This window comes from Chthonobacter rhizosphaerae (genome assembly GCF_013839525.1).
Classification (GTDB): Bacteria; Pseudomonadota; Alphaproteobacteria; order Rhizobiales; family Pleomorphomonadaceae; genus Chthonobacter; species Chthonobacter rhizosphaerae.
In genome coordinates, this window is sequence record NZ_JACDIS010000010.1 from 1 (window position 1) to 57,291 (window position 57,291).

48 protein-coding genes and 1 other RNA gene are annotated in these 57,291 nt (G+C 69.7%); 21 read left to right on the forward strand and 28 right to left on the reverse strand.

The annotated features are described in order from the left end of the window. Together HND91_RS16775 and HND91_RS16780 are read right to left on the reverse strand one after the other, a co-directional pair. Positions 1–374 (reverse strand): porin (locus tag HND91_RS16775; RefSeq protein WP_181707760.1); only part of this gene is annotated, 374 nt, incomplete at its 3' end. A gap of 535 nt (positions 375–909) precedes the next feature. After that, a complete protein-coding gene (locus HND91_RS16780) occupies positions 910–1,845 on the reverse strand; it encodes a c-type cytochrome (RefSeq protein ID WP_181707761.1) in 936 nt (311 codons plus the stop codon). A 237-nt stretch (positions 1,846–2,082) separates the two neighbouring features. Between HND91_RS16780 and alr the strand changes: the two genes are divergently transcribed. The 8 genes from alr (at position 2,083) to HND91_RS16820 (ending at position 10,092) form a co-directional block, all read left to right on the forward strand. Next, complete coding sequence (alr, locus tag HND91_RS16785; RefSeq protein WP_181707762.1) at positions 2,083–3,204, forward strand: alanine racemase; 1,122 nt, start codon at positions 2,083–2,085, stop codon at positions 3,202–3,204. A gap of 280 nt (positions 3,205–3,484) precedes the next feature. Continuing rightward, positions 3,485–4,912 carry a DNA repair protein RadA gene (radA, locus tag HND91_RS16790; protein WP_181707763.1) on the forward strand — a complete coding sequence of 476 codons (1,428 nt, stop codon included), beginning with the start codon at positions 3,485–3,487 and terminating at the stop codon, positions 4,910–4,912. Positions 4,913–4,987: 75 nt separating this feature from the next. Further along, positions 4,988–5,629: a CvpA family protein gene (locus tag HND91_RS16795; protein WP_181707764.1), complete on the forward strand. Its 642-nt coding sequence runs from the start codon at positions 4,988–4,990 to the stop codon at positions 5,627–5,629. A gap of 131 nt (positions 5,630–5,760) precedes the next feature. After that, a complete protein-coding gene (purF, locus tag HND91_RS16800; RefSeq protein WP_181707765.1) occupies positions 5,761–7,230 on the forward strand; it encodes an amidophosphoribosyltransferase in 1,470 nt (489 codons plus the stop codon). A gap of 30 nt (positions 7,231–7,260) precedes the next feature. Continuing rightward, positions 7,261–8,010, forward strand: coding sequence for an SDR family NAD(P)-dependent oxidoreductase (locus HND91_RS16805; RefSeq protein WP_181707766.1), 750 nt, complete (start codon positions 7,261–7,263; stop codon positions 8,008–8,010). A 107-nt stretch (positions 8,011–8,117) separates the two neighbouring features. Beyond that, entirely contained in the window at positions 8,118–8,591 is a 474-nt protein-coding gene (locus HND91_RS16810) for a DUF983 domain-containing protein (RefSeq protein WP_181707767.1), read from the forward strand. Further along, positions 8,581–9,324, forward strand: coding sequence for an NUDIX hydrolase (locus HND91_RS16815; protein WP_181707768.1), 744 nt, complete (start codon positions 8,581–8,583; stop codon positions 9,322–9,324). Before HND91_RS16810 ends, HND91_RS16815 begins: the two co-directional genes overlap by 11 nt. Before the next feature lie 141 nt (positions 9,325–9,465). Then, positions 9,466–10,092 (forward strand): GNAT family N-acetyltransferase, encoded by a 627-nt coding sequence (locus HND91_RS16820; protein WP_181707769.1) that lies wholly within the window; start codon positions 9,466–9,468, stop codon positions 10,090–10,092. A 381-nt stretch (positions 10,093–10,473) separates the two neighbouring features. Here the strand turns inward: HND91_RS16820 and rnpB are convergent. The 6 genes from rnpB to nrdR form a co-directional block, all read right to left on the reverse strand. After that, an RNA gene (gene rnpB, locus HND91_RS16825) (RNase P RNA component class A) lies at positions 10,474–10,854 on the reverse strand. 239 nt (positions 10,855–11,093) lie between these two features. Further along, complete coding sequence (locus HND91_RS16830; protein WP_425485476.1) at positions 11,094–11,738, reverse strand: lytic transglycosylase domain-containing protein; 645 nt, start codon at positions 11,736–11,738, stop codon at positions 11,094–11,096. 254 nt (positions 11,739–11,992) lie between these two features. Continuing rightward, positions 11,993–12,748, reverse strand: a complete 756-nt coding sequence (locus HND91_RS16835) for an N-acetylmuramoyl-L-alanine amidase (RefSeq protein ID WP_181707770.1) — start codon at positions 12,746–12,748, stop codon at positions 11,993–11,995. 8 nt (positions 12,749–12,756) lie between these two features. Beyond that, positions 12,757–13,359 (reverse strand): riboflavin synthase, encoded by a 603-nt coding sequence (locus tag HND91_RS16840; RefSeq protein WP_181707771.1) that lies wholly within the window; start codon positions 13,357–13,359, stop codon positions 12,757–12,759. 1 nt (position 13,360) lies between these two features. Continuing rightward, positions 13,361–14,533, reverse strand: coding sequence for a bifunctional diaminohydroxyphosphoribosylaminopyrimidine deaminase/5-amino-6-(5-phosphoribosylamino)uracil reductase RibD (gene ribD, locus HND91_RS16845; RefSeq protein ID WP_246329539.1), 1,173 nt, complete (start codon positions 14,531–14,533; stop codon positions 13,361–13,363). Positions 14,534–14,615: 82 nt separating this feature from the next. Continuing rightward, the gene (nrdR, locus tag HND91_RS16850; RefSeq protein WP_181707772.1) at positions 14,616–15,080 is read right to left on the reverse strand and encodes a transcriptional regulator NrdR; all 465 of its coding nucleotides are present in this window, start codon (positions 15,078–15,080) and stop codon (positions 14,616–14,618) included. A gap of 200 nt (positions 15,081–15,280) precedes the next feature. Here nrdR and HND91_RS16855 point away from each other — a divergent pair, with 200 nt between their 5' ends. Further along, positions 15,281–17,017 (forward strand): cation:proton antiporter domain-containing protein, encoded by a 1,737-nt coding sequence (locus HND91_RS16855; RefSeq protein WP_181707773.1) that lies wholly within the window; start codon positions 15,281–15,283, stop codon positions 17,015–17,017. Positions 17,018–17,327: 310 nt separating this feature from the next. On the opposite strand, the gene clpA is transcribed toward HND91_RS16855, so the two are convergent. The 3 genes from clpA to HND91_RS16870 form a co-directional block, all read right to left on the reverse strand. Continuing rightward, positions 17,328–19,784 carry an ATP-dependent Clp protease ATP-binding subunit ClpA gene (gene clpA, locus HND91_RS16860; RefSeq protein ID WP_181707774.1) on the reverse strand — a complete coding sequence of 819 codons (2,457 nt, stop codon included), beginning with the start codon at positions 19,782–19,784 and terminating at the stop codon, positions 17,328–17,330. Positions 19,785–19,793: 9 nt separating this feature from the next. Then, positions 19,794–20,129 carry an ATP-dependent Clp protease adapter ClpS gene (gene clpS / locus HND91_RS16865; protein ID WP_181707775.1) on the reverse strand — a complete coding sequence of 112 codons (336 nt, stop codon included), beginning with the start codon at positions 20,127–20,129 and terminating at the stop codon, positions 19,794–19,796. A gap of 439 nt (positions 20,130–20,568) precedes the next feature. Then, positions 20,569–20,901: a phasin family protein gene (locus HND91_RS16870; RefSeq protein ID WP_181707776.1), complete on the reverse strand. Its 333-nt coding sequence runs from the start codon at positions 20,899–20,901 to the stop codon at positions 20,569–20,571. Positions 20,902–21,610: 709 nt separating this feature from the next. Between HND91_RS16870 and HND91_RS16875 the strand changes: the two genes are divergently transcribed. Then, the gene (locus tag HND91_RS16875) at positions 21,611–23,125 is read left to right on the forward strand and encodes an SPOR domain-containing protein (protein ID WP_343057375.1); all 1,515 of its coding nucleotides are present in this window, start codon (positions 21,611–21,613) and stop codon (positions 23,123–23,125) included. Positions 23,126–23,291: 166 nt separating this feature from the next. Here the strand turns inward: HND91_RS16875 and HND91_RS16880 are convergent, their stop codons facing one another. Both HND91_RS16880 and HND91_RS16885 read right to left on the reverse strand, forming a co-directional pair. Continuing rightward, the gene (locus HND91_RS16880) at positions 23,292–24,065 is read right to left on the reverse strand and encodes a DnaJ domain-containing protein (protein WP_343057386.1); all 774 of its coding nucleotides are present in this window, start codon (positions 24,063–24,065) and stop codon (positions 23,292–23,294) included. 37 nt (positions 24,066–24,102) lie between these two features. Continuing rightward, positions 24,103–24,876, reverse strand: coding sequence for a VWA domain-containing protein (locus HND91_RS16885; RefSeq protein ID WP_181707777.1), 774 nt, complete (start codon positions 24,874–24,876; stop codon positions 24,103–24,105). A gap of 138 nt (positions 24,877–25,014) precedes the next feature. Here HND91_RS16885 and HND91_RS16890 point away from each other — a divergent pair, with 138 nt between their 5' ends. Continuing rightward, on the forward strand, positions 25,015–26,007 hold the full coding sequence (locus HND91_RS16890; RefSeq protein WP_181707778.1) for a calcium-binding protein: 993 nt from the start codon (positions 25,015–25,017) through the stop codon (positions 26,005–26,007). A 199-nt stretch (positions 26,008–26,206) separates the two neighbouring features. Here HND91_RS16890 and HND91_RS16895 read toward each other — a convergent pair whose 3' ends face one another. The 3 genes from HND91_RS16895 to HND91_RS16905 all read right to left on the reverse strand — a co-directional run bounded on the left by HND91_RS16895 (position 26,207) and on the right by HND91_RS16905 (position 30,411). Next, entirely contained in the window at positions 26,207–26,581 is a 375-nt protein-coding gene (locus HND91_RS16895; protein WP_181707890.1) for a RidA family protein, read from the reverse strand. A gap of 509 nt (positions 26,582–27,090) precedes the next feature. Continuing rightward, positions 27,091–28,623, reverse strand: coding sequence for an acyl-CoA carboxylase subunit beta (locus HND91_RS16900; protein ID WP_181707779.1), 1,533 nt, complete (start codon positions 28,621–28,623; stop codon positions 27,091–27,093). A 531-nt stretch (positions 28,624–29,154) separates the two neighbouring features. Further along, the gene (locus HND91_RS16905; protein WP_181707780.1) at positions 29,155–30,411 is read right to left on the reverse strand and encodes an amidase; all 1,257 of its coding nucleotides are present in this window, start codon (positions 30,409–30,411) and stop codon (positions 29,155–29,157) included. A gap of 173 nt (positions 30,412–30,584) precedes the next feature. Here HND91_RS16905 and HND91_RS16910 point away from each other — a divergent pair, with 173 nt between their 5' ends. Then, positions 30,585–32,177: a sensor histidine kinase gene (locus tag HND91_RS16910; RefSeq protein WP_181707781.1), complete on the forward strand. Its 1,593-nt coding sequence runs from the start codon at positions 30,585–30,587 to the stop codon at positions 32,175–32,177. Between the two features lie 86 nt (positions 32,178–32,263). Next, complete coding sequence (locus HND91_RS16915) at positions 32,264–33,484, forward strand: alanine racemase (RefSeq protein ID WP_181707891.1); 1,221 nt, start codon at positions 32,264–32,266, stop codon at positions 33,482–33,484. Positions 33,485–34,648: 1,164 nt separating this feature from the next. Here HND91_RS16915 and HND91_RS16920 read toward each other — a convergent pair. The 8 genes from HND91_RS16920 to HND91_RS16955 form a co-directional block, all read right to left on the reverse strand. Continuing rightward, on the reverse strand, positions 34,649–35,281 hold the full coding sequence (locus HND91_RS16920; RefSeq protein WP_181707782.1) for a hypothetical protein: 633 nt from the start codon (positions 35,279–35,281) through the stop codon (positions 34,649–34,651). A gap of 592 nt (positions 35,282–35,873) precedes the next feature. Continuing rightward, on the reverse strand, positions 35,874–36,284 hold the full coding sequence (locus HND91_RS16925; protein ID WP_181707783.1) for a (R)-mandelonitrile lyase: 411 nt from the start codon (positions 36,282–36,284) through the stop codon (positions 35,874–35,876). 299 nt (positions 36,285–36,583) lie between these two features. Then, positions 36,584–37,570, reverse strand: a complete 987-nt coding sequence (locus HND91_RS16930; protein WP_181707784.1) for an aldo/keto reductase — start codon at positions 37,568–37,570, stop codon at positions 36,584–36,586. Positions 37,571–37,687: 117 nt separating this feature from the next. Further along, a complete protein-coding gene (locus HND91_RS16935) occupies positions 37,688–39,052 on the reverse strand; it encodes an aminotransferase (RefSeq protein WP_181707785.1) in 1,365 nt (454 codons plus the stop codon). A gap of 46 nt (positions 39,053–39,098) precedes the next feature. Beyond that, positions 39,099–39,974, reverse strand: coding sequence for an ABC transporter permease (locus HND91_RS16940; RefSeq protein ID WP_181707786.1), 876 nt, complete (start codon positions 39,972–39,974; stop codon positions 39,099–39,101). Further along, on the reverse strand, positions 39,971–40,990 hold the full coding sequence (locus tag HND91_RS16945; RefSeq protein ID WP_181707787.1) for an ABC transporter permease: 1,020 nt from the start codon (positions 40,988–40,990) through the stop codon (positions 39,971–39,973). The genes HND91_RS16940 and HND91_RS16945 overlap by 4 nt, the downstream gene beginning before the upstream one ends. Beyond that, on the reverse strand, positions 40,983–42,062 hold the full coding sequence (locus HND91_RS16950; protein ID WP_181707788.1) for an ABC transporter ATP-binding protein: 1,080 nt from the start codon (positions 42,060–42,062) through the stop codon (positions 40,983–40,985). The genes HND91_RS16945 and HND91_RS16950 overlap by 8 nt, the downstream gene beginning before the upstream one ends. A gap of 89 nt (positions 42,063–42,151) precedes the next feature. Further along, the gene (locus HND91_RS16955) at positions 42,152–43,324 is read right to left on the reverse strand and encodes an extracellular solute-binding protein (protein WP_246329540.1); all 1,173 of its coding nucleotides are present in this window, start codon (positions 43,322–43,324) and stop codon (positions 42,152–42,154) included. Between the two features lie 315 nt (positions 43,325–43,639). Between HND91_RS16955 and HND91_RS16960 the strand changes: the two genes are divergently transcribed. The 4 genes from HND91_RS16960 to HND91_RS16975 all read left to right on the forward strand — a co-directional run bounded on the left by HND91_RS16960 (position 43,640) and on the right by HND91_RS16975 (position 47,641). After that, entirely contained in the window at positions 43,640–44,146 is a 507-nt protein-coding gene (locus HND91_RS16960; protein ID WP_181707790.1) for a nicotinamide-nucleotide amidohydrolase family protein, read from the forward strand. Beyond that, on the forward strand, positions 44,143–46,227 hold the full coding sequence (locus HND91_RS16965) for an NAD(+) synthase (RefSeq protein WP_181707791.1): 2,085 nt from the start codon (positions 44,143–44,145) through the stop codon (positions 46,225–46,227). Before HND91_RS16960 ends, HND91_RS16965 begins: the two co-directional genes overlap by 4 nt. Before the next feature lie 346 nt (positions 46,228–46,573). Further along, on the forward strand, positions 46,574–47,227 hold the full coding sequence (locus HND91_RS16970; protein WP_181707792.1) for a TerC family protein: 654 nt from the start codon (positions 46,574–46,576) through the stop codon (positions 47,225–47,227). Positions 47,228–47,467: 240 nt separating this feature from the next. Continuing rightward, entirely contained in the window at positions 47,468–47,641 is a 174-nt protein-coding gene (locus tag HND91_RS16975; RefSeq protein WP_246329541.1) for a hypothetical protein, read from the forward strand. Between the two features lie 16 nt (positions 47,642–47,657). Here HND91_RS16975 and HND91_RS16980 read toward each other — a convergent pair whose 3' ends face one another. Then, positions 47,658–47,939 (reverse strand): Rdx family protein, encoded by a 282-nt coding sequence (locus HND91_RS16980; RefSeq protein ID WP_181707794.1) that lies wholly within the window; start codon positions 47,937–47,939, stop codon positions 47,658–47,660. Positions 47,940–48,155: 216 nt separating this feature from the next. Between HND91_RS16980 and HND91_RS16985 the strand changes: the two genes are divergently transcribed. Both HND91_RS16985 and HND91_RS16990 read left to right on the forward strand, forming a co-directional pair. Further along, entirely contained in the window at positions 48,156–48,434 is a 279-nt protein-coding gene (locus HND91_RS16985; RefSeq protein ID WP_181707795.1) for a DUF6455 family protein, read from the forward strand. Positions 48,435–48,701: 267 nt separating this feature from the next. Then, a complete protein-coding gene (locus HND91_RS16990; RefSeq protein ID WP_246329542.1) occupies positions 48,702–49,265 on the forward strand; it encodes a BA14K family protein in 564 nt (187 codons plus the stop codon). Positions 49,266–49,323: 58 nt separating this feature from the next. On the opposite strand, the gene HND91_RS16995 is transcribed toward HND91_RS16990, so the two are convergent. Beyond that, positions 49,324–49,902 carry a glutathione peroxidase gene (locus HND91_RS16995; RefSeq protein WP_181707797.1) on the reverse strand — a complete coding sequence of 193 codons (579 nt, stop codon included), beginning with the start codon at positions 49,900–49,902 and terminating at the stop codon, positions 49,324–49,326. 49 nt (positions 49,903–49,951) lie between these two features. Beyond that, positions 49,952–51,577, reverse strand: a complete 1,626-nt coding sequence (locus tag HND91_RS17000; RefSeq protein WP_181707798.1) for an EAL domain-containing protein — start codon at positions 51,575–51,577, stop codon at positions 49,952–49,954. A gap of 276 nt (positions 51,578–51,853) precedes the next feature. Here HND91_RS17000 and HND91_RS17005 point away from each other — a divergent pair, with 276 nt between their 5' ends. Both HND91_RS17005 and HND91_RS17010 read left to right on the forward strand, forming a co-directional pair. Next, a complete protein-coding gene (locus HND91_RS17005) occupies positions 51,854–53,023 on the forward strand; it encodes a hypothetical protein (RefSeq protein WP_181707799.1) in 1,170 nt (389 codons plus the stop codon). A 67-nt stretch (positions 53,024–53,090) separates the two neighbouring features. Beyond that, positions 53,091–55,121, forward strand: coding sequence for a hypothetical protein (locus HND91_RS17010; RefSeq protein ID WP_181707800.1), 2,031 nt, complete (start codon positions 53,091–53,093; stop codon positions 55,119–55,121). A 59-nt stretch (positions 55,122–55,180) separates the two neighbouring features. On the opposite strand, the gene aspS is transcribed toward HND91_RS17010, so the two are convergent. Further along, positions 55,181–57,061: an aspartate--tRNA ligase gene (gene aspS / locus HND91_RS17015; RefSeq protein WP_181707801.1), complete on the reverse strand. Its 1,881-nt coding sequence runs from the start codon at positions 57,059–57,061 to the stop codon at positions 55,181–55,183. Positions 57,062–57,291: the final 230 nt, after the last annotated feature.

Below are 57,291 nucleotides of genomic sequence, written 5' to 3' on the forward strand. Positions count from 1 at the left end.
AAGGCGCCTTCCACCAGGATGGAGTCTTCGCTGTCCGTCGCCAGACGGAAGAACGACCGGAGCTGGCCGTACTCGGTCATGGTGCGGGCGTCGAAGTCGACGCGGGCGTCAGCACGGAACTGGGTGCTGAAGTCGTCGTCGCCGTCGCCGTCCTGGTCGGCCTCGAAGGCCGTGACGCGGAAGCGGACGCGGCCGGAGATGTCGAGGCAGGTCTCGGTGCCGGGAATGTAGAAGAAGCCGGCGCCGAAGGTGTCGCAAACCTTCACATAGTCCACAGCGGCCGGAACCGGCTCGCCCGGCAGGTCCGCAGCCTGGGCGGCCGACGCGACCATCAGGCCGGCAGCGGTGCCGAGCAGGATGCTCTTGATGTTCATTTCCTGACCTCCAAAGTCAACCAGAGGAGAAACCAGCCCTCGAACCTTGTTCCGACAGACGCCTGGACGTTCCGGGCATCAGCGGCGTCCGTCACCGGGGCCGATTTCTGTTGTGTCGCCGTTCCGCTCTTTCGTTCGACTGCCACCCCAGACAGTCGGAGCGTGGGGCGCTTGTGAGCCCGGTGTCTTCCGAACTCGCTCAGTCAAACTGACCGATCGGCCCGACCCATTCAACAGCGAACATATATTCGGCGGACTACTTGAGGCCGTTTGGAATGCGTTGTTGCATATATATCACGAGACGCATTAGTGCCCGAAATGCGTTCGTAAACACGGGGTTAACACCGCGCCTCCGCGAACGTGGCGCGAAGCTCGTCACGGTCGGTTTCCAGGGCCTGTGTCGCCCGGAAGGGACAGGGCGGCGGCGCCTTCGCAACGCGGGGGCCCGTACCGACGAGCGAATCCGCGTCGGCGGAAACCGGCCGGCGGGTGGTTCGGTGCGTCCTGGAGGAGGGGAGAGGGCCGCGCGGCGCGGTCACTCGGCGGCGGGTCGCGTCACCGCGTCCGGGTGCGCCGGCACCGCCTTCAGGTAGGCGGCGATCGCCGCCCGGTCCTCGGCCGGCAGGGCGGCCATGTTGGCCTGCACCGACACCATCTGGCCGCCGAACGAGTCGTAGTCGGGCTTGAAGCCGCTCTCCAGCGAGTAGGTGATGTCGTCCGCCGACCACGACTCAAGCCCCTCGGCGTGGGGCGTCAGATTCGGAATCACGCCCCTCCCCTCCGGATTTGCCGCGCCGGCGAGCCAGCGGGCGGTATCGAGCCCGCCGATCGCGTTGCGCGGCGTGTGGCATTCGCCGCAGTGGCCCGGCCCCTCAACGAGATACTGCCCCCGCCGCACCGCATCCGAAGCATCCGCCGGCAGGGCCACCACGGGCGAGGGATCCACGTAGAGGCGCTTCCAGAGGCCGACGCCCCGGCGGATCGAATAGGGAAAGCCGAGGTCGTGGTCGGCCACGGCGTTGCGCACCGGCGGCAGGGTGTCGAGATAGGCCTTGAGGTCGATCACGTCCTCCACGCGCATGCGGGCGTAGGACGTGTAGGGGAACGACGGATAGTAGCTGGCGCCCTCCGGCGAGGTGCCGTGCATCATGGCGTTCACGAGGTCGCCCGCCGTCCAGCCGCCGATTCCCGTGTCCGGGTCCGGCGAGATGTTCGGCACCCGGAAGAGGCCGAACGGCGTGTTCAGCTCCAGGCCGCCGGCGAGCTTCAGCTTCTCCTCGCCTTCCGCGTTCGGGGCGGCGTGGCACGACACGCAGCCGCCGGCGTGGAAGACGAGTTCGCCGTTCGCGACGTCCGGCGTGTGGGCGGGCAGGCTCGCCGCCTCCACCCGGTCCGGCTCCGTCAGCATCCAGAAGACGCCGCCACCAGCGGCCGCGAGCACAACGGCCGTCGCCAAACCCGCCTTCAGCATGCTGTCCGCTCCGCATCGTGTCCCGAACCGGCGCGAAGGCTAGCGGGCCGCGTCCGCCTGTCAAAGAACGGTTCGGTGAACACGCGCGTGAACGGCCACTCCTCCACAACCCCCCGCCACCCTACGGTGCGGGCCCGACCTTCCGGGCAACCGAGATCGGGCGCTCCGCGCGGGCGCAGACCTGCCCCGCTCCCCCGGCGCGGCGACTCGCCACCGGGAATCGCTTAAGGTTCGGCCATGGACACGCTTCCTCCGCTCTCGGCCCTGCCCTCCGGCGGGCGGCTCACCGTCGATCTGTCGGCGCTCGTCGGCAACTGGCGCACGATCCGGTCGCGGGTCGGCGCCGCCGAGGCCGCCGCCGTCGTCAAGGGCGACGCCTACGGCATCGGGCTGGAGCCCGCCGCGCGGGCGCTCCACGCCGCCGGCTGCCGCACCTTCTTCGTCGCCCTCCCCCGTGGCGGCGTACGCTTGCGCGCCGTCCTGCCCGACGCGGTCATCTACGTCCTCAACGGCTTCTTCGACGGGGCCGGCCCGGTCTACACCGCCGCGCGGCTGCGGCCCGTGCTCGGCAGCCGCGCCGAGGTCGACGCCTGGCTCGCCGAGACCGGCGGCTCGGGCGAGCCCGCCGCGATCCACGTGGACACGGGCATGAACCGGCTGGGCCTCACCCGCGACGAAGCCGTGGCGGTCGCGGCGGACGCGGGCCTCCTCGCCCGGCTCCGGCCCGCGCTCGTCATGAGCCACCTCGCCTGCGCCGACGCGCCGGGCCATCCGCTGACCGCCGAGCAGATCCGCCGGTTCACCGAGGTGCGCGCCCTCTTCCCCGGCGTGCCCGGTTCGCTCTCCAACTCCGCCGGCGTCGATCTCGGCCCGGAGGTCCACCACGACCTCGTCCGCCCCGGCATCGCGCTCTACGGCGCGCGCTGGGCCGCCGACCGGCCGCCGCTCGAGCCGGTCGCGACCCTCGAGGGTCGCCTCATCCAGGTCAACGAGGTGCCCGCCGGGGCCGCCGTCGGCTACGGCGCCGCCTTCCGGGCCGAACGGCCGAGCCGAATCGGCATCGTGTCGGTCGGCTACGCGGACGGATACCTCCGCCGCGCCGGTGCGTCGGATGCCGGGCCCGGCGCCTCCGCCGCCATCGGCGGCATGCGCGTCCCCCTCGCCGGCCGCGTCTCCATGGACATGCTCGCCGTCGACCTCACCGACGCGCCGGCCGAACTATGCCGCCGCGGCGGGTGGGTGGAGCTGTTCGGCCGCACCGTCCCGGTGGACGAGGTGGCCGGCCACGCCGGCACCATCGGCTGGGAACTCCTCACCGGCATCGGCGACCGCTACGAGCGGCGGTACGTGGGCGGGTGAAGAGCGGGGTGGTGTGGAGAGGGCGACGGGAGCGGCTACGGCCTGGAATGCATGGATGCTCCACCTTCGCGGACCATGACCATCGCCGCGTGGGCCGCACCGGTGCTCGCCCCTTTGCCCCGTCATGGTCCGCGAGGGCGGCCCACCCACGCATATCTCGACGCAACGTCCACGCCGGCGGACCATCCGCGCTTTTTCAGCAGATCAACGGTTCCATGTCCTGTACAAAACGGGAACGGATCCCCATACTCCGCACCAACTGCCTTCCCGAGATCCCCGCATGGCCAAGCGCTCTACCCATTTCGTCTGCCAGACCTGCGGCGCCACTTCGCCGAAGTGGGCGGGCAAGTGCGAATCGTGCGGCTCGTGGAATTCCTTCGTGGAGGAGACCGCCGGCTCCGGCATCGGCGGCGCCATCATCGGCCAGAAGGGCCGGCCCATGCGCAAGGGCCGGGTCGTCCCGCTCGTCGCCCTGTCCGGCGCCATCGATCAGGCGCCGCGGGTGCCGACCGGCATCGAGGAACTGGACCGGGTCACCGGCGGCGGATTCGTGCGCGGCTCCGCGCTTCTCGTCGGCGGCGACCCAGGCATCGGCAAGTCCACGCTCCTCATCCAGGCCGCCGCCACGCTCGCGCGCTCCGGCGCGCGCGTCGTCTACGTGTCCGGCGAGGAGGCGGTCGCCCAGGTGCGCCTGCGCGCCGAGCGGCTCGGCCTCGCCGACGCGCCGGTGGCGCTCGCCGCCGAGACCAGCGTCGAAGACATCCTCACCACGCTCCAGGACGGCCCGCCGCCCCACCTCGTCATCATCGACTCGATCCAGACGCTCTGGACCGAAGTGGTCGATTCGGCCCCCGGCACCGTCGCCCAGGTTCGCACCTCCGCCCAGGCGATGATCCGCTACGCCAAGGAGTCGGGCGCCACGGTGGTGCTCGTCGGCCACGTCACCAAGGAAGGCACCATCGCGGGGCCGCGTGTGGTGGAGCACATGGTCGACGCGGTGCTCTACTTCGAGGGCGACGGCGCCCGCCACTTCCGCGTGCTTCGCGCCGTGAAGAACCGCTTCGGCCCGACCGACGAGATCGGCGTGTTCGAGATGACAGGGCGCGGCCTCAAGGAGGTGCCCAACCCGTCGGAACTCTTCATGGGTTCGCGCGACGCGTCCTCCCCCGGGGCCGCGGTCTTCGCCGGGATGGAGGGCACGCGGCCGGTGCTCGTCGAGGTCCAGGCGCTGGTCGCCCCCTCCTCCCTCGGCACCCCGCGCCGCGCCGTGGTCGGCTGGGACGGCAATCGCCTGTCCATGATCCTCGCCGTCCTGGAGGCCCACTGCGGCATCCGGTTCGGCCAGCACGACGTGTATCTCAACGTCGCCGGCGGCCTGCGCATCCAGGAGCCGGCGGCGGATCTCGCCGTGGCGGCCAGCCTCGTGTCCTCCCTGGCCGGGGTTGCTCTCGGTCCGGATTGCGTCTATTTCGGCGAAGTCAGCCTGTCCGGTGCGGTCCGGCCGGTCGCGCACGCGTCCAGCCGCCTCAAAGAAGCCGAAAAGCTGGGGTTCTCCCGTGCGGTCGCGCCCAAGGGCGGTCCGGGCGAGGAGCCCATGGCGGGGATCGGCGTCGGCGAAGTGGCGGAACTGGCGGATCTCGTCGCCCGCATCGCCGGCGGCGGACGCCCCCGGGTCCAGGCGTCGGACGGTCGCGCCCTGCGCGCCTGAGGGCGGACGAGTTGGTAGGCGATCGAGCGGTGGGCCGGTTCCGGGGGGCTCGATGACATCGGGGAATGGCTGACGATGCCGATCACACTTCTCGACGGGATCCTGCTCGTCATCATGCTGATCTCGGCGATGCTCGCCATGATCCGCGGCTTCGTGCGCGAAGTGCTGTCGATCGCCTCCTGGGTCGCCGCCGCCGCGGCCGCCTTCTTCTTCTACGACGACGTGCTGCCCTTCGTGCAGGAGCACGTGGCCCAGCGCCAGATCGCCATCGCGGTCGCGGCCGGCGGCGTCTTCCTGCTCACCCTGATGGTGGTGTCCTTCATCACCATGCGCATCTCCGACTTCGTGCTCGACAGCCGGATCGGCCCGATCGACCGCACCTTCGGCTTCGTGTTCGGCGCCGCCCGCGGCCTGCTGCTGGTCGTCGTCGGCATGCTCTTCTTCAACTGGTTCATGCCCGACGAGCGTGGCCAGCCCGGCTGGGTGGTGGACGCCCGCTCCAAGCCCCTCCTCAACGCCATCGGCGACCAGTTGCTGGCGGCGCTGCCGGAGGATCCGGAGAAGGACATCCTGGAGCAGTTCCAGAACCCGCAGCGGGACGACGGCTCCACGCCGCCGCCGGACGGCGGCGAGGGCCGGCCGGATCCGGCCTATCGGTCGGGCGAGCGCGACGGCCTCGACCAGCTGATCCAGTCGACCGGCACCAACAACCAGTGACGAACGGCAAGGCCCCGCACCCCCGGGGCCTTCACCGTTTCGCCGGCTAGGCGTCACCCCGTACGCGGACGCCATAGGAATCCCGGCGCAGGCGGACTATATAGGGGCCCGCGAGCCTCCGGAGACGAGCCATGGACGACTTCACGATGCACCCGTTCGACGCGGGTGAGGACGACCGATTCCACGAGGAATGCGGCGTCTTCGGGGTGTACGGCGCCCAGAACGCGGCCGCTCTCGCGGCCCTCGGCCTGCACGCCCTGCAGCATCGCGGGCAGGAGGCGGCCGGCATCTGCTCCTTCGACGGGCGGCAGTTCTACACCGAGCGGCACATCGGCCTCGTCGGCGACAACTTCACCAAGCCCTCGGTCATCGCCCGCCTGCCGGGCGACCGGGCCATCGGCCACACCCGCTATTCCACCACGGGCGGCTCCGGCATCCGCAACGTCCAGCCCCTGTTCGCCCAGTACACCGGCGGCGGTTTCGCCATCGCGCACAACGGCAACCTGACCAACGCCATGACGCTGCAGAAGGAACTGCAGCGGCGCGGCTCCATCTTCCAGTCCACCTCCGACACGGAGACCATCCTGCACCTGGTGGCGACCAGCCCCAAGGTGGCCCTGGTCGACCGGCTGGTGGACGCCATGTCGCGCGTCGAGGGCGCCTATTCGCTCGTCTGCATCTCCAACAAGAAGATGATCGGCTGCCGCGACCCGCTCGGCATCCGCCCGCTCATCCTCGGCGATCTGGAGGGGGCCCTGGTGCTCGCCTCGGAGACCTGCGCGCTCGACATCATCGGCGCGCGCTTCGTGCGCGAGATCGAGCCCGGCGAGATGGTCATCATCACCGACGACGGCATCGAGAGCATCAAGCCGTTCGGCCGCACTGCGTCGCGCTTCTGCATCTTCGAATACGTCTACTTCGCCCGGCCCGATTCCGTCTTCAGCGGCACGTCGGTCTACGAGGTGCGCAAGCGGATCGGCGCCGAGCTCGCCCGCGAGAGCGGCGTCACCGCCGACATCGTCATTCCGGTGCCGGACTCCGGCACCCCGGCCGCCATCGGCTTCGCCGAGGCCGCGGGCCTGCCGTTCGACCTCGGCATCATCCGCAACCATTACGTGGGCCGCACCTTCATCGAGCCGACCGACTCGATCCGCCACATGGGCGTGAAGCTGAAGCACAACGCCAACCGCTCGGTGATCCAGGGCAAGCGCATCGTGCTCGTGGACGATTCCATCGTGCGCGGCACCACGTCGGTGAAGATCGTCCAGATGATGCGCGACGCCGGCGCCACCGAGGTGCACATGCGCATCGCCTCGCCGCCGACCCGCGACAGCTGCTTCTACGGCGTCGACACGCCGGAGAAGGGCAAGCTCCTCGCCTCGCGCATGTCGATCCAGGAGATGACCTCCTACATCGGCGTGGACAGCCTCGCCTTCCTGTCCATCGACGGCCTCTACCGCGCCGTCGGCCAGGCCAAGCGCGACAACCTCGTCCCGCAGTATTGCGACGCCTGCTTCACCGGCGAATACCCGACCGTCCTCACCGACCAGGCGGGCGAGCCGTCCGTGCGTCAGCTGACGCTCCTTGCCGAGGCGCGCTGACGCCCCGGCTTCCTCCTTGCCAGACGGATCATGATGTCCGAGACGATCGACAGACGCATCGCCCTCGTCACCGGCGCGTCGCGCGGCATCGGCCGCGCCGCCGCCCTCGCCCTCGCCGAGGCCGGCCACCACGTGGTGGCGGTCGCCCGCACCGAGGGCGGCCTGTCCGAGCTCGACGACGAGATCCAGGCGGCCGGCGGCTCGGCCACCCTGGTGCCGATGTCGCTGACGGACTTCGACGCGCTCGATCGTCTCGGCGCCGCCCTGTTCGAGCGCTGGGGCCGCCTCGACGTCCTCCTGGCCAACGCCGGCATTCTCGGCCCGCTTTCGCCGGTCGGTCACGTGCCGCCGAACAAGTGGGAGGAGGTGATGGCCGTCAACGTCACCGCCAACTACCGCCTGATCCGCTCGCTCGATCCCCTGCTTCGCCGATCCGCCGCACCGCGCACCCTGTTCGTCTCCTCCGGCGCCGCCCACAAGTGCCGGGCCTACTGGGGCCCCTACTCCGTCTCCAAGGCGGCCCTGGAGGCTCTGGTGCGCACCTGGGCGGCCGAGGTGGAAAGCTTCGGCATCACGGCCAACCTCCTCAACCCGGGCCCGTTGCGCACCAAGATGCGCGCCCAGGCCATGCCGGGCGAGGATCCGCTGTCGCTGAAGACGCCGGAGGACCTTGCGCCGCACATCGTGGCGGCGCTGTCCCCGGAGACGACCCGCACCGGCCAGATCTTCGACTTCCCCACACTCGCCTGGACGGAACCGCAAATGCCGCGTCCGGCTTGACCGGGCAGCGAAACGACCGACGCGGACAGCCCGTCCCCGCGACCGCACGTCCCGTGGCGGGAACCGGGCGGACCGGCTAAGCGTCGGACCGGACGAAAGGATCGATCATGGCGGTTGAGACATGGACTGCCGGGCAAGGGACGGACACCCCCGTGGTGCTGCCCAAGCGCGACGTCTGGACATCGATCCGGCGAGGGCTCGCCGGGCGCTGTCCCCACTGCGGCAAGGGTCGCCTGTTCGGCCGCTACCTCAAGGTGGTCGACCGCTGCGAAGCCTGCGGCGAGGAGTATTCTCATCACCGGGCCGACGACCTGCCGCCCTACATCACCATCGTCATCGTGGGTCACGTGGTGATCCCGGCGGTGCTGTGGGTGGAGCAGGTCTGGTCCCCGGAGGACTGGGTGCAGATGGCCATCTGGCTGCCGGTCACCGTCCTGATGACGCTCCTTCTCCTTCAACCCATCAAGGGCGGTGTCGTGGGTCTGCAGTGGGCGGCCTACATGCACGGCTTCCACCCGTCCGGACCCGACGACCTCGACCGGACCCACGTGACGATACCGGAGGGCCAGCGTGGCGGCTGACGTCGCACTCACGATCGCCAAACCCGTCCCCCCCAAGAAGAAGGCTCTCGTCCCCCGGGACGCGGCCACCCTCCTGATCCTCGACCGCACCCCCTCCGGCGTCCAGGTGCTGATGGGCAAGCGGCGCGACGACCTCGCGTTCAACCCGGGCGCCTACGTGTTCCCGGGCGGCCGCGTCGATCCGACCGACGGTCTCGTCTCCGCCGCCGTGGAGATGCCGGACGTCCTCCGCGACCGGCTCCTCGACCGCATGCGGCCGAAGCCGTCGCGCCGCCGCGCCCGGGCCCTTCTCGTCGCCGCCCTCCGCGAGACCGCCGAGGAGACCGGCTACCTGATCGGTCGCCGCGACGGTGCGTTCGCCAAGGCCCCGCCGGACGGCTTCCGACCGTTCGTCGACAGGGCCGTCGGGCTCGACCTCTCCATGGCCAGGCTGGTCGGCCGCGCCATCACGCCGGTCAAACGCCCGCGCCGATTCGACGCCCGCTTCTTCGCGGTCTGGGCCGACGACGCGGTGGCGGCCGAACCGGACTCGCCGGTGCCGCCCGACAACGAGCTCTCCGACGTCCGATTCGTGCCGCTGTCGAGGACCGGGGAGCTGGAACTGCCGCGCATGACCAAGATCATGCTCGCCGAGCTCGACACGCGCCTTGCCGCCGATCCGCGCCTGACGCTGGACCTTCCGGCCCCCTTCTTCGTTCCGGTGGGCGAGACCCATCGGCGCGAGGAGATCTGAGCCGTCGCGCATGCCCCTCGGCGGTCCCGGCCCCTCGTCCGGCGGCGCCGGGGGTTCGAAGACGGCGGCGCGCCGTGTTACCGCTTGCGGCCCGGACCTTGCTGGGATCCCCTCCAGGCGCGGTTCGCCAGGAGTTCGATCATGTCCCCCCTCACCGACGGCTATCACCCCCTCCCGCCCGGCAAGCTCGCCACCCTGGTGACCTTCCTGGAGATGACCGAGCCGCCCGCCCGGCCTCGCCGCCAGGCCCCGCCCGGCTACACCCTCCGTCCGGTGGAGCGCTGGGACCTCGCCGTCTACAAGGCGCTCTACACCGAGATCGGCTGGGAGTGGCTCTGGACGTCCCGCCTGCTCATCGACGAGGCGGACCTGGAAAAGCGCCTCCACGCGCCCGGCACGCGCTCCTTCGTGCCGGACCTCGATGGCCGCGCCATGGGCCTTCTGGAGATGGACGTGACCGACCCGGACCGTCCGGAGATCGCCTTCTTCGGCCTCGTGCCGGACGCCATCGGCGCCGGCGTCGGCGGTTGGCTCATGGACGAGGCCATCGCCATCGCCTTCGCCCAACCTGGCGTGATCCGCCTCTGGCTCCACACCTGCCACTTCGACAGCCCGCAGGCCCTGCCCTTCTACATGGTGATGGGCTTCACGCCCTTCGCCCGCGCCATCGAGGTCTTCGACGACCCCCGCCTCCTCGGCAAACTCGCCCCCGGCGCCGGCCCCCACGTCCCCCTCATCCCAAACGCCCGCCTCCCCCACGAGATCTGAGGCGAGCGCCGCCCCTTCACCGATCCGCACCACCCCCCGCCACCCCCTCTCCCGTCATGGTCCGCGAACGCGGACCACCCGCGCATTGGCCCGCGCTCACGAAATGCGTGGGTGGTCCGGATGAACCGGACCATGACGATCGATCGAGCGCGACCGCAAACAACCGACGATCGCCGCCCTAACAACAAGCGACCGCCGCCCCAAACACCGCGCGACCGCCACCCCTTCACCGATCTCACACCACCCCCCGCCACCGCCTCCCCCGTCATGGTCCGCGAACGCGGACCACCCACGCATTCCCCCTGCACAGGCGCGCGCCGTCGACCGCGCGCCCAACAACGGCGACCGGCGCGACGGCGCGTGTCTTTTCATCGAAACAGAGATGCCAGCCGGTCTGTAAGCCGGGTTCTGTAAGCGGTTGCCCGCCTGACGACCATTCATCTGGGACGCCCGTCGCCGGACGCCTCGCGCAACCTACCCGGGCGGCTGGCTCGGAAACGAGCTGGGGAGATCCCCGCGCCGCCCCTATTCGGTCTTGCTCCCGGTGGGGTTTGCCGTGCCGGTTCCGTTACCGGTCCCGCGGTGGGCTCTTACCCCACCGTTTCACCCTTACCCCGGCATGCCGGGGCGGTCTGTTTTCTGTGGCACTTTCCCTAGGGTCGCCCCCGCCGGGCGTTACCCGGCACCGTGTTTCCGTGGAGCCCGGACTTTCCTCCCGGGCGCGCTTTCGCGCCTTGCCCGAGCGGCCGTCCAACCGGCTGGCGGGCGGGATGTGGCACGGGGGGAACGGCGGGTCAAGGGCGGCGGAGCCGAGCAGCGAAGGCTCGCTCTTCATGCGCCCGGCGCTTTCCGCATGGGCAGCAAGGCTCGGCCATGCCGCGCACCGTTTCGGCCTCCGACGGGAACGGAGGCATCGCTCTCTTGAAAGATCGGTAAGCCCGCACCCGGCAGGCGGACCGGCGCCGCACGGGATGCCCCCGCGCGCGCCGGCCGAGATCGCCTCAGAGCGAGGCGACGTAGCGGTTGACCTTGGAGCAGTAGGCGCGGACGCCCTTGGTCATGCGCTTGGCCGCGTGGCCGCCGTTGTAGCGCAGGATGGTGCCGCAGGTGTCGCCGCCGGCCATCTGGTAGGCCTTGGCGAGATAGAGCATGCCCCAGCGGATGTTGGTGTCGGGATCGTAGAGATCCTTCGTGGTGCCCGAGTAGCCGATGCCGCGCGCGGTGGCGGGCTTGATCTGCATGAGGCCCACTTCGCCGGCCCGGCCGCGGGCGCGGGGGTTGAAGCGGCTTTCCACGTGGACGACGGCCTCGGCGAGTTCGACGGGAACCCCGTGGGCCTTCGCGTGTTTCTGGATCAGAGCGCGGATTTCGGTCGGCGCGGTGCTGCTCGCGCTCGGCGCGGCGGCCTTCTCGGTGGCGGTCTCCACCGGGGGCGCGGGCTCCTCGTTGCTGCGCGAGGCACGACGCAGCATGTCGAGAAGGCTCTTCGGCTCGTCGTCGGCCGGCTTGGCCTCGGCGACCTGCGTGGTCTCCTTGGCGGCGGCTTCGGGAGCGGCCAAGGTCTCGTTGGTGTTGGTTGCAATAGCCGCGATCATCGCAGCGGCAAGCAGCGCACTGCGCCCGCTCATCAGTTCAATCATGCCCATCAGCCTGTCTATCGTTAAGTCTTGATGGGCTCTTCTTCGCGTCTCAATGAGGCAGAATTTGGCCGATCCCAGTATGGGACAAAACTTACCCGTATTGGATAAACTAAATCTAATCAATACTCAAACGGGGGCGGGCATATTACGCCGGGATCGGGCGACATGTTGGCCCGACTGTGGCGATTCCGAGGAAATCGGTGCGCGCGACGGCCGCACCCGGCAATCCCGCCGGGAAAACGCGCCGCCGACACGTCAATCTACGCGAGGCTCGGCAGCGCCTTCAGCAGCCGGTGCAGCGTCTCGATGGTCGAAACGTCCGCCACCCCGTCCACCCGCTCCGGCCGGAAATGGCGCTGGAACGCCGTCACCACGGCGGCCGTCTGGTCGCAGAAGGTGCCGCTGATCGGCACCTCGTAGCCGTAGATGCCGAGCATTGACTGCAGCGCCTCGATCGGCTGGCCCGCGTCGCCGCGCTGAAAGTAGCGCCCGCCCTTCGCCGTCGACGGCGCCACGTGGTGGCCGACGCCGGCGGCGGCGAGCCGCCCCCACGGGAAGAGTTCGCCCGGATCCTCCTTGCGGGTCGGCGCCACGTCCGCATGGGCGACCACGTTCCGCGGCGGGATCGGGTGCCGGTCCAGGATGGCGAGGCAGAGGTCCGTCACCGCCTCGATCTGCCGGTCCGGGAAGGCCCGGTAGCCCCACTGGTGCCCCGGGTTGGCGATCTCGATGCCGATCGAGCGCGAGTTCACGTCCGCCGCGCCCCGCCAGGACGACACGCCCGCGTGCCAGGCCCGCCGGTCCTCGTCCACCAGCCGCACGATCCGGCCGTCCTCGTGCACATACCAGTGGCAGGACACCTGGCTGCGCCCGTCGCACAACCAGGCGAGCGCCTGGTCGGCGTCCGGCATGCCGGTGTAGTGCAGCACCAGCGTGTCCACCGCCACGCCGTCCGGGCGCGGTCCGTGGTTGGGCGACGGGCGGTCGGTGATCGGGCCGGGAGACAGGCTTGCCATCGGGACGGTCAGCCGGCTTCCTGCAGGCGGGCGACGTAGCGCGCCATCATGTCCACCTCCAGGTTGATCCGGTCGCCGACGGCGCTCGTCCCCCAGGTGGTCACCGTCAGCGTGTGCGGGATCAGGAAGACCGAGAACACGTCCCCGTCCACGTCGTTCACCGTCAGCGACGTGCCGTCCAGGGTGACCGAGCCCTTCTGGGCGATGAAGCGCGCCAGCGGGCGCGGCACCCGGAAGGTGAGCTTGGCCATGTCGGCCACGTTCTCGCGCGCGATCAGCTCGGCCATCCCGTCCACGTGGCCGGTCACGATGTGGCCGCCCAGTTCGTCGCCGATCTTCAGCGCCCGCTCCAGGTTGATCCGCGTGCCCGGCGTCCACGCGCCGAGCGTGGTCTTGTCCAGCGTCTCGATGGACGCCTCCACCTGGAACCAGTTGCGCCCGTCGGTGCGCCCCTTGTCCACCACGGTCAGGCACGCCCCCGAGCACGCGATGGAGGCGCCGAGCGCGATGCCGTCCGGCTCGTAGACGGTGGCGATGTCGAGGCTCACGCCGGTCTCGCGCGGCCGCACGGCCACGACCTCGCCGACGTCGGTGATGATCCCGGTGAACATGTCAGGTGTCTTCCCTGCGGACGAGATGGATGAGCGTGTCGCCGCCCAGCATGCGGCGGGCGTGGACGCGAAAGATGGGGCTGTGGACGAGGCTGTCCACCGGCAGCCCGGCGAGGGCCGGTACGCCGCCCTCCCCGATCACCAGGTTTCCGAACACGAGGTGCACCTCGTCCACGAGATCGGCCTCGATCAGCCGGCGCGCCACGGTGGAGCCCCCTTCCACCATCAGCCGCGTGATGCCGCGCTGGGCGAGCTGGAACAGAACGTCGTCCATGTCGAGCCCGCCGCTGCGGTCGCGCTCCGCGAAGGCCACCGTCACGCCGGCCGCGTCGAGCGCCTGGAGGGCGGGCTCGTCCGCCTCCGGCGCGACGAACAGCCACGTCGGCACGGTCTCGGCGGTCCGCACCACCTTGGACGACAGCGGCGTGCGCGCGGCGGAGTCGAGCACCACCCGCACTGGCGAGCGCTCCATCAGGCCGGGCAGCCGGCAGGTCAGTTCCGGGTCGTCGGCCAGCACCGTCCCCACCCCCACCAGGATGGCGTCGTTCTCCGCCCGGAGCGCGTGGGCGTAGGCGCGCGACTGCGGCCCGGAGATGGCGATCTGCCCCTCCCCGTCCCGGCCGATGCAATGGTCGGCCGAAAGCGCCAGCTTCAGCATAACCCGCGGCCGCTGGTGGCGCACCCGGCAGACGTGCCCCGCGAGATCGAAGGCCGCTTCCGCCTCGCACACGCCGCAGCGCACCGCGATTCCGGCCCGGCGCAGCAGCTCGTGGCCGCGCCCGGCCACGCGCGGGTCCGGGTCCTCGATCCCCGTCACCACCCGCGCCACCCCCGCCCGGATCAGCGCCTCCGAACAGGGCGGCGTGCGGCCGTGGTGCGAGCAGGGCTCCAGCGTCACGTAGGCGGTGGCCCCTTGCGCCCTCGGCCCGGCCTGCCTCAGCGCCACGACCTCCGCGTGGGGCCGCCCGCCCGGCGCCGTGGTGCCGCGCCCCACCACCACCGGCCCGTCCGCCTCGAACCGCACCAGGATCGCGCCGACCGACGGGTTCGGCCACGCCACCCCGTTGTTCCGCCGCCCGAGCGCGAGCGCCGCCGCCATGAAGCGGCGGTCCAGCTCCGGATCGACGGGGGCGGGCGGCATGGCGGGACTGGTGGTTCGCTCCGGCCGGTTCATGGGCGGACGTCCTGGCGGATGAGGTATGTGTCGGTGTCCTGCCACGGCGAAGCCCCGGCGACAACACCGGAAATGCCGCTGCTCACTCCGGCGCGGGGTCTGACGACAGTTCGCCCAGGACCGCCTCGAAGTCCTTGGCCTCTCGGAAGTTCCGGTACACGGAGGCGAAGCGCACGTAGGCCACGTCGTCGAGGCCCTTCAGCCCCTCCATGACCAGCTGGCCGATCTGTTCGGCCGGCACCTCCGACTCGCCCGTGCTTTCCAGCTGGCGCACGATGCCGCTCACCATCCGCTCGATCCGCTCCGGCTCCACCGGCCGCTTGCGCAGCGCCACCGAGACCGACCGCACCAGCTTGTCCCGGTCGAACGGGACCCTCCGGCCGCTCCGCTTCAGCACCGTCAGCTCGCGCAGCTGGATCCGCTCGAATGTTGTGAACCGCCCGCCGCACGCCGAGCAGACGCGCCGCCGCCGGATGGCGCTGCCGTCCTCGGTCGGCCGGCTGTCCTTCACCTGGGTATCGTCACCGCCGCAGTAGGGACACCGCATGAAAGCCCCTCCCCGGGCCTGGCTGAAAAGAATCATCCCGACCCGAGAAGTAGCCTACACCGCCATGGATTTCACCCCGGCCGGGCGGCATGGTTGGCCGGCGCTCCGCGCGCGTCGGGCGGATTCGGCGCCGCCCGTCCGCCCGGGCCGGCGCGCCCCCCGCGCGAGGCCCGCCGCCCGACAGAAAGGACCGACCCGCGTTGCATCCGGACAGCCTAGACCTTCGCGAGCTCATCGTGTTCCTGGCCGCCGCCGGGCTTGTCGTGCCGATCGCGCAGCGCTTCCGCGTCAGCCCTGTCCTCGGCTTCCTCCTCATCGGCCTTCTGATCGGTCCGCACGGGGCCGGCCATTTCGCCGAGACGAACCCGGTCCTAGGCCTCATCGCCATCGAGGAGAGCCGGACCATCCACCTTCTCGCCGAGCTCGGCGTCGTCCTCCTCCTGTTCGTGATCGGCCTTGAGCTGTCGGTGCAGCGCCTCCTCGCCATGCGCCGTCTGGTGTTCGGCTTCGGCGGCGCCCAGGTGTCGGTGACGGCCCTCGTCATCGGTGGCATCGCGCTCCTCTACGGCAACGACCTGCCGTCCAGCATGGTGCTCGGCCTCTGCCTCGCGCTCTCGTCCACCGCCATCGTGATGCAGCTCCTCACCGAGGGCCGCCGGCTCGGCTCGCCGGCCGGCCGGGCCGCCTTCGCGGTCCTCCTGCTGCAGGACCTGGCGGTCGTCCCGATCCTCTTCCTCGTGGGCATGTTCGGGTCCGAAGCCACGGACTCGCCCGTCCAGGCCTTCCTGACGGCGATCGTCGAGGCCGCCGGCGTCATCGCCGTCATCGCCGTCGCGGGCCGCGTTCTCGTCCGCCCGCTGTTCCGCCTCGTCGGCGCCACCGGCAGCCGGGAGCTCTTCATGGCGACCGTGCTCCTCACCGTGGTCGGCACCTCGGCCGTCACCGCGGCCGCCGGGCTCTCCATGGCGCTCGGGGCCTTCCTCGCCGGCCTGCTCCTCGCCGACACCGAGTACCGGCACCAGATCGAGGTGGACGTGGAGCCCTTCAAGGGCCTCCTCCTCGGCGTCTTCTTCCTCTCCATCGGCATGGGCATCGACCCCGGCGTCGTCGCCGCCGACCCGTGGCGAGCGCTGATGGGCGTGGTCGGCCTGTTCGTCTTCAAGGCCGCCATCCTGTTCGCCATCGGCGTCGCCTTCCGCCTGCCCGTGCCGGTCGCCGCCGAAACCGCCATCCTGCTCGGCCAGGCGGGCGAGTTCGCCTTCGTGGTCATCGCCCTCGCGGTCGCCGGCGCCGTCATCCCGGCCGAAACCGCCCAATACATGCTGGTGGTCACCGGCCTCTCCATGATCCTCACGCCGCTCATGGCGCGCCTCGGCCGCGAGATCGCCCTCCGCCTCCAGGCCCGCGAACGGGTCGCCGCGCCGGACGGGCCGGAGGCCGTGCCGGCCGACCTCAAGCGCCACGTGGTGGTCGCCGGCTACGGGCGCGTCGGCCAGCTCCTCGGCTCGCTTCTCGACGAGCAGGCCGTCCCCCACATCGGCCTCGACATGGACTCCCGTCTTGTCGCCGCCTATCGGCGCGCCGGCGCCGCCGTCTACGTGGGCGACGCCAGCCGGCCGGAGATCCTGGAGAAGGTCGGCATTTCCGAAGCCAGCGCCTTCGTGGTCACCATGGACAGCGCCGCCGCCGCCGAGCGCATCGTCAAGGCGGTCCGCCAAGCCCAGCCGACCCTCCCGATCTACGTCCGCGCCCGCGACGCCACCCACGCGCTCCGCCTCGTCGAGCACGGCGCCACCAAGGCCGTGCCCGAGACCATCGAAGCCAGTCTCCAGCTCGGCGAAGCCGTCCTCGCCGCCGCCGGCCTCCCGGAGGAAACCGCCCGCGCCATCGTCGAAACCCGCCGCTCCGTCGAGCAGGCCCGGTACACGCGAGACTGAATCCGGCCGACGCGCCATCCCCTCCTCCCCTCCTCCGACCGTCATGGTCCGCGCACGCGGACCACCCACGCATTCCTTCCCCTCTTCTCCTCCTCCGACCGTCATGGTCCGCGCTCGCGGACCACCCACGCATTCCTTCCCCTCTTCCCCCCTTCCGACCGTCATGGTCCGCGCACGCGGACCACCCACGCATTCCTCCCCTCTTCCCCTCTTCCCCTCTTCCTCCACCGACCACCCACGCTCTCCCCCACAAACGAAAGCACCCGCGGATCTCTCCGCGGGTGCCTCCATGTCGATCGTCTCACAGCCGTCAGGGCGTCTTCAGCGGCACCTTCGGCACCAGGCTGCGGCGGGGCTTGTCGCCGCCGTCGCTGGTCCCCGGACCGCCGTTGGCGGCCGGCTTGCCGGGCTTCTTCGGCGGGCGACGGGTGGCCTTCTTCTCCTCGGCCGCCTCCTCGCCTTCCACCTTCCGCTTCAGCGCCGGATCCGGGATGGAGTCGAGCTTCAGGCCGGTCTCGCCGTCCTCCTTCGTCTCCACCGACACCTTCACTGTGCCGCCCTTCTTCAGCACGCCGAAGAGCACGGCGTCCGCCAGCGGACGCTTGATGTACTCCTGGATCACGCGGCCGAGCGGGCGGGCGCCCATGCGCTCGTCGTAGCCCTTCACCGCCAGCCAGTCGATCGCCTCGTCGGTCAGCTCGAAGGTGACGTTCCGGTCGGCGAGCTGGGCCTCCAGCTGCATCACGAACTTCTGCACCACCGAACGGACCACCTCGGCCGGCAGCGCGCCGAACGGGATGATGGCGTCCAGCCGGTTGCGGAATTCCGGCGTGAACAGGCGGTTGATCGCCTCCTCGTCGTCACCCTCGCGCTTGGACCGGGTGAAGCCCACCGCCGCCTTGGCGAGGTCGGCCGCGCCCGCGTTCGTGGTCATGATCAGGATCACGTTGCGGAAGTCGACCTGCTTGCCGTTGTGGTCGGTCAGCTTGCCGTGGTCCATCACCTGCAGGAGGATGTTGAAGAGGTCCGGATGGGCCTTCTCGATCTCGTCCAGCAGGAGCACGCAGTGCGGATGCTGGTCGACGCCGTCGGTCAGCAGGCCGCCCTGGTCGAAGCCCACGTAGCCCGGAGGCGCGCCGATCAGGCGGCTCACCGTGTGGCGCTCCATGTACTCCGACATGTCGAAGCGGATCATCTTCACCCCGAGCACGGCCGCCAGCTGGCGGGCCACCTCGGTCTTACCGACGCCCGTCGGGCCGGAGAACAGGTAGTTGCCGATCGGCTTCTCCGGCTCGCGCAGGCCAGCCCGCGCCAGCTTGATGGCCGACGACAGCACCTGGATCGCCTTCTCCTGGCCGTAGACCACGCGCTTCAGGCTCTCCTCCAGGTGCTCCAGCACCTCGGCGTCGTCCTTCGACACGCTCTTGGGCGGGATGCGGGCCATGGTGGCGATCGTGTTCTCGATCTCCTTCACGCCGATGGTCTTCTTGCGCCGGTTCTCAGGCAGCAGCATCTGCGAGGCGCCGGTCTCGTCGATCACGTCGATCGCCTTGTCCGGCAGCTTGCGGTCGTTGATGTAGCGGGCCGACAGCTCCACCGCCGCCTTGATTGCGTCGTTGGTGTAGCGCACGCGGTGATAGTCCTCGAAATAGGGCTTCAGCCCCTTCAGGATCTCGATCGCGTCCGGGATGGTCGGCTCGTTCACGTCGATCTTCTGGAAGCGCCGGACGAGGGCCCGGTCCTTCTCGAAGAACTGGCGATATTCCTTGTAGGTGGTCGAGCCCACGCAGCGCAGCGTCCCGGAGGCGAGCGCCGGCTTCAGGAGGTTCGACGCGTCCATGGCGCCGCCGGAGGTGGCGCCCGCGCCGATCACCGTGTGGATCTCGTCGATGAACATCACCGCGCCGGGATAGTTCTCGATCTCCTTGACCACCTGCTTCAGGCGCTCCTCGAAGTCGCCGCGATAGCGGGTGCCGGCCAAGAGCGCGCCCATGTCGAGTGCGAAGATGGTCGAGCCCATCAGGACTTCCGGCACGTCGCCCTCGACGATGCGCTTGGCGAGGCCCTCGGCGATTGCCGTCTTGCCGACGCCCGGGTCGCCCACGTAGAGCGGGTTGTTCTTCGACCGGCGGCAGAGGACCTGGATCGTCCGGTTGATCTCGTCGGCGCGGCCGATGAGCGGGTCGATCTTGCCCTTCTTGGCCTTCTCGTTGAGGTTGACGCAGTAGGCCTCCAGCGCGTCGCTCTTCTTCTTCTCGCCGCCCGGACCCTCGGTCGCGGCCGCGTCCTCTTCGGCGCCCCGGGCGGGGCGGCTGTCGGACATGCCGGCGCGCTTGGCGATGCCGTGGCTGATGTAGTTGACCGCGTCGTAGCGGGTCATGTCCTGCTCCTGCAGGAAGAACGCCGCATGGGACTCGCGCTCGGCGAAGATGGCGACGAGCACGTTCGCGCCCGTCACCTCGTCGCGGCCCGACGACTGGACGTGGATGACCGCGCGCTGGATCACGCGCTGGAAGCCGGCGGTCGGCTTGGACTCCTCGCCGAGTTCGGTGACGAGGTTGTCGAGTTCGGTGTCGACGTATTCCACCAGGTTCCGCCGCAGGAGATCGAGGTCGACGTTGCACGCCCGCATGACGGCGGCCGCGTCCTGGTCCTCGATCAGGGCCAGCAGCAGATGTTCGAGCGTCGCATATTCCTGGCGCCGCTCGTTGGCCAGGGCGAGGGCCTGGTGCAGGGCCTTCTCGAGGCTACGTGAGAATGACGGCACGGGCGTACCTCACTTCTTTTCCATGACGCACTGCAAGGGGTGCTGATGACGTCGGGCGAAATCCATCACCTGGGTAACCTTGGTCTCGGCCACTTCATAGGTGTAGATCCCGCACTCCCCGACGCCGTGGTGATGGACGTGGAGCATGATCCGGGTCGCTTCCTCCCGGCCCTTGTTGAAGAAGCGTTCCAGGACGTGAACGACGAACTCCATGGGGGTGTAGTCGTCGTTCAGGATGAGCACGCGGTACATGCTCGGCCGTTTGGTCTTCGGCCGCGTCTTCGTTACGACGCCGGTGCCGTTGTCGTTGTCGTCACTGTCATTCCGGCGCGGGTCTTTGCTCATCGTGGATCAGAGGCCTGTCTCATCGGGTGACCCGGCCGTCCGCCTTCTCCGCCCCTCGCACCGTCCGGCCAAACCGGGCGCTGCGACCAGCGGAGTGCGACCCCGTCGGGAACACCGAAGCCGGCGGCTCGGGCCGATCCGAGCCTCACCGGCTGAACCCCATATAGGGCTGCCTCACGTTCCAAAACAGGTCGGCGGCGGGTCGTCATAAGGGAGAGTCGAACACGTCCGGACGGTTTTGTGAAGCCGAGAAGTTTATCCGCATTGCGACAGGATGCCTTGCATCCGCGCACGAAACGCACGGAACGGAAAAAGGCCCGGCGCGTTGCGCCGGGCCTTCTCACTATGCCGTGATGTCTCTGGAGCGCACCGCCGATCGGGCCTTCGCGACCGTCCCGTCGGACGCCGCGGCGGGCCTCGCCGGCTCTGCGCGCTCAGGTCACTTGGCGAACTTGGCGCCGAAGGCCTCGTAGGGCTTCGCCATTTCCTTGGCGAGGTCCATGTAGAGCTCGGTGAACTTGGTGGCCTGGCTGACGGCCTCTTCATAGGCCTTCTTCAGGAACTCGGTCTGGATCTCGACCACGGCGTCGAGCGACTTGGCGCTCATCAGCTTCTCGCCGTGCTTGCTGAAATCCTCGACGGACTTCTTGGAGTAGTCGGTCGCCTCGACGGCGATCGCCTGGAAGCCCTTGGACACCACGCCGGCCGACTTCAGGGCGGTCTCCATGTTGTCCTTCATGAGCTTCTGCACGTCTTCGTAGCCGTTCGCCATGTCGTCACCCGAAAGTTAGTTGTGGCTCCCGGACACGTGCGACGGATGCCATTTCCGTGAGCAGCACCGGTCGGGAAGTGCTGGCAGTATAAGCAATGCCGCGAAACCGTCAAGAATTTTTGTGCAATGCACAAATGCGCCTTTCGGATGATCGGACCAGCCGGACGTTCAGCGGCAGCCGAACGCTTTCGGACCTGGACACGACCCAGCGAGCACCCGCACCTCCCCCAAACGGAGAGCGAAGCGCCGACCACCATTCTTCCCCTCCCCCAAGTAGAGAGCGAGGCGCCGGTCACCATCCTTCCCCTCAGGGGAAGGTGGCGCGAAGCGCCGGAAGGGGTCGTCTTTTTCCTTCATCGTCCCACCCCCACTGCATCCTCCCGCCAAAACCCACCCTCCCCCGCCCACAAACACGACCCCTCCCCCGGCTTCGCCGGACCCTCCCCTGATGGGAGGGATCGCGCGCCGCCCGTTCCTCCTTCCTCCTCTCCCCCCTTCCCCCCGCCCCTCTTTTCCCCGCTTTACGGTTTCGTAACTGCGTTCGGTCAACTTTTCGGAATGTTCGGTCCGCATCCGCGGGGGACGGAAGCGGGATGCCGTCGGCGTGTGCGAGCCCGGCGGCACGGTCAAACTCGTTAGAGCGCGGGGACGAGCAGTGTTTGGAATGTGTATGGAGTTGGGACCGCGCGCACGCGCCGCGGTCCGCGGAGTGTTCGCATCGGTGCTCGCGGCCGGCCTCCTGGCGGCCGCCCCCAAGATCAGCGAAGCCAATCCGAAATACGCCGCCATCGTGGTGGACACGGCGACCGGCAAGGTCCTCTACGACGCCAAGGCCGACGAGCGCCGCTACCCGGCGTCGCTCACCAAGATGATGACCCTCTACGTCCTGTTTGAGGACCTGGAGCGCGGTCGCTTCAAGCTCAATTCCGCCTTCCGGGTGTCCAAGAACGCGTCCCAGCAGGCGCCGTCCAAGCTCGGCCTGCGGGCCGGCGACGAGATCCGCGTCGAGGACGCCATCAGGGCCCTCGTCACCAAGTCCGCCAACGACGCCGCCGCCGTCATCGGCGAGAACGTGTCCGGCTCCGTGCCGGCCTTCGCCGACCGCATGACCCGCACCGCCCGGGCCATCGGCATGTCGTCGTCGCGCTTCCGCAACGCCAGCGGCCTGCCGGACCCCGGCCAGTACACCACCGCGCGCGACATGATGCGCCTCGGCGTCGCCCTCCAGGTGCGCTTCCCGCGCTATTACGAGTTCTTCAAGACGCGCTCCTTCGCGTTCCGCGGCCGCGTCTACGGCAACCACAACAACCTGCTCGGCCGGGTCGACGGCGTGGACGGCATCAAGACCGGCTACATCAACGCGTCCGGCTTCAACCTCGTCAGCTCGGTGAAGCGCGACGGCCGCAAGATCGTCGCCGTGGTGATGGGCGGCCGGACCGCCCGGTCGCGCGACGCCCACATGGTTCAGCTGATCAACACCTACCTGCCGCAGGCCTCCCGCGGCCGCGGCTATGACGACGATCTCATCGCCGCCGTCCGGTCGGCGCCCCGCGTCGCCGCCTCCGCGCCCCATCCGGCGCCCGTCGTCAGCGCCGGCATCGGCAGCCATCCGACGCCGCTCGCCCGGCCCGGCATGGCGATCGCCGCGGCGGTCGACCCGGCCGAAGCCGCCGTCGCCCGGCCGTCGCGCGTGCTCACCATGGCCAACGCCACCCTGCCGTCCTCCGCCGCCGAGGCCTTCGCCGACGTGGCCGGGCTGGAGCAGGGCTCCACCGACACCGGCGAGGACGAAGGCGCCAGCCAGGATCTCCTCGGCCAGATGATCGAGCGCAAGACCGGCATCGCCCCCATGGCGGTCGCGTCCATCGACCCGGCCACGGTCGCGTCCGTGCCCGCCGCCAAGGCGCCCGCCGCATCGAAAGCCGCCAAGCCCGCCCGCGCGGCGGAGGCGCCCGCCGCCGCTCCGGCCTCGTCGGCCACCGGCTGGCACATCCAGATCGGCGCCGTGGCGGACAAGTCCGCCGCCGACGCCCTCCTCGCCAAGGCGCGGTCGAAGGCTGGCTCGGCCCTCGCCAAGGCCGATCCGGTGACGGAGACCTTCGCCAAGGGCGGCCAGACCTATGTGCGGGCCCGGTTCGCCGGCTTCGCGAACGAGAAGGAGGCGCAGCGCGCCTGCGCGGCCCTCAAGAAGAACGACTTCGGGTGCTTCGCCCTCCGGCTCTGAGCGCCCGCCCACCCGCGGTGCTCCGGCCGACGAGGCCGGGGTGCCGCAACCGCCCGGCGCGGGGTCACCCCTGCCGGCGCCCGCATCGACCAACGAGGCCCCGGTCGCGCCGGAGCCGCCCAGCCGACAACCAATCCCGCGAGTTCATCTGTTTCGCGTTCGGGAGCTAGCGATGTTTGGAGAGAAGACGGTCCTTGGCTTCGTTGATCCGCGCCGCCAGGAAGGTGGAGCCGCCGTGGTCGGGATGAACCTTCTTCATCAGGCGGCGGTGGGCAGCCCGGATCTCGGGCTCCCCTGCCCCCTTCTGAAGCCCAAGGATCTGGTACGCTTCCTCTTCGCTCATGGCGCCCGCGTACGCCGGTCCACGCTCCCCCGCTGCAGCGTCAGCCTTCATGTGCTCACGCCAACGGGGCATTCGGCGGTCGAGATAAGCCTCTAGAAGCGCCCGGCTCTCCGCGTCGCCGGCGATCTCCGCGGCGAGGCGGCCGAGCGAGGAGAGGCCCAGGCTGTCCAGGTCGCGGCCTTCGAACGTCCCGGCCAGCACGCGGCCGGTCATCTTGCCGGTGTCGTGGTCGAGTTCCATCTCCAGCGCCGCCGAGCGCACCATGGATGACCGGGGACGCTGCGACTTGCCCCGCGCCCGCTTGCCGGACGGTTTCAGGAAGCCGCTGCCGCTGAGGGCGAGAAGCCCGAAGCCGATCGCCACCGCCAGGCCGACCCGCCCGGTGACGAGCAGCGCCAGGGCCAGCATCACGCCGAGGGCGATCAGCGCCTTCCGCCCGCTGGAGACGAGCGACGACGGGTTCGCGTTGACGAACCAGCGCAACCCGACCGCAGCGACCACCAGAACGATCAGTCCGACCAGTATTGGGTTCATGCCGACTTGCGCTTGACGGCGGGCCTTGTTCGCTCCGGTCCGTCCTGCGTCCTCCCCGATCATTTCTAGCACGCGCCCGACATCCGTCGAGCGTCCTTCGTCAAGATTTCAACGCCGTGATGAGCGCCCGCGCGGACCCGTCGCGGGCGGCGAGGTCCTCGAGGGCCGTCAGCCCGCCCGTCGCATAGGCCGCCACCGCCCTCAGAAGCCCGCGCAGGGTCTCCGCCGCGTTGGCGTCGAACCGCACGTGCGCCCCCTTGGTCAGCCGGGCGATGTCGGCGAACGCCGCCGAGGCCGCCGGGTCGCGCCCCTCCTGGAACAGGAAGGCCTTGGTGCCGTAGAGCGACAGCGTCCCAGCGGCGGCCGCCAGGTCGTCCGCCCGCTCCTCCATGGCGTCGCCCACATAGACGAGGGCGTCCACCTTGGCGATCTTCGCCTCGGCGATCGCGTGGCTCAGCACCTTGCCGATCTGGGTGTGGCCGCCCCGGCAGTCGATCTTGCCCATCAGCGCGTGCAGGGTGCGGGCGTCGCGCACGAACTTGCTGGCCCGGCATTCGCCGAAGCCGCGGAAATAGACGAGTTGCACGTCCAGCCCGCCGATCCGGCCCGCCTCCTCGAACATCTCCGCCTGCCAGTGCGCCGCCCGGTCCCAGGTCGGCTGTCGGCTCATGGTGGCGTCGAGGGCGAACACGATCCTCGCCCGCGCGTCCGTCGCCGGCGCCTTGGCGGCGGCATCCAGGAAGGCCGAGATCGCCGCCGGGTCCGACCGGGCGACGTCGGACGTCCCGGCGTCCGGCCGGGCGACGTCGCCCTTGGCGAACGGCTCCTTCAGGGAGGCGGGGCTATGCCCTGTGGTCGGATCCGTCTTGGTCATGGCCGAACTCCAGCCGAATTGCTCGAAGCGGTCCAGTCCGCTAAGCCGGGATTAACGACTGTCGTCGATCCTTGCCCTATCAGAATGGGGCGCGTCGACCGCCCCGTCCACAAGGGGGGACCTCCCCAGGCAACGGCGATGTCCAGCATCGGATCCACGTCTCTCCTGGCGAATTTCTTCGTCGCGGGTTCGCCCGACGATCTCTTCAGCGCCCGGAGCGTCTACTCCGGGCTGAAGTCGGCCGCCGGCCCCACCGACACCGTCGCCGTTTCCGATCAGGCCCGCATGCTCTTCGGCGTCCACAAGGCGCTCTCGCTCATGCAGATGTTCGCCCGCGCCGGCTCCGACCAGTCCGACAAGATCGCCGAATTGCAGGAGCTCACCGAGGACGGCTTCGACTCCTATGTGAGCGTGCCGGTCGACAATGTCATCGTCTTCGGCTCCGCGTCGTCGAGGAATCAGAAGTACGAGACCCTGTCCAACGCCCGAACCTGGACCGGCGCCGGTGCCGACAGCGTCACCGTCGGCGCTAATTCCGAGCTCTTCCTCGGCGGCGGCAACGACGTCGCCGATGCGGGCGAGGGGGCCGTCATCGACGGCGAGGATGGCGACGACGTGCTCGCCGCCGGTTCGGGCTCCATCCTCGTCGGCGGAGCGGGCGACGACACCCTCTCCGCCAGCAGCCAGAGCGAGCTCTACGGCGGCGACGGCAACGACACCATCGCGGCCGGCTCCATGAGCTGGATCGAGGCCGGCGCCGGCGACGACGTGGTCACCGTCGACGGCGAGGAGGCCGAGGTCTGGGGCCAGGACGGCAACGACACGATCACCGTGGGGGCGAACTCCACCGTCTCCGGCGGCCTCGGCGACGACGCCATCACGCTGACCGGCGACGGGAGCACCGTCCTCTTCGGCCCCGGCCAGGGCAGCGACACCGTCCGCGGCTCCGTCGCCTCCACCATCCGGTTCGGCGAAGGCCTCAGCGCCAGATCCCTCGCCGTCAAGGTGGAAGGCGACGACCTCGTCCTCTCCTTCTCCGGCAAGACCGAGACCATCACCTACAAGGACTACCAGGGCTCCTCCCCCACCCTCGTCTTCGCCGACGGCACCACCATCTCGATGACGTTCTGACCGCCCACCAGCCTCCGCCGGTGAACCAAGCTCCGGACCTCGGCGCGCCATGGTCCGAGAAGGCGGCCTCCCACGCACCGGGCCGCGCGCTCCCACGGCCCGCCGCACCTCCAACCGTCATGGTCCGCGCGGGCGGACCAGCCACCCATGCCGAGCCTCGACGCGTCCTGATCCGCCGTTCCAGATGGTCGACCGGCACTCACGGCCGCCGCGCGATCATGTCGATCTCCACGAGCGCCCCGACCGCGAGCGCCGTGACCCCGATCGTGGTCCGCCCGGGCAGTTTTCCTTCCTCGAAGAACGCCTTGTAGGTGGCATTCATCGCCGCGAAATCCCGCTCGAAGTGCGTCAGGTAGATCCGCACGAAGGTGACGTTCTCCAGCCCGAGCCCAAGCCCCGCGAGCACGAGCTTCAGGTTCTCCATCACCCGCGCCGTCTGCGCCTCTACGCCCTCCGGCAGCGGCCGCTCCGGCTCGTCCGGCCACGTGGGCATCTGCCCGGTCAGGAACACCCACCCGTCCGCCTCCACCGCATGGGAGAACGGCGCCACGGGGCGCGGGCCGGATGCGATCATGTGGTGAATGGGCAGCGACATCGGGCGACTCCTTGGATGGACGATGATCCGACGAGCCTACCCCACCGCCCGACCGAGTCGACCCACCAAGTTGACCGCGCCCGCCGACACGCGACACCCGCACGGCCGGCACGTGAACGCGCCACCGCCTCCCCAACCCGTCACCCCGGCGCACGCCGGGGCCCAACCGACGGCGGGACCACCCGCACCCTCGGCCCAGCCGACCTGCCCGCTGGATCCCGGCTTCACCCGGATGACGGCATGCGGGGGGCCTCATCCCCTCACGTGGTCGAGACGAACGCCCCAGCGGCCGTCGCAACGGAGCGCCCGAAGAGCAGGCCGCTCTGCCCACCCCTCCACCGTCATGGTCTGCTTCACGCAGACCATCCACGCATCCCGGTCCACCTGCCGCGCCCGCCGCCGCAACGGCGGCCCGCCTCACCTGACCATCAGGCCCGGAGGCGGACCATCCCGGCCTTCCGGGGCGATCCTATCGACCACCCACCCCCTCACAGCGGGATGTTGTCGTGCTTCTTCCACGGCTGCTCCATGTGCTTGTTGCGCAGCAGCCGGAGCGCCCGCGCCACGCGGCGGCGGGTGGAGTGCGGGAAGATCACCTCGTCGATGTAGCCGCGCTCGGCGGCCACGAACGGGTTGGCGAAGCGGGTCTCGTATTCCTTGATGCGGGCCGCGATCTTCTCCGGGTCGGAGAGGTCCGACCGGTACAGGATCTCGGCCGCGCCCTTGGCGCCCATCACGGCGATCTCGGCCGTCGGCCAGGCGTAGTTGATGTCGCCGCCGATGTGCTTGGACGCCATCACGTCGTAGGCGCCGCCGTAGGCCTTGCGGGTAATCACCGTCACCTTGGGGACGGTCGCCTGGGTGTAGGCGAACAGCAGCTTGGCGCCGTGCTTGATCAGGCCGCCGTATTCCTGCGCGGTGCCCGGCAGGAAGCCCGGCACGTCCACGAAGGTCACGATCGGGATGTTGAAGCAGTCGCAGAACCGCACGAAGCGCGCCGCCTTGCGGCTCGCGTCGCTGTCGAGCACGCCGGCGAGCACCATCGGCTGGTTCGCCACCACGCCCACGGTGCGCCCCTCCATGCGGCCGAAGCCCGTGATGATGTTCCGGGCGTGGGAGCCCTGGATCTCGAAGAACTCGCCCTCGTCGAGCGTCTTCAGGATCAGCTCCTTCATGTCGTAGGGCTTGTTGGCGTTGTCCGGGATCAGCGTGTCGAGCGACTTGTCGATCGCCTCGGCGTCGTGGTGGCACTCGATCTCGGGCAGGTCCGCCTGGTTGTTCGACGGCAGGAGGTCGATCAGCCGGCGCATCTCCACCAGCGCCTCGATGTCGTTCTCGAACGCGCCGTCCGCGATCGACGACTTGGTGGTGTGGATGGACGCGCCGCCCAGCTGCTCGTGGGTCACGGTCTCGTTGGTGACGGTCTTCACCACGTCCGGGCCGGTCACGTACATGTAGGACGTGTCGCGCACCATGAAGATGAAGTCCGTCATGGCCGGCGAATAGACGTCGCCGCCCGCGCACGGGCCCATGATCAGCGAGATCTGCGGGATCACGCCGGAGGCGCGCACGTTGCGCTCGAACACCGCGCCATACCCCGCGAGCGCCGCCACGCCCTCCTGGATGCGGGCGCCGCCGGCGTCGAACAGGCCGATGATCGGGGCGCGGTTCTTCAGCGCCATGTCCTGGATCTTCACCATCTTCTCGGCGTGCGCCTCGGACAGCGAGCCGCCGAACACGGTGAAGTCCTTGGCGAACACGAACACCACGCGGCCGTTCACCGTGCCCCAGCCGGTCACGACGCCGTCGCCGGAGATCTTCTGCTCGGCCATGCCGAAGTCGGCGCAGCGGTGCTCGACGAACATGTCGAACTCCTCGAAGGAGCCCTCGTCGAGAAGAATGGAGATGCGCTCGCGCGCGGTCAGCTTGCCCTTGGCATGCTGCGCCTCGATCCGGCGCTCGCCGCCGCCCATGCGCGCCGCGTTCCGGCGCCGATCGAGTTCCTCGAGCACGTCCTTCATTCCGCTTCCCTCGCCTGTCGATTGGTCGACGCCGTTTCTTGCCAAGCCCACGCATACCGCAGATGCGAAGCCCGGGCACTTTAGACGTTAGCCGACTCCGAACCACGCGACACGGCGGCGCGGCGCGCCCCCGTCGCGCCACGGCCGAGAATGCTGATTCGTATATTTTACAAGAAACAGCTCATGTTCGAGCTTCGTTCCGCTCGGGCGGAAGCAGGCGCGCCGAACCAGCGGCGCGACCGGGGAGGACGGGCCACCCCGGCCAAGGCGAAGGCCTCGCCGACCGCCGCCCCCCGGCGACGGGGAGCGGCTTCGAGCAGGAGTCTGACCGATGTCGCAAATGCGATGGAAGTTGGAGATCACACTTGCGAGATTTGCGGGCCGCTGGAGCATAACGGTCCGCATTCACTTGCGTAGTTGATCAAAGGAGCGGGCGGTTCGCGCTGCCCGTTCCACTCCGTAAATGTAGCAGAGGCCGCGGCCGTTTCAAAGCCCCGCCCGCCCTCGTCCTCAGCCCGCACCGGCTCCACGTCACCCGCGCGCCAGCGCCCGCTCCAGCCAGTCCGCCGCGGCGAGCGCGGTGCGGTCCTTGCCGAACGGCGCGACGATCTGCACCCCGAGCGGCAGGCCCGATCCGTCCACCAACCCCGGCACGTTGACGCAAGGAACCCCGAGCAGCGTCCACAGCGCGTTGAACTTCGGGTTGCCGGTGGAGCCCAGCCCCTCCGGGGCCGCGCCCGGCGCGGAAGGCGTCAAAAGCACGTCCACGTCCTCGAACGCGTCGGCGAACTTGCGCCGGGCCGCGTGGGCGGTGGAGCGGGCCGCGTCATAGGCGGTCGGGTCCAGGTGCCGGCCGTGGTCGAGCACCGCCCGCAGCTCCGGCGAGAGCGCCGCCCCGTGGGTGTCGTACTCCCAGGCGAGCGATTCCGCCCCCTCGAAATCGTTGATGATCCGGTGGGCGTCGGCCGCCTCGGCGAAGAGGCTCGGCAGCGTCACGTCCACCACCGTCGCGCCGCGCGCCGTCGCCCGCCGGGCGACGCTCTCCAGAGCCCGGCGCATCTCCGGCTCCGCCTCGTCCCATCGGTGCGTGCGCACGAAGCCGATCCGCGGCGCGCCGAAGTTTTTGGTGTCGACCCGCAGCGCCCGGCCGGTGATCGCCGACAGCACGAAGGCGCAGTCCGCCACGTGGGGCGCGAACAGGCCCACCGTGTCCAGGTGCCAAGAGAAGGTCTTCACGCCCACCGTCGGCAGCAGCCGGAACGACGGCTTCACGCCGGCGATGCCGCAGAAGGCCGCCGGCCGGATGGTCGAACCCGCCGTCTGCGTCCCGAACGCGAACGGCACCATCCCGGCCGCCACCGCCGCCGCCGACCCGGACGACGATCCGCCCGGCGTGCGCGCCGGGTCGTGCGGGTTCGTGGTCACCGTCGGGTGCATGTGGGCGAGCTCGGTCGTCCGCGTCTTGCCCAGCACCACGGCGCCCGCCCGCTTCGCCAGCGTCACCACCGGCGCGTCCGCCCGCGGCCGCCAGTCCGCCCAGATGGGCGAGCCGTACTCGGTCGGCATCTCGGCCGTGTCGATGATGTCCTTGACGCCGAACGGCAGTCCGGCCAACGCTCCCCCGACCGCGTTGCTGGAGCGCTTGTGCGCGCTGGCGAGGTCGAGATGCGCGAAGGCCTTCACGGTCTTCTCGCGCCGGTCGATCGCCTCTTCGACACGGTCGAAGATCCCCTGGATCGTCAGGCGGCCGGAATCGAGGTCACGCAGGAGATCGAGCACGGACAGCATCGCGAAGCCTCGCCGGAGGTGGGACCTGAGGAGCCGCGCATGAAAACCGCTGCCGGGCAGTCGTGCAAGTCCGCACCGCCGCGGACCGCCCGTCCCCGCCCCCTCGGCGACCCCATGCCGCTCCCGCCGCCCGCCCTTCTTCCGCCCGCCCTTCCTCGGCCCGGACCCGCCCGATGACCCGTCCTCCCGCCCCGCCATCCCGCCCCGCCGATCCCCAGGGCCACGACGTCGCCGACGAGCGGCGCTACCAGGCGGCCCTGGAGCGCATGGTCTCCACCGCCAACAGCCGCTCCGCCTCCCTCGCCGACACCGTCACGGCGCTCCTCGCCATCGGCCTCGACTTCTTCGACATGGACGTCGCCGGCATCGGCCGGTTCATCGACGGCGTGTTCGAGGTGGAGCACGTCCAGGCCCGCGACGGAGAGGTCCGCCTGCCCTTCTCGCGCATCCCCGCCGAGGAGACGCTCGGCGCCATGACCCACGACCACAACGAGCCGGTCGCCATCGAGGACCTGTCCGGCCGCGCCATCCCGTCCCCGATCGCCGGCGCCGAGCGCCCCATCAAGAGTTTCATCGGCCAGCGGATCGAGGTGGCGGGCGCCATCTACGGCACGGTCATGTTCTGCGGCCTGTCGCCCCGCACCCGCCCGTTCCGGCCGAACGAGATCACCCTGCAGCGCCTCCTCGCCCAGTGGATGGCCTTCGTGTTCGAGCGGCACGACCAGATGGCCGCGCTCAACCGCCGCCGGGCGGAGCTCCAGGTGGTGCTGGAGAACGTGCCCGCCCACGTGCTCACCCGCGCGCCGGACGGTCGCGCCCTGATGGCCAACGCCGCGGCCCGCGCCCTGGAAGCCCCGGCCGAGAGCGTCGCGCTCGACATGGAGACCCTGGCCGAAGGCGTTTCCCGCCTCGGCCACCTGGAGCGCTGGGAGGACGCCGACGGCCAGGTCCGCTGGATGCGCGCCGACCGCATCCCCTTCCCGGATCCGGCCACCGCCGAGCCGCGCCTCCTCGTGCTCGCCACGGACGTCACCGAACTGATCGAGAAGGAGCAGGCGCTCGCCCGCGCCAACGAGGGCCTCAACCAGTTCACCTTCATCGCGTCCCACGACCTGCAGGAGCCGCTGCGCAAGATCGGCACCTTCGCGGACATCCTCGGCGAGGGCCTCGCCACCGGCAACGCGGCGGACGTCACCTACGCGGCCGAGGTCATCCGCGAGTCCGCCCGCCGGGCGAGCCGCCTCATCAAGGACCTCCTCGCCTGGTCGCGCCTCGCCCACAAGCCGATCGAGCCCCAGTCCGTGCCCCTCGACCATCTGGTGCGGGAGACCGTCGCCGAGGTCCTCAGCGCACGGCCGGACGCAACCGTCGCCGTGGCGGACCGAATGGACCCGCTGGTCGTCCGGGCCGATCCGACCCAGGTCCGCCAGCTGGTCGAGAACCTCGTCGTCAACGCCCTCAAGTACGCCCATCCGGACCGCCCGCCCGCCCTCACCCTCCGGCTCGGCCGGCCGACCCCCTCCGGCCCGGCTGTCCTGGAGGTGGAGGACAACGGCATCGGCTTCGCCCCCGAGCACGCCGTCCTCATCTTCGAGCCGTTCCGGCGCCTCCACACCGAGAAGCGCTATCCGGGCAGCGGCATCGGCCTCGCCATCTGCGCCAAGGTCTGCGAGCGGCACGGCTGGACCATCGACGCCCGGGGCAGCGAGGGCGAAGGCGCCACCTTCCGTGTGGAAATTCCCCGTCGCGCCGTGGTGGCGCGCTGAAACGGCCGCAAGGAACCGGTCCTGTCACCGGATCGTCATCTCCCTGAGGTCCAACACGGACGAACGAGGAGAGAGACGAGGTGAGCATGGACGTCTTCCCGAGCGCGCGCGACATGGCTCTCGCCGAGCGGCCGGACCATCCGGTCTACTGCTTCCACAGGGGTGTCCTGGAGGCCGACGCGCGCGCCTTCCGGGACATGTTTCCGGGCAAGACGGCCTACGCGGTGAAGACCAACGGCGAACCCTTCGTGCTCCAGACCCTCGCGGATCTCGGCTACGACTGTTTCGACGTGGCGTCCCCGGCCGAGTTCGCCGCCGTGAAGGCGGTCGCGCCGAATGCCGAGATGCTCTACATGCACCCGGTCAAGGCCCAGTCGGACATCCGCCTCGCGTTCGAGAGATACCGGATCCGGGTCCTCGCCGTGGACCACGAGGACGAGGTGGCGAAGATCCTCAGGATCGTGCGCGCCCTCGACCTCGACCCCACGGAGATCACCCTCTTCGTGCGGATCGCCACCAAGGGCCATGCGGCCTACGAACTGTCCAAGAAGTTCGGCGCCGCGCCCGGCCACGCGGTGGAACTCCTGGAGCGCATCCACAACCTCGGCTTCCGCTGCGGCCTCTGTTTCCACGTGGGCAGCCAGATCGAGGATCCGGACACCTACGAGCGCGCCCTCGCCTCCGCCTCCTGGGTCCGGTCCCGCGCCGGCGTGCCGCTCGCCGGCCTCGACATCGGCGGCGGCTTCCCGGCCGTCTACGGCCAGGACCCGCGCAAGCGCGACAACGGCATGCCGACCCTGCCGGCGCTCATGGAGCAGATCCGCTCCGACATCGACGACTGGGGCTTTTCCGACGTGCCGCTCGTCGCCGAGCCCGGCCGCGTGGTGGTCGCCCACTGCCTGTCCCTGGTCGTGCGCGTGCTCCTGAAGAAGGGCCGCCGCCTCTACATCAACGACGGCATCTGGGCGTCGCTCTCCGACAGCTGGACCGGCAAGCTCACCCTCCCCGCCCGCCACATTCCCGACCCGGCGCGCCGCCGCCGCACCGGCGATCCGAACACGCTCGTCCCCTTCAAGGTCTGCGGCGCCACCTGCGACAGCGTCGACATCCTGTCCCGCCCCTTCTGGCTGCCGGAGACCGTCGACACCGGCGACTGGATCGAGATCGGCCACATCGGCGCTTACTCCCTGGCGCTCCGCACCCACTTCAACGGCTTCTACCCCGACCGCGTCGTCGAGGTGACCACCGCCTTCGAGGAAGGCGGCGACGCCCTCGGCACCGCCTCGGTCGAGACCATGGGCGAATAGGGAAGACCCCGCCCGCCTCCGCTCCCGGCGACGACCAGGTCGGACGTCAAAGCCGCCGGCGGTCGATCGAGCAAGCCGAAGGCGGGATTGGCAAGCGAACACCCGTCATTCACCCTCCCCGGTATCCCCAACGCGTCACCCCGGCGAAAGCCGGGGCCCAACCGACTGCGGGATCACCCGCGCCGTGGCGGTTGAGATCACCGACGGCTGGATCCCGGCTTTCGCCGGGATGACGGCAAAGGTGGAGGGGGCGGCGAAGGTCGATTGAGTGGCGAAGGTCGATTGGGTGGCGAAGGTCGATTGGGTGGCGAAGGTCGATTGAGTGGCGAAGGTGGATTGAGTGGCGAAGGTGGATTGGGTGGCAAAGGTGGAGTGTGCGGCGAAGGTCGATTGAGTGGCGAAGGTGGAGGGGGCGGCGGAGGTGGAGTAGGCGGAGGCTGGGGGGCAGCTAGACGCCCGTCATTCACCCTCCCCGGCATCCCCAACCCGTCACCCCGGCGAAAGCCGGGGCCCAACCGACTGCGGAATCACCCGCGCCGTGGCGGTTGAGGTCACCGACGGTTGGATCCCGGCTTTCGCCGGGATGACGGCAAAGGTGGAAGGGGCGGCCGAGGTGGAAGGGGCGGCCGAGGTGGAGTAGGCGGAGGCTGGGGGGGCAGCTAGACGCCCGTCATTCGCCCTCCCCGTTATCCCCAACGCGTCACCCCGGCGAACGCCGGGGCCCAACCGACTGCGGGATCACCCGCGCCGGAGCGGTTGAGGTCACCGACGGTTGGATCCCGGCTTTCGCCGGGATGACGGCAAAGGTGGAGGGGGCGCACCCCTCATGTCTCATGTCTCATGCCTCATGCCTCATGCCTCATGCCTCATGCCTCACACGCTCGCCCCCTCACCCCCTCACCCCCTCACCCCCTTTCCCCGTCATGGTGCGCGCAGGCGCACCACCCACGCATTCCCCTCCCCCCCTCACCCCCGTTCCCCGTCATGGTGCGCGTAGGCGCACCACCCACGCCTTCCCCTCCCTCCGCACCACCCGCGTCTCTCCCCCACCCCCCGAACGCGCGAAGGCCCGCCGGCTGGGGAGCCGGCGGGCCTCGCGAGGGGCATCCGAGGGGCGGCCGCGGCAGGGAGGAACCGGGCCGGGATGCTCGTCGCCGCTCGGCCTCACTGGGCCGAGCGGGCTTCCTGAAGGGCTTCCATGCAGGCGGATTCGTCGCCGCGGGCGTGCGCGTCGCGGGCGCGCTGCAGGGCGGCCATCTGGGCATTGCCGCCGCCGCTGGCGTCGGACATGCCGGGCTGGGTGGTGGTGCCTTCCGCGGAGCCGGAGGTGCCGGCCGCCGCCATGGTGCCGGTGGCGGTGGAGCCGCTGGCCGAGCCTTCGCCCTGGGCGCTCGCGGCCGCCGTGGTGTCGCCCTGCTGCTGGGCCTGGGCGTCCTGGCCGGAAACGGCGCGCTCGCGGTCACCGCCGCCTTCGGCACCGGCGAGCGGCATGGTGCTGCCGTCCTTCGACACCTGGCCGGCGTCGCCGGTCTGCGCCAGATCCTCGGACCCGCCGGAGGCGCTCGCCGAGCCGGAGCCCGACGCGGCGCCGGTCGAGGCGGCCTGGCCGCCCTGATTGCCGGACGCGTCGTCCGGGGTCTGGAGCGGCGCCAGTTTGCCGTCCTTGGAAATGCTGCCGGTCGCCTGGCTGTTGTTGGAGGTGAACTGAGCAAGCTCCTGGGCACAGTCGGCCGCGGCCGAACCGACGCCGAGTGTCAGGAAGGCGATGCCTGCGAGGAGAACTGACTGACGCTTCATCCCGTGTCTCCGTGTTCTTTGTCGTGTCCCGATGCGGCGTCCGCGTCTCGCGTGTCGGATCGGTCGGGCCGGTGAATCCGGACAGACCGCCGCAGAGTAGCCGCGGTCCCGCGTCCGGCAGTTGAATGCGCCACTGGCGCATTCAGGCACCGGAGCGGCGTCGGCGTGATCCGACACCCGCATCGCCATGTATAACCGGGGGCTCTACCAGATCGTTCCGAGGAACTTTCACCGTTTCGTCGCGACCTTGAGCTGAGCCGTCGACGTTTATTCTTCAGATTTCTGCGCCGGATCGGAACGAGACGGAAACTGATCGAAGAGAATGACGGCGCTTCACACCGGTTTGCCGACACAATCACCGAACAGTCTGCAATGAGGCGGGATAGATACGGCCGGCTGAAAATGCGCGACCGGAGCGCTTTCAGATCCTGACGGACTCGTCAGGTCGACGAGACATCGCTCCAGATTCAACAAGCTGAAGCATTCTCTCGGCGATCAGGTCATGCGACATGATCGGAGAATGCTCCACCCGCCGGCGCTCCAGGACCTTGAGCACCGTTCGAGGAAGCCGTCCGATATGGTCCGGGTCCGGTCAGGCGCCGGCGCGAACCGCCCCGTACTGGGCGTCCGTCACCGCTTCCAGCCAGTCCGCATAGGACCCGTTCACCGCCTCGTGGATGGCGATATGAGTCATGGCGGTGTCCGGCGCGGCGCCGTGCCAGTGCTTCTCCCCGGGCGCGATCCACACCGTGTCCCCGGCCCGGATGGACCGGATGGCCTCTCCCCAGACCTGGACGAGGCCATGGCCGGTGGTCACCAGAAGGGTCTGGCCGAGCGGGTGGGTGTGCCAGTGGGTCCGGGCGCCCGGCGCGAAGGTGACCGACACCGCGTGGACGCGGGCGGGCTCCGGCGCGTCCACGATGGGGTCCTGCCAGACCTGTCCGGTGAACCAGGCGGTGGGCGCGACCCTGGTCGGTCGCGTTCCGGCGGGGTGGATATCCATGGCTGCCTCCGGCTGCCCATGGTCGACGGGCGGGGGCCGATCCGGGCGTCGACGATGGGACTGACGACGAAAGGAGCCCGACGCCGCGGGTTCGAAGGCCGCTCCACATGGTCCCCGACATGGTCCCACGTCAAAGTGGCCATCAACCCGCGATGTGGCCCGATGTCGCCCACAAGCCGGACCGCCGGGCCGCGGAAACGCGGCCTTCGGATCGGGATGTGGGCGACGTCGGCGATGTCGCCGCGCGCGCCCCCGTCGGGCGGAACACTACACCCGCTCGGTCGCGGTTAGCCAGCCCGTCAGGACCAGCCCGCCACCGGATGGGGGACGTAGGGCGCCTCCAGGGCCGCGATGTCCTCCGCCGACAGCGTCACCCCGAGCGCCGAGAGGGCGTCGTCCAGGTGGGACATCTTCGTCGCCCCGATGATCGGCGCGGTCACGCCGGGTTTCGCCAGAAGCCAGGCGAGCGCCACCTGGGCGCGGCCAAGTCCGCGGGATTCCGCCACTTTCCCGACCGCCTCGATGACCGCGCGGTCCGCCGCCTCGGTCTTCTCGTAGAGCATCTTGTCCACCTTGTCGGTGCCGGCCCGCTCCGTCATCGGCTCCGCCGAATAGGGCCGGGTCAGCCGACCGCGGGCGAGCGGCGACCACGGGATCACGGCGATCCCCTCCGAGCGGCAAAGCGGCAGCATCTCCCGCTCCTCCTCCCGGTAGAGGAGGTTTACGTGGTTCTGCATGGAAACGAACCGCGCCCACCCGTTCTGCCGCTGGATCCCGAGCGCCTTCATGAACTGCCAGGCGGCCATGGAGGAAGCGCCGATATACCTTGCTTTTCCGGCCTTTACGATGTCGTGCAGGGCCTCGAGCGTCTCCTCGACAGGGGTCTCCGGGTCCCAGCGGTGGATCTGGTAGAGGTCCACATAGTCGGTGCCGAGCCGCTTCAGGCTGGCGTCGATCTCCCCCATGATGTGCTTGCGCGAAAGCCCGCCGCCGTTCGGCTCGTCCCGCATCCGGCCGTGCACCTTGGTGGCGATCACCACCTCGTCCCGTTTGACGAGATCCTTCAAGGCCCTGCCGAGTATCTCCTCGCTGGCCCCGATGGAGTAGACGTTCGCGGTGTCGAAGAAAGTGATCCCCGCCTCCACCGCCCGGCGGTAGAATGGCTTGCCTTCCTCTTCCGAAAGGACCCAGGAGTGGTTGCCGCGGGTGGGATCGCCGTAGCTCATGCAGCCGAGGCAGATGCGCGAAACCTTGAGGCCGGTCTGGCCGAAGCGAACATAGTCCATGGGATCGATCCTGGATGGGCGCGGGACCGGGTCGGGCGGCCCGGTCGGGAACAGGCGAGGACCGCCGACCATCCGTGAGGACGGCCGGCCATCGTCGGGGAGACGTTATACCCGCCTTCAGGACTGGAGGCTCGCCCAGACGTCGTCCAGGCCCTTCCTGAAGCGGGCGAGCATCTCCTCGACCTCCGCCTCGGTGATGATCAGCGGCGGCGTGAAGGCGATGCGGTCGGTGATGGCGCGCACGATCAGCCCATGCTCGGCGCAGGCGTCCTGCACCCGGATCGCCACCTTCTGCTCCGGCGCGAACGGCGTCCGGGTGGACTTGTCCGCCATCAGCTCGACCCCGGCGATGAGGCCGATGCCGCGGACATCCCCGACGAGGGGGTGGTCCTTCAGCGCCATCAGGCCGTCGAGGAAGGGCTTCGACACCCGCTTCACATGGCCGACGATGTCCCGCTCCTCGTAGATCTTCAATGTTTCCAAGGCGACGGCGCAGGCGACCGGGTGGCCGCCGTAGGTGTAGCCGTGGCCGAAGGTGCCGAGCTTGGCCGACTGGGCGACGAGCGCCCGGTCGATCTTCTCGGAAATCATCAGCGCCGAGATCGGCTGGTAGGAGGCCGACAGGGCCTTGGCGCAGGACAGCATGTCCGGCTTCAGCCCGTAGGTGGTGGTGCCCCACATCTCGCCGGTGCGGCCGAAGCCGCAGATCACCTCGTCGGCGAGGAACAGGATCTCGTACTTCTCCAGGATCGCCTGGACCTTCTCGAAGTAGGTGGCCGGCGGCGTCAGCGCGCCGCCGCCGCCCTGGACCGGCTCGGCGAAGAAGGCCCCGATGGTCTCCGGCCCCTCGGCGAGGATCAGCTTCTCCAGGTTGTCGGCCATGCGGGTGGCGAACGCCTCCTCGCTCTCGCCCTCCTCGTGGAAGCGGTAGTAGTGCGGGTTGTCCGTGTGCTTGAAGAGCGACAGCGGGGCGTCGAAGTCCGTGTGCATGTGCGGCTGGCCGGACGCGGAGACCGCCGCGATGGTGTTGCCGTGGTAGCCGCGCACCCGGCCGATGATCTTCTTCTTCTGCGGCTTGCCAATCGCGTTGTGATAGTACCAGACGAGCTTGATGGCGGTGTCGTTCGCCTCCGAGCCCGAACACTGGAAGAGCACCTTCGACATCGGCACCGGCGCGATGGACAGAAGCTTCGCCGCCAGCTCCACGGCGGTCACGTTCCCCTTGCCGAAGAAGGTGTGATAGTAGGGAAGCTCCAGGAGTTGCTTGTAGGCGACGTCCGCGAGACGCTTCTCCGAGAAGCCCAGCGACGCGCACCAGAGGCCCGCCATCGCCTCCAGATACTTCTTGCCGGTCTCGTCGTAGACCCAGATCCCCTCCCCGCGCGCCATCAGCGTCCCGCCGTGCTCCCGGTGGTCGGCGAGGTTGGTCTGCTGGTGGATGAGGCTCTCACGGTCCATCAGATCATGGGAATTGGCGAGCATGGCGGTATCTCCGGCGGGCTGAAAATGGGGAGGTTCAAGCGAGGGGTCATGTCGCGACGGGGACCAGGCCGGCGTCGTCCGCCGCCTGGGCGGCCTTGCGGCGAACCCTGGCGCGCGCGTCCTCGCGGCGCTTCAGGATCTCGTAGAGAACGGCGCCCGCCACTGTGACCGCCACGATCAGCACGGCGAGCGCGCTGAGCGCCGGGGTCGTGCCCTGGCGGACACGGCCGGCGAGCACGGTGGTCAGCGTCTTGTCGGCCAGGATGGCGAACGTGGTCGTGTTGTAGTTCTCGAACGACGACAGGAAGGCGATCGCCGCCGCCGACACCACCGCCGGCATCAGGAACGGCAGCAGGACGTCGCGGAACACCTGGGTGTGCGTGGCGCCGAGGTCGAGCGCCGCCTCCTCCAGCGCGCGGTCGAACCGCTGCAGGCGGGCGAGAAAGATCAGCATGCAGTAGGCGGAGATGAAGCTCGACTGCGCCAGGACGGTCATCAGGATCCCGTCGTAGAGACCCTTGAGGCCGGTGATGGTGGTGACGTCGCGCCAGAAGACCACGGTGGAGATGCCGATGATCACCCCCGGCGTCAGCACCGGCGAGACCACCACCAGGTAGTAGAGCGAGCGGGCGCGGGCGTGGATCTGCGTCATCACCAGCGCGCCGGCAAGGCCGGTCGGCACCGAGACCAGGACGACCAGGAGGCCGATCCAGAGGCTGGTCCGGAGGCCGGTCAGCATCTCGCCGTCGGTCAGGAGGGCGGCGAACCAGTTCAACGTGAAGCCCTCGAACGGCACCACCGCCGGATAGGTGGAGCTGTTGAAGGCGGTGATGCCCATGATCGCCAGAGGGGCGAACAGGTAGACGAAGAAGATCGCGATGTAGAGGCCGAGGATCGCCCGGCCGACGGCGCCGGCGCTCATCGGGTGATCTCCCCGAGGGTGAGCCGGCCGAGCCGCATGACGGTGAGCACGAAGACGATGCAGGCGATCAGCAGGATGAAGGCGTAGGCGGCGCCCTGGGGCCAATTGAACGCCTGATAGAAGCGGTCGTAGACGATGGGCGTGAACCACAGGGTCCGCGGTCCGCTGAGGACCAGCGGCGCGGCGAGCGCGCCGGCCGTCAGCATGAACACCAGGGTGCAGCCGCTGGCGATGCCGGGCTTGGCGTGCGGCATGACGACGAAGAGGTGGATGTGCCACCAGGGTGCGCCGAGGTCGCGCGCCGCCTCGATCTGGTTCGTGTCCAAGCTTTCGATGGCGTTGTAGAGCGGGAAGATCATCAGGAGCAGGTAGGCGTAGGAAAGACCGGCGTAGAGCCCGACGTCGAGGCCGAGAAAGTCGATCGGCTCGGCGATCAGCCCGAGGCCGAGGAGCGCCTGGTTGAGCACGCCGCCGGAGCCGAGGAGGATGCGGAACGCGAAGGCGCGAAGGATCTCGTTGACCCAGTAGGGCGCGATCAGGAGCAGCATGAGCAGCCGCACCCGCGCGGCGGGCGCCGCCTTCGCCATGTGGAAGGCGAGCGGGTAGCAGAGCGCGAAGTTGAAGGCGGTGATCAGCACCGACGCCACGATGGTGAGGCCGAAAGCCTGCAGGTGGGTGGTGTTCCAGGACGACGTGTCGGTCGCGGAGCCGAACAGGAAGTAGCGGTAGTTCGCGAGCGTGTAGACGTCCTTCTCGCCGCCGACCTGCGGCGGCGGCAGCTTCGGCCGGAACGACAGGTCCACCATGAAGAGCTGCGGCAGCACGATCATCACCACGGCCCAGAGGGCGACCGCCAGCACCAGATAGGTCGCGACGGCGACGCCGTTGCGCTGGACGAAGCCGAGCGGGGCGAGCGATCCGAGCCGCCGCCGCTCCATCAGGGCGGTGGCCCAGAACCAGGCGATCACCACCACCGGCAGGGCGAAGATGAGGACCTTGCCGACGGAACTATGCATGGGCGCCGCCTTCCGCCGGCACCACGAGGGCCGATGCGGGGTCGAAGCCGAGCACGACCTCCTCGCCCTCGGACGGTATCGCTTCCGCCGCCCGCCCGGCCGCGGTGAGCGTCACCGGCCGGTCGCCGCGGGTCGCGAACGTCACATGGGTGAGCGTGCCCTCGAATGCGGCGGTCTGGGCGACGCCGGCGAAGAGCTCGGAACCGCGGCCGATGACGAGCGCCTCCGGCCGGACGTAGAGCACCGCGTCGGAACCGACTCGCAGCTTGCGCAGGTTCCGGCCCCTGAGGACGCCGACCGCGGTCTCCACCGCGGCGATCTCGCCATCGACGGCCGAGACCCGGCCCGGGAAGCCGTTGTTCTCGCCCACGAAGGAGGCCACAAACGCCGTGCGGGGCGCCGTGTAGAGGGTGCGGCCGTCCGCGATCTGCTCGATCACCCCACGGTTCATGACCGCGACGCGGTCCGACATGGTCAGCGCCTCGCCCTGGTCGTGGGTGATGTAGATGAAGGTGATGCCGACCCGCCGCTGGATGGCGCGGAGTTCGTTGCGCATGTGCTGGCGGAGCTTGAGATCGAGAGCCGACAGCGGCTCGTCGAGAAGCAGAACCTTCGGCTCGACCGCGAGCGCCCGCGCGATCGCGACACGCTGCTTCTGGCCGCCCGAGAGTTCGTCGATCCGCTTGTCGGCGCTGCCGGGAAGCGCGATCAGGTCGAGCAGCCGTTCGGCGGTCTTCCGGCGCTCCGCCCGGGACACGCCCCGGACGCGAAGCCCGTAGGTGATGTTGTCGGCCACCGACATCATCGGAAAGAGCGCGAGGTTCTGGAAGATGAGCGCCGTCGGGCGGGCGTTCGGGCCCCTGCCCTTCATGTCCTCTCCGCCGATGCGCACGACGCCCTCTGTCGGTTCGATGAAGCCGGAAATGGTGCGCAGGAGGGTGGTCTTGCCGCAGCCGGACGGGCCGAGGAAGCTGAAGAACTCGCCCGGCTCGATGGAGAGGGTGGCGTCGTCCACGGCCGTGAAGTCGCCGAACCGGATGGTGACGTGGGACAGATCGACCGCGGCGGCCATGATGCTCCGGGGGACAGGAATGCGGGACTGGCGGCGCCGGCCCGCGCGATGACGGGCCGGCAGATCGGCGGATGCTCGGCGCACGCCGATCAGGCGGCCTTGAACTTCTCCGCGTACTGGGTGCGCAGGTCGGCGTACCAGGACGGCTCCGGCGGCCGGTTCCAGAGCTTCGACAGGGCGTCGCCCGGATAGGCCTCCTGGAAGTTCTTCTTGGCGACGTCGGAGAGAAGCGCGTCGGAGCCCTTCACGACCGGGTTGTAGCCCGAGCCGTCGGCGACGGCGGCGGAGATCTCCGGCGTGTGGACGTGCTTCAGCCATTCGTAGATCTGGTCCACGTTCTTGGCGGCGGCCGTCATCGCCCACCCGTCGATCCAGGCGATCGCGCCTTCCTGGGGCGCCATGTAGGAGACGGGCTTGCCTTCCTTCTTGAGGCTGAGCGGCGGGCCATCCCACGTCTGGCCGATGACGACGCCGTTTTCCATGAAGCCGGACTTGGTGTTGTCGGCGCTGTCCCAGAACTGCTTGACCCAGCTCTTCTTCTCGATCGCGAAGGGCAGGATCACGTCGTAGATCCTCTTGAACGACTCCTCGTCCTTGAACGCGTCGAGCATGCGGTTGGACGGCAGCTTGCCGGTGGCGTCCATCCAGAGCCCGATGCCGAGGAGGAGCGAGTGCGGCCGCCCCTGCATCTTGCCCTTGTACTCCTCGCTCCAGAGCGACCCGTAGGAGAGCGTCGCGTAGTCGAGCGTGGTGAGGTCGGTCCGCCAGGAGATGGCTTCCGAGCCCCAGCAGTGCGGCACGTGATAGAGGCCGCCATCCCAGGTCCACACGCTGGTGGAGCCCTCCAGCATGGCCGGCAGCAGGGCGTCCATGCTGATCCGATTGGTGTCGAAGGGGGCCAGGATGCCGAGTTCCTGGAACTGCGGCGCCCGATCGCGGGTGGGCTGGCAGAGGTCGAAGCCATCGCCGCCGGTCGCCTGCAGCTTGTTGATCTGCTCCTCGTTCTGGGAGAACGGGGTGGTGTTGACCTTGATGCCGGTCTTCTTGGTGAACTCAGGGATCACCGGATCGGGGAGCTCGTCGCTCCAGACCAGGAGGTTGATCTCGCCGGACGACGAGAAGGCGTCGCGGACGATCCACGGCCCGGCCGCCGCCACGGCGCCGAACGCAGCCGTGGTCTGGAGGAGCTGACGCCGGGTGAAATCCTTTGCGGCCGCTGCGGTCTGTTCGCTACCGGTCGGCGATACGATCTTCGACTTCATTGCCCCGCCCTTTGGTGGAGGTGTGCATGGACGGCGCATGGAATGCAGAAACCTTGCCATGACCGGCGGATGGCAGGCTGTTCGGCCCGGAGCGGCGCGGATGACGGCCGCGGGACGCCGGACGACCGGCGTCTGTTTCGGCCGCTCACACATCCGTTCCGGTAACCATGCCGAGATCTCAGGCAGCGCCTGCCCGGTCGAGGCGCAGCGCGCCGGGTGCATCGGATCTCACGCGTCTCTCCGGCGCGACAGGCGAACACTCCATGGCCACGCGCGTTCGGAGAGTGTTGCCGTCTCCACCGGAGGACCAAGCCCGTGACCGAAACCCTGTCCAGCGTTCTCCCTGACGACGTCGAGCGCGACACCCGGCGGGTGCTGCAGACCGCCTGCGAACAGGCGTTGACCCTCGCGACCGCGGAAAGCTGCACCGGCGGGCTGATCGCGTCGCTGCTCACCGACGTGGAGGGCTGTTCCCATGCCTTCTTGGTGGGATTCGTGGTGTATACGGAAGAGGCCAAGACCGCGCTCCTCGGCGTGCCGGCGGAGATGATCGAGGCGGAGGGGGTCGTGTCCAGGTCGGTGGCGGTGGCCATGGCCGAGGGAGCGCTCGCCCGTTCGAGCGCGGACATCGCCATCTCGACGACCGGCTACGCCGGCTCGGCGGGACGCGACGGGGAACCGGGCCTCGTGCACTTCGCCTGCGCCCGACGGGGGCGGGAGACGGTGCACCGGGAGGAGCATTTCGGCGACGTCGGCCGCGGCGAGGTCCGCCTCGGCTGCCTGAGGACGGCGCTCAAGATGATGGGAGACATGCTGCGGTGAGCGAGACGACCAGCCCGGCGCCGGAGACGACCGTCGCGCACCCCTTCCATTCCATCCACCGGCACGGCCTCGTCCGGCTGGCGGCCGCGACGCCTCACGTCCACACCGCCGATCCCGCCCGCAACGCGTCGGCGACCATCGAGCTCGCCCGGCGGGCGGACGCCGAGGCGGTGGATCTCGCCGTCTTTCCCGAGCTCGGGATCAGTTCCTACGCGCAGGACGACCTGCACCTGCAGGACGCCATCCTGTCCGACGTCGAGGCGGCGCTGGCGCAGGTGGTGGAGGCGAGCCGCAGGCTTTCGACGGTGCTCCTCCTCGGGGCGCCGCTCCGCCGGGAAGGACGGGTCTACAACTGCGCGGTGGTGGTGGCGCGCGGCCGGGTGCTCGGCGTCGTGCCGAAGGTCTTCCTGCCGAACTACCGCGAATACTACGAGAAGCGCTGGTTCGCCTCCGGGGCGGGCCTCGCCGGGCTTCAGATCGACCTTCTCGGCGCGCGCGTGCCGTTCGGTTCGGACCTCGTGTTCGAGGCGAGCGACCTCAAGGATTTCATCTTCCACGTGGAGATCTGCGAGGACTATTGGGCGCCGACGCCGCCCTCCACCCTCGGCGCGCTCGCGGGCGCGCTGATCCTCTGCAATCTCTCCGCCTCCAACATCACGGTCGGCAAGGCGCTCGACCGGGCGCTCCTGTCGGCGTCGCAGTCCATGCGGGCGGTGGCGGCCTACGCCTATTCGGCGGCCGGCCCGGGGGAAAGCTCCACCGACCTCGCCTGGGACGGCCAGGGGATGATCTACGAACTCGGCGACATGCTCGCCCAGTCGGAGCGCTTCGCCCGCGAGCCGCAACTCGCCATCGCGGACGTGGACACCCAGCGCATCCGCCTGGAGCGCATGCGCACGCCGACCTTCAACGACGCCGCCGCCGGCGCCGGCCACCCGGAGACGCGCTTCCGGCGGGTCCGCTTCGCCCACGAGCCGCACATGGCGGACGTGGGCCTGCGCCGGCCGGTGCGGCGGTTCCCCTACGTGCCGAACAGCCGGGAGCACCTGGACCTCGACTGCTACGAGGCATTCAACATCCAGGTCTCGGCGCTCGCACGGCGGTTCCAGTCCACCTCGGGCGACCACATGGTGATCGGCGTCTCGGGCGGGCTCGACTCCACCCACGCGCTCATCGTGGCCGCCAAGGCGTGCGACCATCTGGGGCTGCCGCGGTCCACCATCCTGGGCTTCACCATGCCGGGCTTCGCCACCGGCGACGAGACGAAGGCGAACGCCTGGGCGCTGATGCGGGCGCTCGGCGTGGAGGCGGCCGAGATCGACATCCGCCCGGCCGCGCGCCAGATGCTGGGCGACATGGGCCATCCGTTCGCGGCCGGGGAGCCGGTCTACGACGTGACGTTCGAGAACGTGCAGGCGGGGCTTCGCACCGACTACCTGTTCCGCCTCGCCAACCAGCGGCGCGGTTTCGTGGTCGGCACGGGCGATCTGTCGGAGATGGCGCTCGGCTGGTGCACCTATGGGGTCGGCGACCAGATGAGCCACTACGCGGTCAACACCGGCGTGCCGAAGACGCTGATCCAGTACCTGATCCGCTGGTGCGTGCGCACGGGCCAGTTCGACGAGGCCACGTCGGACACGCTGACGCGCATCCTCTCCACCGAGATCTCGCCGGAACTGGTGCCGGCGGACGCGGAGGGAAAGATCCAGAGCACCCAGTCGAAGATCGGGCCCTACGAGCTGCACGACTTCTTCCTGTTCCACATCCTGCGCTACGGGCAGCCGCCGTCCAAGGTGGCCTTCCTGGCCTGGCACGCGTGGAAGGACCGGTCCGAGGGCCTGTGGCCGTTCGAGTTTCCGGACGAGGCGAAGAACGCCTACGACCTGCCGACCATCCGGCGCTGGCTGGAAAGCTTCCTGTTCCGCTTCTTCACCATCAGCCAGTTCAAGCGGTCGGCGATCCCGAACGGCCCGAAGGTGTCGGCCGGCGGCAGCCTGAGCCCCCGCGGCGACTGGCGCGCCCCGTCCGACTCCACGGCGGACGCCTGGTTGAGGGAGCTCCGCGCCGCCCTGCCGGACTGAGCGGGCGGAGCAATGCGGGACGCGCCATACGTGTCGCTACGGACACATTCGACCGACATATGAGCCGTCCGGCCCGACGCGGCTTGCGTCGGGCGCGGAGCGGGCCTAGACCGCAGCGGGAACGAGAACTGCTGCTCGGCGTTCTTGGACCTTCAAGCCAGGCCGGGCCCCTCTGGCAGTCCCTTTCCGGGCTGCGATGTCGGACTGGACTCCGCAACGGTGCGGCTCGACATGGCCTACCCTCCCGTTTCGTCTCGCCGTCCGGCCAGCCCTTCTCCGGCCCGGCGCGCGTCCGACGGGTGATGACCCGCCGAGCCCGCTCTTCAGGAACAAGGGTTGGCTTTTCATGGAAATCTTCACGGGTGAAGGGCTCACAGCCCTCCTCCAGGTGATCGCGATCGACCTCGTGCTCGCGGGCGACAACGCGATCGTCATCGGCCTCGCCGCCGCCGGCCTGCCGAAGGATCAGCGCAACAAGGCGATCCTCATCGGCATCATCGCCGCCACCGTCCTGCGCATCGGGTTCGCCGCCGTCACCACGCAGCTCCTGCAGATCCTCGGCCTTCTGCTCGTCGGCGGCATCCTGCTGCTGTGGGTGTGCTGGAAAATGTGGCGCGAGCTGCGCCACCACAACGAGGAGGAGTCGGCGACCGAGGCGCTGACCGACGAGGACCTCAACAAGGACGGCACGATCGCCGGCGGCATCCCGCGCAAGACCTTCAGCCAGGCGGCCTGGCAGATCGTGGTCGCCGACGTCTCGATGTCGCTCGACAACGTGCTCGCCGTGGCCGGCGCCGCCCGCGAGCACCCGACCGTGCTGGTGATCGGCCTCGCCCTCTCGATCGCCCTGATGGGCCTCGCGGCGACCTTCATCGCCCGGCTCCTCAGCAAGCACCGCTGGATCGCCTACGTGGGCCTCGTGATCATCCTCTACGTGGCGCTCGAGATGATCTACCGCGGCGCGCTGGAAGTCTGGCCCGTGGTGAACGGGGCGACCTGACCGCCCTCACGAGACCGTTCGGCGAAGGGCCGGCCGCATTCCCGTGCGGCCGGCCTTTTTCGTTGGGCCCGGACGCGTCCGCGCGGTCAGGCGATCCGGTCCGGCGGCGTCTGTTACGGATGTGTGAAGATCCGCAGATCTTTCCATGCGGTCCGCGCATGGCAGGCCATGCCCGGCAGGGCCTTCCGCTGCGGTGCACCATCGCCATATGGAGGGCACGGTTTCCTTCAGGAGATGACGATGACCAAGCCCCGCCCGCTCACCCTGCTCGGCCGCCTTCGGGCCGTCGTCGACGTGCTCGACGGCGCCCGGTCCTCGGCCGCCGCCATCAACAGCGGTCGCCGCCCGTCGCGGCAGGCCCTGCGCAAGCTCGGCATCGACGAGGACGCTTTCGACGGCATCCGGATCTTCTGATCCGGAGCCGCCCGGCTCACCGGTCCACGTGGCCGAGGTCCCGATCGGGCGCGAGACGGTCGCGCACCCGCTGCTTCAGCTCCTTCGGACCCGGGAATCCGCCGTCCGCCTTGCGATCCCAGACGGTCGCGCCGTCCACCTCGATGGTGAAGACGCCGCCCGTGCCGGGAACGAGCGCCACCTCGCCCACCTCCTCGGAGAAGGTGGACAACAACTCCTGCGCCATCCAGCCTGCCCGCAGCAGCCACTGGCACTGCCGGCAGTAGGTGATGGCGACGCGCGGCTTCGGCTGATCCAAACCTGTCCTCCCATGCTCGTCCCGGCCCGTCCGGTCCGCCGACCATGCACGCTCGGTGCCGCCCTGGCCAGACCGGGGCGCCGTGGTCGCGTCGAGGGTCGCGTCGGACCGGGCGATGCGGAATCGCGTCCCGACCGGGCCAGCCTTGACCTACATCAACGCATTCAGCGCCGAAGGGCGCGACGCTTTCCTCCATCGAGGCTCTGAGGGCCGGACATGACGGAGGCGATGATGGATCAACGGACCGACAAGCCGGCAGCCGACTCGGAGCCGCGCCTGATGCGCGACATGATCCACGCGCTCGCGATCGACGGCCTCGTCACCGGCGCCGAGCGCGCCGAGGCGGCGGCTTTGTGCGAGCGCTGCGGCGATCGCGGCCAGTGCCAGGAGTTCCTGGCGTCGCCCACGCTGCGCGGCGTCGAACACGCGCCGGACTTCTGCCTCAACAAGGACCGCTTCGACGCGCTCGCGACGGAGGTGCCGTCGACGTTCTGACGCCCGTTTCCTTCGGTGCGGAGGAGCGCCGGTCTCCGGCGGAGTGGCGCGAACGAACGCGCCCCCGCCGGAGAAACTCCGCCGTCCGCAAGCGCCTCGCTCCCGGACGGTCAACGCAAACGTGAGCGCCCCCTTGGGCACTCTTTTCGTTCGCGAACGTTGTCTCCCAGAAGCGCACGACCGGACCGTTCCGGCCGTGCCGGAGTGTAACGGGCGTGCCGCGCGGGCTCCCTCCAGAGCCGCCCGGGCATGTCCAGGGAGAGCGTCATGAGCCACCATACCCCGACTTTCCTCGTTCGCGGCCTCCGGTCCGCCATGGCGGGCCTTCTGGCGGGCGCCGTCGTGCTCACGTCCACCATGGCTGGCATCGCGCCGGCGTCGGCGAGCCCGGCTGCAGCCGCCCGCGCGGCCGCGCCCGTGGCGGACGGCGCGCCGGTCGTGACCGTGCAGAGCCGTGAAGAATGGCGCCGGTGGCGGCGGGGCGACACGGACCGCCGCGACTATTGGCGTCCGGACCGCGACGACCGCCGCTCCTGGCGCGATCGCGACCGCTATCGTGACCGCGACCGCCGCTACTATCGCCGCGACCGCGACCGCAACGACCTCGCGGCCGGTCTCGGCGGCCTGGCGGCCGGCGCGCTTCTCGGCGGCGTCATCGCCAACTCGCTCGGAAACAACGGCCCGGTCGCTCGCGCCGATGCTCCGCCCGCCGGCGGCTATGCCTACGGCACGCGGGGCTACTACGAGTACTGCTCGTCGAAGTACCGCTCGTTCCGGCCGGAGACCGGCACGTTCACCGGCTATGACGGGCGGACCTACTACTGCCGTTGATGGACAGGTTGCCGAAGGCTCGCGCGGTCGGCTCCGGAAGGGGCCGGCCGCCGGCGTTTCAGGTCGGCAGGTTCGCCTCGATGACCGCCATGATGCGCGGGTCGCGCGGCGTCATGGCGGACGGAAAGCCGTCGATCAGCCGGCCGTCGGGCGAGACCAGGTATTTGTGGAAGTTCCAGCGCGGCGCCTTGAGGAGGCCGCCCGCCTCCGCCGCCCACCGGTAGAACGGATGGGCGGCCGCGCCGCGCACGTGGACCTTCCTGGTGAGCGGGAAGGTCACGCCGTATTCGCCCGTGCAGAAGCCCTTGATCGCGGCCTCGCCGCCCGGCTCCTGGCCGCCGAAGTCGTTCGACGGGGTGCCGAGGACCACGAGGCCGCGCGGGCCGTAGCTCTCGTGGAGAGCCTGGAGATCGCGGTACTGGGGCGTGTAGGCGCACTGGGACGCGGTGTTGACCACGAGGAGCAGCTTGCCCCGGTAGGCGGAGAGCGGGAGCGGCCCGCCGTCGATGGCGTCGAACAGGAAGCGGTGAGCGGGGCCGGCGATGCTGCCCTCCGCGCCGAGCGCTCTTCGTTGTGGCAGGACGGCGGAGAGGACCAGCACGGGGGTGCCGAGGAGAAGGGCGCGGCGATCGATCATGGCGGCATGCCTCCGGACCCCGGCAAGGGCCGGGGCAGACGTGGCCTCTCTACGCCGCGGCCTTCGGTTCGGTTTCGTCCTCGCCCGTCGGTGCGTCGCCGGGAGCGTCGGCCGGCGGCGCGGCGAGGCTGCCCGTCATGGTGGCGGCGAGCTCCAGATAGGCCTTCGCCGGCAGGGGCTTGGCGAACAGGTAGCCCTGCGCCGTGGTGACGCCGATGCCCTTCAGGTGCTCCACCTGTTCCACCCGCTCCACGCCTTCGGCGATGATGCCGAGGCCGAGCTGATGGCCGAGCTCCACCAGGGTTTCGACGATCGACTGGGAGGAGTGATCGGTGCTGATGTTGTCGATGAACATCTTGTCGATCTTGATGATGTCCACGCCGAGCTTCTGCAGGTAGGCGAGGCCGCCGTGGCCGGTGCCCACGTCGTCGAGCGCCACCTGGGCGCCGAGCGCCTGGATGCGCTGGATGATGGTGCGCGACAGGGTGAGGTCCTTCAGCGGGTGCTGCTCGGTCACCTCGAAGCAGAGCTGCTCGTAGACGATCCCGCTGTCCTGGTAGATGGACCGGATCTCGTCGACGATCCGCAGATCGACGAAATGCATGGCCGTGAGATTGATCGACAGCTTCAGGGAGCGATTGCGGCTGTAGAGCTCGGCGCAGTCGTCCACGGTCTGCAGCATGAGCTGGGTGGTGATCTCGCGGATGAGGCCGGTCGCCTCCGCATAGGGGAGGAACTGGCCGGGCGGCACCATGCTGCCATCCGGGCGCTGCCAACGGACGAGCACCTCGCAGCCCTTGAGCTCGCCGGTGAAGATGTCGAACACCGGCTGGTAGTAGGGAATGAACTCCTGGTTCGCCACCGCGCGCGTGAACACGTCGCCGCCGCTGTCGCCGCGCATCACCAGGACGGCGCCCCAGCCGAACACCATCAGGCCCAGGAAGGCGCTGCCGATCAGGATGATGGCGCGCAGGGGCGCGACCGTGGAGTGGGCAGCGGCCGACGAGACGGTGACCGACACCCGCAGCGGATAGCGCGACGACACAGCCGTCTCCGCCACGTTGTCCGGCTCCTTCTCCGGGCTCCAGGTGCCGGACCGGCTCATCCAGGTGGAGCCGTCGTCCAGGTAGACGGCGACCTGCTGGGCGGCGGACAGGTAGTCCGGCCCGGTGACGAAATCGAGGGCGGATCGGTTGACCCGGGCGACGAGGCGGGCGTCGTCGTCGAGCTTCATCAGCACGAAGGCCTGACGGTCGGCCTTGCCGTCGGTCAGCACGCCGATCATCACCGAGGGATCGCCGCGCTCGCTCGCCGGCAGCCGGATCGGCTGGTGCAGCGAGCCCATCGGTTCGCCGCAGAGAAGCGTGCCCCTGGCGTCGGCGAGGCCGACCTGCTGGATGTAGGTGGACGTGAACGCCCTCGCGCCGAACACCTGCCGGTCAGCGAACGAGCAGGTGACATGCCCGTCGTTCTTCAGGTCGCGCAGGATGGTGAGGCCCTCGCCGATCACCTCCTCCGACCGCTCCAGGTAGCGCTCCGCCATGGCGCGGGTCTCCACCCGCGCTTCGGCCAGGGCGTGGTGGCCCAGCACGTAGTCGGCGACCGCGATCGGCGCTCCCGCCACGAACAGCGAGGCGACGACGACACGGGCCCAACGGAGAATCGGACTGGCCAAGGAGCGCCTTTCGACTGCGAACCGCTACCCCGTGAAACATCCGCCCTTCTGTATGAAAAAACGGTTGCCCTCGATGTCGGAGGTCTGTCGGGGAGCTTGGCCGCGGCTGCGGCGAGCCCCGGCGTTCCGGTTGTTTGCGGTCCGTTCATCGAGGCGTCGTCAGGAGGGTTGTCGGCGCGTCGTCCTTGGCGCAAGAGTAGCCGACGTCAATGACCGCATATTTCCTGGGCCCAAGCGTCTGACCACCCGCCCGGCGAAATCCTCGAGGAGACTATCATGGTGTTGAAACGCCACTGTTCGGCGTCCGTCGCTGCCGCCGCGCTGCTGCTCGCCTCCTCCGCCTGGGCGCACGCGGCGTCCGAGCAGGAGATCACGGACGCGCTTCGCGCCCTGTTCACGGCGGCCGACGGCACCGCGACCGTGACGCTGAACACGCCGACCCAGTCGGGCGACGACCTCGTGTACACCGACGTGGAATTCAAGGATCAGGGCGGCGACACGCCCGCCGGCAGGACCGTGGCGAAGACGCTGACGGTCACCGGCGGCGACCTCAACGCGGCCGGCGCCCTCACGGCCGACGCGCTGACCCTGGACGGCCTGACGGCGGAAGGCGACGACGGCACCGTGGTGACCGTTGAGAGCGTCGCGGTCGAGAACCTGGACGTGAAGGAGAAGCCGGTTCCGGGCAAGCCGCCGGTCGCCACCTACGACAGCGTGCAGGTCTCCGCCATCGCGGTGGCGCAGAACGGCGTCCAGAGCGCGACCGTCGAGTCGATCAGCTACGAGGCGTCCGACTACGTGGGCAACGTGCCTCGGTCGGTCGCCCTTTCGGTCGACGGCGTCACCCTCGATCCGGCCGGGTTCGGCGACGGCGGCGAGGCGGCCGCCCAGCTGAAGGCGATCGGCTACGAGAAGCTGGTGCTGTCGCTGGTCGGCCAGGGCAACCTGGACGAGACGACCGGCACCCTCGCGCTGGAGGAGTTCTCCATCACCGGCGAGGACGCGGGCACGCTGACCCTGGAGGGCACGCTCGGCGGCTTCACGCCGGACGTGATCGCCGAGCTCGGCCAGACCGAACCGTCGCAGGACGTGGTCAACGCCTTGACGGTGCAGGACCTGACGCTGACCTTCGAGGACGCCTCGCTCGCCAAGCGGATCCTGGACTTCCAGGCGGCCCAGATGGGGATCACCGGCGCGGAGTTCGCCGGCCAGATCGCCGACGCCCTGCCGCTGATGCTGACCGCGCTGCAGAACCCGGCCTTCCAGGCCAAGGTGGCTGAGGCCGCCGGCGCCTTCCTGAGGGACCCGAAGAACATCTCCATCCGGGTCGCGCCCACGGTGCCCGTGCCCTTCAGCGAGCTGATCGCGGTGTCCAGCACCGCGCCGCAGACCCTGCCGGAGCGCCTCAACGTGGAGGTGACCGCCAACCAGGACCTGCCGGAATAAGGCTCCGCGCACGACCACCGGCCCGGACCCGATCGCGGCCCGGGCCACCGAGACGGGGGAGACCGAGATGACGTGGCGCGCCGTTCGCGGGATCGGGCCGGTGGTGGTGATGCTGGCGGCGAGTACCGCGGGAGCGGCCGCCGCGACGCCCCGCGAGGACCTGGTCGCCCGCTGGCTGGAGACCGTGACCTTCGGCGCCGACCTTTCCATCGGCGGGTCGAACTACGATCCGGCCCTGTCGGCGGTCACCCTGTCGGACGTGACGATCGGCAAGCCGGGATCGGCCTTCAGGCTGGTGATGCCGTCGATGACCATCATCGACCCGCGCATCACGGCGACCGGCGACTTCGCCGCCCACTCGCTCCGCGTGGAAAGCCTGCGGGCGGAGATCAAGCTCGACCCGGAGGCGACCTTCGGCGGCACGCTGCCGAGCGGCGACGACGGCCCACTGGTGACCACGCCCGTGGACGTGGCGGTGACGAGCGGCGCGACCCTTGTCGAGCGGCTGGTCACCCCTCTCGCCGGCCCGGAGATCGCGGCCGACGCCACCCCCATCGCCCGCGGCATCGCCTATGCGCGCTGGCTTGAAAGGATCCGGGCGGACTGGGCGGAGACGAACACGCTCGCCATGACCACCACCGACGAGACGGTGGGGGACGCCAGCACAAGCTACGAACTCGTCTACGCCTCCGGCCTGCACGACGGGCGCACGGAGCGCTACGGCTTCAACACCATGCGCCAGACCACGACGGTGGAGGGCGTCAGCCAGACCTCCACGTTCGGATCGGGCTACGGCATCGGGGCGGACTTCGGCGCGGTGGTGGATGCCCTGGACCCGGCGCTCTACGCGGGCGGCAAGGGCGACGGGATCTGGCGCACCGCCGTGCAGCAGTACCGCCTCAGCGACCTGACGGTCGAGACCGCCGGCACGACCGCCACGATCAGCGGCGTGCAGGTGGACGGCATGAAGGTCCGGCAGACGGACCGGTCGATTCTCGAAGTGGTGGGCGAAGCCCTGAAGGACCCGGCCAAGGCCGACGCGGACCCGGCCGGGTTCCTAGGCGCCTTGGTGCAGAACGCCTGGGGCCTGTTCGGCGTGGACGGCGTCACCCTCTCCGGCTTCGAATTGAAGGGGCCGGACGTGGAGAGCCTCGCCCTGGCGGAGTTCTCGCTGAACGGCCTGGACAGCACCGGCGTCGGCTCGTTCCTGTTCAGGGGGTTCGAGATGGCGCTGCCGAACGGCGGCGGATCGGGCAAGTTCAACCAGCTCACCTTCGGCAACCTGCGCTTCGGCTCGCTCGCCGCCTTCCTGGATCTGGCCGCCACGGGCCAGGAGCCGACCCCGGCGCAGGTTCTGGACGCCGCGCTGGAGGGGGCTCCGAGCCTCGACTTCGTCGAGCTGACCGGCCTGTCGGCCGAGACGCCCCTCGGCACGGTGTCGCTCGACACCGCCGCGCTCACCAACGGCGACTACCTGAAGGCGCTCGCCCGGCGGGTGGACCTCACCTTGACGAACCTGGTCCTGCCGCGGGCCGTGTTCGGCGACGAGACGCTGATCCAGCAGCTGGCCGCGATGGAATACGATCAGGTCGCCCTCTCCGGCGGGGCCACGGTCGCCTGGGACACGGACCGGGGCCGCGTTCACGTGGAGGACGTGACCGTCCGGTCGGAGGACATGGCGGTCGTCTCGGCGGACGCGGAAATCACCGGCGTGCCGCTCGCCATGCTGAGCGATCCGGAGGGGATGGAGCGGCGGCTTGACGAGGTCGCGCTCGTGAAGGCGTCGGTGACCTTCGGCAACCTCTCCATCGTGGAGCGCATCTTCGCCATGCAGGCCAAGGAGATGAACCAGGATCCGGACACCTTCCGCCGCAACTTCGCGGGCGCGCTGCCGCTGATGCTCGGCTTCCTGGGCGACAAGGCGATGCAGGCCCGGTACCAGGGCGTGCTGAAGGCCTTCTTCGAGGATCCGAAATCCCTCGTCGCCACCGTGCGCCCCGACGCGCCCCTGCCCTTCTCGGCCATGGAGCAGCTTCAGGCGGACGGGTTCGGCCCGGTGGCGGACGCGCTGAACCTGGAGGTCCGGGCCAACGAATAGGCCCGGAGGGTCCGCCGCAGGACGACGCGGGACCGGGCATCGGCCCGGCCCCGTCGGCCTCAGGCGTTCGGCAGGTTGAGGCGGATGTGCAGCTCGCGGAGCTGCTTGGTGCTCGCCTCGGAGGGCGCGCCCATCAGGAGGTCCTCGGCCCGCTGGTTCATCGGGAAGAGGGTGATCTCGCGCAGGTTCTGGGCGCCGCAGATCAGCATGATGATGCGGTCGACGCCCGCCGCCATGCCGCCGTGCGGCGGGGCGCCATATTGGAACGCCCGGTACATGCCGCCGAACCGCTCCTCCACGTCGGCCTTCGTAAGGCCGACGAGTTCGAACGCCTTCACCATCAGGTCCGGCGACTGGTTGCGGATCGAGCCCGAGGCGATCTCGTAGCCGTTGCAGACCATGTCGTACTGGAAGGCCTTGATGGTCAGCGGGTCCTGCGAGTTCAGCGCCTCCAGGCCGCCCTGGGGCATGGAGAAGGGGTTGTGGGCGAAGTCCACCCGCTTCTCGTCCTCGTTCCACTCGTAGAAGGGGAAGTCCACGATCCAGCAGAGGGCGAAGCGTTCGGTGTCGACGAGATTGAGCTCGGTGCCGACCCGGGTGCGGGCCTCGCCGGCGAACTTGTAGAACTTGGCCGGATCGCCCGCCACGAAGAAGCAGGCGTCGCCCTCGCCGAGACCGAGCTGGACGCGGATCGCCTCCGTGCGCTCCGGGCCGATGTTCTTGGCGAGCGGCCCGGCGCCAACGACGAGGTCAGAATGAAGACCTTGCCGTTTCGCTTCTTCGACCATTCCAGCTTCGTCCATCGGGCCCTGAGAAATGTCCCGGACTACGAGCTTTCCCTCCGGCACTTCTTCTTGGCGCCAGAAGATGTAGCCGAGGCCCGGCTGGCCGGCCGATTGCGCCCAGGCGTTCATGCGATCGCAGAAGGCGCGGGAACCGCCGGTCTTCGCCGGGATCGCCCAGACCTCGGTCTTCGGGTCCGCCTCGATCATGCGGGCGAAGACCTTGAAGCCGGAGCCGGCGAAATGCTCGGTCACCGCCTGGATCTCGATCGGGTTGCGCAGGTCCGGCTTGTCGGAGCCGTACTTGCGGATGGCGGTGTCGTACGGGATGCGCGGGAAGTCCTGCGTCACCGGCTTGCCGGCGGCGAACTCCTCGAAGATACCGCGGATCACCGGCTCCATGGTGGACCAGACGTCCTCCTGGGTGACGAAGCTCATCTCCAGGTCGAGCTGGTAGAACTCGCCCGGCAGGCGGTCGGCGCGCGGGTCCTCGTCGCGGAAGCAGGGCGCGATCTGGAAGTAGCGGTCGAAGCCGGCGACCATGAGCAGCTGCTTGTACTGCTGCGGCGCCTGGGGCAGCGCGAAGAACTTGCCCGGATGGATGCGCGACGGCACCAGGAAGTCGCGCGCGCCCTCCGGCGAGGAGGCGGTCAGGATCGGCGTGGAGTATTCCGCGAAGCCGGCGTCGGTCATGCGCCGGCGCATGGCGGCGATGACCTTCGTGCGGGTGACGATGTTCCGGTGCAGCGTGTCGCGGCGAAGGTCCAGGAAACGGTACTTGAGGCGCACGTCCTCCGGATAGTCCGGCTCGCCGAACACCGGCAGCGGCAGCTCCTTGGCGGCCGACAGGACCTCCAGGTCGCGCACGTAGACCTCGACCTCGCCGGTGGCGAGGTTGGCGTTGACGGTCTCGGCCGACCGCGCCTTCACGTCGGCGTCGATGCGGACGACCCATTCGGAGCGGACGGTCTCGGCCAGCTTGAAGGCGGCGCTGTCCGGGTCCACCACGCACTGGGTCATGCCGTAGTGGTCGCGCAGGTCGATGAAGAGCAGGCCGCCGTGGTCGCGCACCCGGTGAACCCAGCCGGACAGCCGCACCGTCTCGCCGACGTTGGCGGCGCGCAATTCTCCGCAGGTGTGGGTGCGATAGCGGTGCATGGCGGTCTATCCGTAGCTTTCGGTTCAGGCGGTCGGAGGGGCCGTGACGGCCGGGCTCCCCGGCGGGTCGCGAGGGAGCGCGGACGGCCGGCGCGCGCGGGGCGGAAGAGCGCACGGGCACTGGGGTTTGTCAAGAATGTCGGCGGCGGCGCGGCTTCAAGGTCACGCACGCGACCCGCCGCATACGGGCTTTGCCTCATTCCCGCCGAAAGCGTTTCAAATCCGCGACA

Excerpts from the sequence above, each read along its gene's own strand:
- HND91_RS16780 (WP_181707761.1), bottom strand. The coding sequence starts at position 1,845 with ATGCTGAAGGCGGGTTTGGCGACGGCCGTTGTGCTCGCGGCCGCTGGT.
- alr (WP_181707762.1), top strand. The coding sequence starts at position 2,083 with ATGGACACGCTTCCTCCGCTCTCGGCCCTGCCCTCCGGCGGGCGGCTC.
- radA (WP_181707763.1), top strand. The coding sequence starts at position 3,485 with ATGGCCAAGCGCTCTACCCATTTCGTCTGCCAGACCTGCGGCGCCACT.
- HND91_RS16795 (WP_181707764.1), top strand. The coding sequence starts at position 4,988 with ATGCCGATCACACTTCTCGACGGGATCCTGCTCGTCATCATGCTGATC.
- purF (WP_181707765.1), top strand. The coding sequence starts at position 5,761 with ATGGACGACTTCACGATGCACCCGTTCGACGCGGGTGAGGACGACCGA.
- HND91_RS16805 (WP_181707766.1), top strand. The coding sequence starts at position 7,261 with ATGATGTCCGAGACGATCGACAGACGCATCGCCCTCGTCACCGGCGCG.
- HND91_RS16810 (WP_181707767.1), top strand. The coding sequence starts at position 8,118 with ATGGCGGTTGAGACATGGACTGCCGGGCAAGGGACGGACACCCCCGTG.
- HND91_RS16820 (WP_181707769.1), top strand. The coding sequence starts at position 9,466 with ATGTCCCCCCTCACCGACGGCTATCACCCCCTCCCGCCCGGCAAGCTC.
- HND91_RS16830 (WP_425485476.1), bottom strand. The coding sequence starts at position 11,738 with ATGGGCATGATTGAACTGATGAGCGGGCGCAGTGCGCTGCTTGCCGCT.
- HND91_RS16835 (WP_181707770.1), bottom strand. The coding sequence starts at position 12,748 with ATGGCAAGCCTGTCTCCCGGCCCGATCACCGACCGCCCGTCGCCCAAC.
- HND91_RS16840 (WP_181707771.1), bottom strand. The coding sequence starts at position 13,359 with ATGTTCACCGGGATCATCACCGACGTCGGCGAGGTCGTGGCCGTGCGG.
- ribD (WP_246329539.1), bottom strand. The coding sequence starts at position 14,533 with ATGAACCGGCCGGAGCGAACCACCAGTCCCGCCATGCCGCCCGCCCCC.
- nrdR (WP_181707772.1), bottom strand. The coding sequence starts at position 15,080 with ATGCGGTGTCCCTACTGCGGCGGTGACGATACCCAGGTGAAGGACAGC.
- clpS (WP_181707775.1), bottom strand. The coding sequence starts at position 20,129 with ATGAGCAAAGACCCGCGCCGGAATGACAGTGACGACAACGACAACGGC.
- HND91_RS16870 (WP_181707776.1), bottom strand. The coding sequence starts at position 20,901 with ATGGCGAACGGCTACGAAGACGTGCAGAAGCTCATGAAGGACAACATG.
- HND91_RS16880 (WP_343057386.1), bottom strand. The coding sequence starts at position 24,065 with ATGATCGGGGAGGACGCAGGACGGACCGGAGCGAACAAGGCCCGCCGT.
- HND91_RS16885 (WP_181707777.1), bottom strand. The coding sequence starts at position 24,876 with ATGACCAAGACGGATCCGACCACAGGGCATAGCCCCGCCTCCCTGAAG.
- HND91_RS16890 (WP_181707778.1), top strand. The coding sequence starts at position 25,015 with ATGTCCAGCATCGGATCCACGTCTCTCCTGGCGAATTTCTTCGTCGCG.
- HND91_RS16895 (WP_181707890.1), bottom strand. The coding sequence starts at position 26,581 with ATGATCGCATCCGGCCCGCGCCCCGTGGCGCCGTTCTCCCATGCGGTG.
- HND91_RS16900 (WP_181707779.1), bottom strand. The coding sequence starts at position 28,623 with ATGAAGGACGTGCTCGAGGAACTCGATCGGCGCCGGAACGCGGCGCGC.
- HND91_RS16905 (WP_181707780.1), bottom strand. The coding sequence starts at position 30,411 with ATGCTGTCCGTGCTCGATCTCCTGCGTGACCTCGATTCCGGCCGCCTG.
- HND91_RS16910 (WP_181707781.1), top strand. The coding sequence starts at position 30,585 with ATGACCCGTCCTCCCGCCCCGCCATCCCGCCCCGCCGATCCCCAGGGC.
- HND91_RS16915 (WP_181707891.1), top strand. The coding sequence starts at position 32,264 with ATGGACGTCTTCCCGAGCGCGCGCGACATGGCTCTCGCCGAGCGGCCG.
- HND91_RS16920 (WP_181707782.1), bottom strand. The coding sequence starts at position 35,281 with ATGAAGCGTCAGTCAGTTCTCCTCGCAGGCATCGCCTTCCTGACACTC.
- HND91_RS16925 (WP_181707783.1), bottom strand. The coding sequence starts at position 36,284 with ATGGATATCCACCCCGCCGGAACGCGACCGACCAGGGTCGCGCCCACC.
- HND91_RS16930 (WP_181707784.1), bottom strand. The coding sequence starts at position 37,570 with ATGGACTATGTTCGCTTCGGCCAGACCGGCCTCAAGGTTTCGCGCATC.
- HND91_RS16935 (WP_181707785.1), bottom strand. The coding sequence starts at position 39,052 with ATGCTCGCCAATTCCCATGATCTGATGGACCGTGAGAGCCTCATCCAC.
- HND91_RS16940 (WP_181707786.1), bottom strand. The coding sequence starts at position 39,974 with ATGAGCGCCGGCGCCGTCGGCCGGGCGATCCTCGGCCTCTACATCGCG.
- HND91_RS16945 (WP_181707787.1), bottom strand. The coding sequence starts at position 40,990 with ATGCATAGTTCCGTCGGCAAGGTCCTCATCTTCGCCCTGCCGGTGGTG.
- HND91_RS16950 (WP_181707788.1), bottom strand. The coding sequence starts at position 42,062 with ATGGCCGCCGCGGTCGATCTGTCCCACGTCACCATCCGGTTCGGCGAC.
- HND91_RS16955 (WP_246329540.1), bottom strand. The coding sequence starts at position 43,324 with ATGAAGTCGAAGATCGTATCGCCGACCGGTAGCGAACAGACCGCAGCG.
- HND91_RS16970 (WP_181707792.1), top strand. The coding sequence starts at position 46,574 with ATGGAAATCTTCACGGGTGAAGGGCTCACAGCCCTCCTCCAGGTGATC.
- HND91_RS16975 (WP_246329541.1), top strand. The coding sequence starts at position 47,468 with ATGACCAAGCCCCGCCCGCTCACCCTGCTCGGCCGCCTTCGGGCCGTC.
- HND91_RS16985 (WP_181707795.1), top strand. The coding sequence starts at position 48,156 with ATGACGGAGGCGATGATGGATCAACGGACCGACAAGCCGGCAGCCGAC.
- HND91_RS16990 (WP_246329542.1), top strand. The coding sequence starts at position 48,702 with ATGAGCCACCATACCCCGACTTTCCTCGTTCGCGGCCTCCGGTCCGCC.
- HND91_RS16995 (WP_181707797.1), bottom strand. The coding sequence starts at position 49,902 with ATGATCGATCGCCGCGCCCTTCTCCTCGGCACCCCCGTGCTGGTCCTC.
- HND91_RS17005 (WP_181707799.1), top strand. The coding sequence starts at position 51,854 with ATGGTGTTGAAACGCCACTGTTCGGCGTCCGTCGCTGCCGCCGCGCTG.
- HND91_RS17010 (WP_181707800.1), top strand. The coding sequence starts at position 53,091 with ATGACGTGGCGCGCCGTTCGCGGGATCGGGCCGGTGGTGGTGATGCTG.
- aspS (WP_181707801.1), bottom strand. The coding sequence starts at position 57,061 with ATGCACCGCTATCGCACCCACACCTGCGGAGAATTGCGCGCCGCCAAC.